Raw genomic sequence first — 56,837 nt, 5'->3', positions numbered from 1 at the left:
GGTGTCCGGTGTGCCCAATACCACCTCCACAGTAGTGCGTGAAGTCGCGCCGGGTATCTATCGTGCAAAGTTGAGCGGTATTCATGCCGGGAAAGGCGTGGTGCAGGTTATGCAGGGAAATGTCGTGGCGAAGACCTTGCGCCGTCCGGTTACCCTCATCTCCACCGGTAACCCTGTCGACCCGCAGCAATCTTCTTTAAATGCGACGCCGGGAAGAATATCCGCCAATGGTAACGCGGAATCGACTCTGGTTCTGCAGTTAACCGACAGCAGCGGGAACCCACTGAAAGAAAAAAACGTCCGATTTACCAGTAGCCTCGCCGGAACGACGATCGGCAACGTCACTAACCGGGAGGATGGTACGTATACCGCCACATTGACGGGTACCGCAACCGGAAACGCAAAAATAAGGACGCATGTTAACGGGTTTCTGACCACTATCGCGCCGACGGTGGTCAAGCTGGTACGTGATGATAATTCGGTCAGTCTTGAGGCTGTGGTGGTGCTTGACGATCATGCGCTGGCGGATGGTGTAGATGAGAATGTCATCAAAGTCACCACCTTTAACGCGGATGGGACGCCAGCTGCGGGTGAAACCGTACGACTGTACGCGAACAATCATGCGGATATTCCCCCAGCAGCCACCACCGATGCTAACGGTGAGGTCTCGGTGTCGTTGACCAGTCGGGTCGCGGGTGAGGTCACGGTGATTGTTGAACTTAACGGCAGCACAGAGGAAGTTGAAACGAGTTTTGCCGTTGATGATGACAGCCTGGATCCAGCGAAATCTCAACTGAATGTCGTCCCTGAACGTATTGAAGCGAATGGCAATGCTGAATCATTTATTCACTTTTTATTAAGGGATCAGCAGGGTAACCCGGTTACCGGGCAAAAAGTGACCTTCACCAGTCCTCTGGAGGGCACGACTATCAGTCAGGCTAAGGATAACCATAACGGCCTGTATAAAGCGTCGTTATCTGGCGTAACAGCGGGCGTGGCCGAGATTTCTGTCAACGTGAATGACCATCACTTTGCGGTTACTCCAGTGAGCGTTACGCTCACGCCAAAAGTGGGTGAGGCCGGGCAGGGCGTCACGCAGGTGGTGGCAGACAATGCGCCGGCCAATGGCAGATCGGCGAATCAGGTGAAGGTCACCATACACCATGCGGATGGGCGTCCGGCCAGCGCGCAGGCGGTGCGATTCGTGGCGACTAACGGGGCGGCAGTACCCACCTCGGTGATGACTAATAGCGAAGGCGAAGCATTTGCCATGGTGACCAACCGCATCGCCGGAAAATCCGTGGTGTCGGTGATGTTAAACGGACATGTCCAGCAGGTTGAACTCACCTTTCTGTCTGATGAAGGCAGCGCCACCATTTTCCCTGGCGACCTGCGCATCATAGCGGACAACGCATTAGCTAACGGCACTGCTGAAAATAAAGTCAGCGCGACCGTCAGGGATGCGTTTGGTAATCCTGTGGCGGGGCAGCAGGTGAAATTTAAGGCCAGCCACGGCGTACGTGCTTCTGCACAGGGTGTGACTGATGCGAACGGCGTGATAACAGCGACCCTGACGAGCACGGCTGCGGGACGCAGCGAGGTTGTGGCGCTAATTAATCGTCGCGGCGAGCACGTGTCGGTTAATTTTGCCCCCTTTGCATCATCGGTGAAAGTGCTACGCAATGGGCAAGCGCTGACCACCCATCCGCAGGTGGGCGACCGTTTATCCGCTGTCGTCATGTGCGGTGAAATTGTCTGCGAAGAGCAGCCAGAACATTTTCAGTGGCAGGGGGAAACCGCTGCAGGCAGTAACCAATTCACCGCGATTCCACAGGCGACGGGCCGTATCTATGTTGTGTCTGGCGAATGGCAAAAACGTGCTTTGCGCGTGGAAACACAAGAATCACCCTGAAACCCGTAATTTCCCGGCTGACGCCTTAATCCCTTTTTATTATTGAGTACGCAAATGAAACGCAAAAACTTTACCTTAACCGCCAGTAGCGCGATGTTAATCCTGTCATTTCCCGCCCTGGCCGTCTTGTCCGATCCAACCGATACCGTAAAAGGACGCGTGCCGGTTATCACCCAGAGCACGATTGTTTCTGCTGATACCAACAGCAACGGCGTCTTCGACATTGGCGATGTGATTTCCATCAGCCAGCAGGGCGCGTTCAGCGACCCGGACGGGGATGCAGAATCGCAAAGAACCTTTCAGTGGCAGGCGGATGGGGCAGATATTTCGGGCGCCACCAGTGATACCTACACCGTGACGGCGAGTGATTTAGGCAAAAAGATCACCGTGTTGGTTACGCCGCATACTGATCCAACGATAACCGATCCGGATACCGGTATCGCAGTTGCGTCAAATGAGCTGTCAGCGGCTTCTGCATCGACGCCGATCGCCGTACAGATTGATGGCGCAGTGAATGGCTTCCCGCAGGTTGATACTGAACTTAGCGCCGTCGTACAACTGGCTGACGGCAGCGCCGGTGATGCTGGCACCTATCAGTGGAAGATTGAGACCGCGATTGGTTCTGGCGTATACCAAAATATTCCAGGTGCGAACGGTAAGACTTACAAACCGGTAGCCGGGGATCAGAAACGTAAGATACAGATCGAGGTGAATTAATGTCACCCATTGTGCAGCAGCGAAGTGTTCAAGCGCTGCTGCGTATAATCGCCGTTCATTCGGATTGCCTGAGCTATGAAGCTGAATAGTGTCGCGCTCACTCTGCGCAGCGCCGCGGGTGTGCTGGTTGTTTTTGTCGCCACTGAAGCCCTGGCGGTGACAGCACAGACCGAGACGGTAAAAGGACGCCCGCCCGTGGCCGGTCAACTGCAGGTGATTAACACCTCTGCGCCGGGATTAAATCCGGCTCAGGGAGATACGCTGGAGATTGCGTATCAATTTCACGATCCTGATGGTTTGCAGGAAAGTCCATCAGAGACCCTGTTTCGCTGGTTGGCCGACGAGCAGGTAATCTCAGGGGCGAATGAGCGTCTTTACACGCCCGGCCCCGCGCAGAATAAACGCTACCTGACGGTTAAGGTGTTGCCGGTTGAGATTGAACCTTCCGATCCCGACCGACCGGATGCGCCTTTTGTCAGCCCAAACGCGAACGCGCCGGTGCTACCCGCGCGAGCAGACTTGTCGGCCGCGTTTCATTATGCTTCGCCAGCGCTGCGCTGGGGGGATGCGTATATGCACTGTGCGAACAACGGCATGCGTTTACCAGATGAGGGCGATCTGCAGGATATGTTTGTGACCTACACTCGGGCAAATCGTGTGGGGCAAGATTCTAAAGGCGATTTACGGCATACCTATGGCATTGCTGGACGTAACGCTATCTGGACGACACGCGCGCTCAATGATACGCACCATGCGGTGATTAATGCTTTTACCGATGGGCGTAGTAGCGCGGCGGCAAACGCCAGCAGACAGACAGTGGTGTGCGCGCAAACCGGTATACCTGACATGCTTCCGGCGATCGTCAATTTAGCGATACCGGCGCCCCGCGAAGGGGAAGATGTCACGCTTTCCTATCTTTATCAGGGGAATGAGACTATTCCCGACCGGTCGCGTTTTCAGTGGTTTCGTGCGGATAACGCCGCAGGAACGGCCAGAAAAACGGCAATTCCAGGCGCGGTTGAAAAAAGTTATACCCCCGTTGCAGAGGATGTAAATCGCTATCTGGTGGTGGAAGCCACGCCAGCAAGCTATGACACGGTAATGGGGACAATGGTCAGTACGGTCAGCGAGCAAGTGGCACCAGGCGGCAGCAACGTCCTCCCTGGGAACACGACTATTCACGTCAATGGCGCCACGTTTGATACCGACAGCGGTTTTCCTCGCAGCGGATTGGTTGGTGCCAGCTTCCAGTTGCGCATGAATGGCAATGCTGCCAGCAACCGGGAGTATTCCTGGCATGACGATCGTTCGTGGTTAAGCGTGGATGATAAGGGTGTGGTGACGTTTAACCGTCGGCCTGAAGGCGCAGAGAAAACTGCCACCATTACCATACGGTCGAAAAATGACGGTGGGTCTTATGCTTATACCTTCACGGTCACGAAGTGGTTAATCACTGACGGCAATCCAACAGGATTTAATAATGACTGGTGTGGTAAACAAGATGATGGCTATCATCGGCCGACTGCAGAGGAATCGACCCGCAACGGCGAGCGAGCGGCTTCAACCGGACGCTGGTGGAGCGAGTGGGGGCCGTTGTACAACTTTGGTGGCAACTGGGTCAACGCACCTTACTGGATAGATGAACTGGGCAGTAAAAATACGTTGAATATGAGTAATGGGATAGTGACGAATAGCAGGAAAAGCAGTCACGTGGTCTGTATAGCGGATGTGAATTAAAGCGTTTTTCTGAACGGATGGTTGCCTGTAAGACGGTGAGGAAAGCAGGCAGCCACAGCCAATTGTTGAAGGCCGAATAGCAATTACGTAAGAGTGTTTTTTTGAAAAAAAGAAAGTGTAGATAAGGACGAGAGAGTAAGCACCAAATCAACGGGAATTGATTTGGTGCGTCCGAGTGGACTCGAACCACCGACCCCCACCATGTCAAGGTGGTGCTCTAACCAACTGAGCTACGGACGCAAGATGGTGCGTTCAATTGGACTCGAACCAACGACCCCCACCATGTCAAGGTGGTGCTCTAACCAACTGAGCTATGAACGCAACGTTGTAGGTGACAACGGGGACGAATATTAGCGGCACAGACCGAATGAGGCAAGAGGGAAATGGTGTTTTTCTGCATGTTTTCACTCAATTGCAGAGTAATTAAGCAAGTTGATTATATTTTGTTGATTTTACGGCGTGTTTTTTATTCACCCGATCCTTTGGGTGCACAAGTCAGGCGTGCGGGGGAGAATCAGAACCACTCCTGTAAGTCCCGAATGTCGCGATCATCCGGGGCTTTTTGCTGTTATGGCGAGTCGTTACAGCCGGTATCTTTATGTCTGGCCCAGTCGACCATGCCCTGAAAGTCAACAATGACCACCGACTCATCCCCGACGACCCAGGCATCGTGCCCTGGAGGGATGCGTGACAGATCGCCGGGGCGGCAATCAAATTCACTGCCATCGTCCATTTTTACCCGCAGCACCCCGGCTACGTGGTATTGAAAATGCGGGGCTTCACAACTCTTTGTTCCCGCTATCGACTGGATCGATGTCGCCCATCGCCAGCCGGGCTCCAGCACCGCACGTCCGACGATGGCTCCGCCGATATTGAGAAGTTCCAGTCGTCCATTCGCAAACTCGCGAACCTCATCTGGTATATCGAATGATTTCACATCTGCTTTGTCCATTGCGCACCTCCTTAGCTTGATTACGCACATGGCCGCTCTTCAATTATATCAGCCTGGTTGTTTTTTGTTCGGTTTCGCCATGGGAAATTCTGCAACAGGACCTACCCGTAGACCGGGTTTAAGCCGTGCCCGGATTAGCGTAAAATGTCCGCTTTCTGCCGCAACGCTACTGGCTAACTCAACCAAGTGAATTTTTGATGAAAAATAATCCGACGCTCTCCCTGATGTGTTTTCAGATGCTGGAATCTGGCGCGAGTCGCCGTACGGTGAAAAGGGCTCTGACATCCCGCCGTGTCAAGGGACGTCAGGCTGTGGTGCTGCTCTGCAAGCAAGAGATGGCGCTGCTGAGAAGCGGGAAATTGCGCGTGTCAGAAAACGGGTAATCCCAGCCCACACTTCACTTCCCTTACTGTTTTCTGCGTGACGTCGTGCGCCCGCTCGCTCCCTTTTTGCAATAGCGCCATCAACATGCCCTTATCCTGTATGTAGGTCGCACGGCGTTCTCGCATGGGGGCAATGAGTTCTTGTAAACACACCTCCAGCTCATTTTTACAGGTTTTATCCCCCAGCCCGCCTTGTTGATAGTTCGCTTTCATCTCCGCAACTTTTGCTTTGTTCGGGTGAAATGCATCCAGATATGTGAACACTATATTGCCGTCTATCTGCCCCGGGTCGGTCACTTTTAAATGGTGAGGGTCGGTGTACATGGCGCTGACCGCGCGATGAATGGCCTCTTCGCTGGCAGAAAGGAGCAACGTATTGCCAAGTGATTTCGACATTTTGGCGTTGCCGTCGATACCCGGGAGGCGGCTGGTTTCGCTCAACATAGCCTTACAATGCTGTAAAACGGGAGTCGGTAACAGGCTATTCATCTTATGCACGATTTCGTTAGTCTGCTCGAGCATCGGTAATTGATCGTCGCCGACGGGAACAACGTTGGCTTTGAAGGCCGTAATATCTGCCGCCTGGCTGATCGGGTAAACCAGGAAACCAACCGGCAGAGAGCGGGTGAACCCTTTTTGCATAATTTCATTTTTTACCGTTGGGTTACGCTCTACGCGCGCCACGGTAACAATGTTCATATAAAGCGCAGTCAGTTCAGCAAGCGCCGGTAGAGCAGACTGCAAGCAAATTGTCGTGAGTGAAGGATCAATCCCCGCGGCAAGGTAATCGGCGAGCACTTCGGGGATGTTATTGCGGATCTTTTGCGGATTGCTGCCGTTATCGGTAAGCCCCTGAAGATCCGCGACCAGCACAAACTGTTGATAATCACGTTGCAGGGCAACACGCTGGCGTAGCGAGCCAACAAAGTGGCCGAGATGTAATGGGCCGGTTGGGCGATCGCCAGTAAGAATAATGGTTTTGTTGTTCATGTCAGACTCCTTAGCCGTAAAGCCGAAAGGGGTCTTTCAAATGCAAATAACCGCCTTTCGGCGGTTATTTAAAATGGGGAAAACACATTCTGGCCGCCTTTAAGAAGGCTGCCACCACAGGTCGTTATTAACGCTGTTTACATCGTGTTTTGTATTCATTTAATGAACATATCATGGTGTGATGAAGAGGTAAAGCCATGCACGCTGCGAGCTGATTGGCGTGACAACCGTTGTTATCGCGCGTTCTCACGCAACTGTACTTTACCTGTCAGATACGTTGTGGCTTGACCACCAATATGGACACGATCGCCCACTAACTTGCAGCGTAAATCCCCGCCGCGCTCGGACACCTGGCGTGCCAGCATCTGTGTTTTGTTCAGTTTCTCAGCCCAGTATGGAATGAGCATGCTATGTGCCGAACCTGTGACAGGGTCTTCCGCAACGGCCTCGCCTGGGCAGAAGAATCGACTGACAAAATCGTATTCCCCATCGCCTGGCGCCGTAATGCAGACCATTTTTCCCAGCGGAAGCATGGCGTGAATATCCGGGCGTACTGCTGCAATCTGCTGCTGATTCTCCATAACGACCATGTAATCACGTGCCACGCGGACTTCTTTGTATTCCGTGATACCCAGCGTATCCAATAGTAAAGGCGGCGGTATAACCGATTCGGTATTCCAGGCGGGGAAATCAAGCGTCAGCCATTCGCCACTGCGGGTCACGGTCAGCGGGCCAACAAATCGGGTTTCGAAGTGAATTGTGGTGTCCGGGTAGTCAAGATGTTCAAAGATGACGTGTGCAGCAGCCAGTGTGGCATGCCCGCATAAATTGATTTCACCCTGAGTGGTAAACCAACGTAGCTCAAAGCCGCTATCGGTGGTGACAAAGAAGGCGGTTTCTGACTGGTTATGTTGCTGAGACATTTTTAATAATATCTCATCGGGCAACCATTCTGTAAGAGGACACACTGCGGCGGCATTGCCACCAAAAGTGGTGTCGGTAAAGGCATCTATCATGTAAAAATCAATGTGCTTCATCGTATAGTCCTCTTGTTGTTCTCCGGTCATCTCACGCTCTACCATGCCATGACAACGTGCAATTTCGTATTGGTTTATGCTCTTGCAGGCAATAACATATCGCGATATGCCCGCGTTTAGCTCGCTTGCAGCATACCGAAGCTCACGATTCGCGATCGACCCAACTCTTTGGCGCGATACAGGGCCACGTCAGCGGCGCGCAGCAGGTTGTCGCTTTGGGCGTGCTGTGGGTAGCTGGCAACGCCAATAGACACGTCGATATGGCTGATGTCCGACGTCCCAAAGCGCAGCGTAAGCGCATGCACACCGTTGTAGATGTCCGTCGCCATGCGGTTAGCCTCTTCTTCACCCATGTTGCTGAGCAGGACCAAAAACTCTTCACCACCGTAGCGGAACGCCATCCCACTGTCGCGTATGGCGCGCTGAATAATCGCGGCAACGCCCTTGATAACGCCATCGCCCGCCTCGTGACCGAACCGATCGTTGACATCTTTGAAGTGATCAATATCAATCATCAGGCAACTGATGGGTGTCTGATTATGTATCGCCTGGCCCATCTGGGTGCGCAAAGTGTCTTCCAGATGATGGCGATTGCGCAAACCGGTCAGCGGGTCGTAGAGTGCTTTTTCCAGTAACGCATCGCGCAGACGCTGATTGGCTAATGCCAGACCGAGCGCTTCTGCCATCAGTTCCAGATACGCGCGGGAAGGCGCGGTATCATCGCTGAGATTCTGAAATGAGAGCAGGCCGATAGCCTCCCCCTGAGCAATCAACGGCACACACAGCGTGTGATCCTGACATGACTCTGGCAGATGGTAGCAGGCGATGTCCGGCTCGCCGTGGACCGGGGGATGACTCTGCCCGCGACGCACGGCCCAGCATTCGTCCGGGTGGAAGGCATCTGCTTTTCCCTGCGGAGAAAGCCACTCAGCGACGCAGCGCATCTGCCACGGTTCCCGGTCAAGAATGTAGAGACGTCCGGCGACGCCGGGAGCAATATTCGGCGCGAACAGTTGTGCAACATTGATAACGTCAGCGAAGTTCTCACAACCCTGTAAGCGCTGAGTCATCCGTGCCAGCAGTTCGCGTATCGCCCAGTCGGCGTCACGCTCTTTCTCCAGCCGCTGCCGTACCAGGCCGTTCTCGCGAAAAATGCGGATGGCCTGTGCCATATCGCCGATTTCATCAATCTGGTTAAAGTTAGGTGTTTCAACCGCGTAATCCTGCGAGGCCAGTCGATGAACGACGTCGCTCAGTCGCACGACGGGGCGTAGCACCCGACGTTTTAAAATAAAGCCGAGGACAAACAAAAACAGCAATGCCGTCAGTCCGACCATCACTTCAGACAGCGTGCGCAGTGTACGGGACGTCTGCGTGGCGTCCTCAATGGCGTTGCGGGCGCGGCTGTCGAGCATCTGGCGGAAATGGTCTATTTTATCCTGCGTCCGTTCGAGCTCCTGCTCATAGGATTTACCGAAGAGCAGGGCGATAGCCTGCGCCTGCTCTCCGCGCGCGACGCTTTCGATCGCCGTCTGTTGTTCGTTCTGTAGCGTATCAACAATTTGCAATCCCTCGTGCAGGAGCGCCAATTCTTCCCCTGATGCTCCGGTATCCTTCAGTTTCGTCAATCGGTGCTCAACGGCTTTTAGCGAGGTCTCTTTCTGTTGGTAGGCTTGCAACGCATCAGGATCTTTACTGACCACATACAGGCGCGCCAGATCGGACAGTGACCAGGCGTCAATTTCAACTTCTTCGGTCAGCTGATCGAATATATACCGCTGTTCTACCGCCTGCCGTTCGGTGTTATCGGCGTTTGACGCCATTAGCATGACCACGCCGGAGGCGAGGGTCAGGCATACCGTCGCACTGTAGGCCCAGTTGGTGATTGTGGCTATTCGCACCTGTTTATTCCTTTTGCGACGAGTAATGAATGTGCATGATTGAAATTATAGAAAACGTATGATTTTGCGTGACAATAAAAAGGCGACCCCGTGGTCGCCCTTTGTTATCGTCATACCGTTATAAATCTGGAGGATTTTTTCCTTCTTCCATAAAGTCTTTATCGATCTCCTCCACGTTGCCCTCGTGATCGCGCCCGGATAACAGATTCCAGCAGGCAAGGAACAGTGCCGCGATCAATGGGCCAATGACAAACCCGTTAATACCGTAAATCTCCATCCCGCCGAGGGTGGAAATCAAAATTAGATAATCGGGCATCTTGGTGTCTTTGCCCACCAGCAATGGGCGCAAAATATTGTCTACCAGCCCGACGATAATGACGAAGAATCCGACGATAAACAGTCCTTGCCACAACTGCTGTGTGGCAAAGAGGAAAATTGCCGCGGGTACCCAGACAATGGCTGAACCCACTGCAGGCACCAGTGAGAGAAACGCCATCAATGCGCCCCACAGAACGCTGCCGTCGATGTCCACAATGGCAAAAGCAATGCCACCGAGTGTGCCCTGAACCACCGCGACCACCGCTGTGCCTTTTACCGTGGCACGGGTGACACCGACAAATTTGGCAAACAGGTGCTGTTTAGCGAAATCGGTCAGCGGTAAAGAATCCAGAATCTGACGCACCAGGTACGGCCCGTCCTTGAGCAGGAAAAACAGCAGATACAGCATGATGCCAAAGCTGATGGCAAAGCCGAATGTCCCTTTGCCAATCAGGAATGCACTGCCGGCGAGGTACTGCCCGCCCTGTAATGCAACATCGGAGAGCTTTTGCTGAATTTGTGCCACGTTATCCAGATGGTGGTCCGCAAGGAATCCTCTGGCCCAGTCAGGGAGATACGACAGGATCGCGGTGACGACTTCCGGGAACTGCGTGTTGTTCTGTTGCAGCTTGCTGTACACCACGTTCAGTTCGATAGCCAGTGATGACAGGATCACCATCAGGGGAATAAAGACAATCAGGCAGATAATGCCAATGGTGATAAGCGACGCCAGCCCGTTGCGATCGCCCAGCGCGCTGCGCAGTTTGTTTTTCACCGGATTAAAAATAGTGGTTAATATCGCGGCCCACAGAATGGCGGAAAAGTAAGGGGACAGCACATCAAAGAACGCCCACGTCACCAGGGCGAGAATGAAAATGAAAAAACCTTTGGTCAGTCCGTTAAAACGCATTAGTGGATCCTGTAAATAAGAAGCAGTCCCGACTATAGAACTGTTCAGCGGATTTACCAACCTGCAACTGTCGGCGTGCCAGGGCACGCTGAGCGAAATGGACGTGAGTCTACCGGGGTTTATTCATGTCCGGTGTTTACTCGTTTACCAATATCTTTGAGCTGAGAATACTTTTCCAGCAACTGCGGAGCATCATCCAGGCTCATGGCAAACATCCACATATAGGTCATCACAGAGTAAATGTGACCCGCATCAGCCCCGCCGCCGAGCGTCATGATGAGGATCGTCATGCCAAATAACAGAGCGACCACAATACCAATGGACAAGTAACCCAGCGCTTCACGGTCGGATAAACAAATACGCAGCCTGGACAACAGGCGGTAATGTTTGCCGAGCGGGGAGGCGGCGGCACTATTGACCATGGCTATCTCTTTTTCGAGTCGATTATTTAATCGCAGGAAAAGCGCTTCGTTTTTGCGTGTATAGCTGCTCAGGAACAGTGAAAAAAAACCAAGAATGACAAGACAGGCCACACCCGTCCACAACTCTATAACCAGCAGCATGATGGCAGCCCCCAGAATAGAGGCGATCGAGGTGATAAGCGCAGGCAGATGCTTTTCAAAAAAATCGACGAACTCGCGGGAAAGCGCGACCCGTGCTGCAATGGTCGAGGTATTTTGATTGTCCCGACGTTGAGCGAGAATGACGGGAACAGCCAACTCAGCATAGATCCGGGTAAATGTACGGGTATCAACACTCCGACGAGCCGCCCCTATGGCCCACATAATAAAGACCACAACGGCATAAAAAACCGCGTGTAAGGCGTTACCCGCAATAATTGCATTGATGGCAAAGCCGGCCATTAGCGGATACAGCAGATACGTCAGGTTCTCGGCAACTACGAGAAGAAATGTGACCAGGAGTTTTTTACGGTGGCGGCGGGCCAGAGACTTAAGCGTGCCAACTGCACTGTATAAGGATGTGGATTTATCGTGACTCTTCAGGCTTATCATTATCTGTGATTCTGTTAAAATTAATAATTGAGCGGTTGCTCAATTATTGCAGGTCGAGTGTATTTGAGCGGTTGCTCAAAGTCAATGCGGGGTGAATTGATGAAAAAAAAGACAGAAGAGTTGAGAGTACGAATTCTGGATGGCGCGGTGGCGCTGTTTATCGAAAAAGGGATAGAGAAGGTGACAACCCGGGAGTTGACGGAACATCTCGGCCTTTCTCGCAGCCATATCTATCACTACTTTAAGGACTGGCAGTCACTGTGCCTTGCCGCGCTGGAAAGATTTATGCAACAAGAGCTGGACGATTTAGCCGAATCGTTAGCCGGGCGCGAACCTCACGAAAAGTTAAGTGTATTGATCAAATACTACCTTCCTGAAGGTCCGGATGCCGTCTGGCAGCTTTATGACTCTTTATGGCGTCTGGCGAGCCATGACGCCGCTTACGCAGAGCTTGCAGAGCGCAATATGAATTGCTGGATGGAAATGATCGCCGACATTATTCGTGAAGGTGTGGGGTTGAAAGCGTTCCGGGCGCTGGATGCCGAACGTGTTACACGCCAGTTCGTTGCCATGCTTAACGGGTACTCAGAGAACCTGATTATTCATCCTTCACCTGAAAAATGTCAGTTGGCCAGCGACGATCTCCACGACTTTATCAGGCAGATGTTGTAAAGCTGTATAGTTCGCGCGTAGCCAATGTTCAGAAAGGCGAAAAAGGATAGAGCTGATACACCGCTACCATCACGGAGATGCTCAATAATACGCTGATGATAAAGTAGGTTTTGAATGGCTGTTTTTGTGTTTTGTGGCGAAAGAGTTGCTGACCTGCTATCGCGCCGGGCCATCCGCCGACAACGCCAAACATCAGTAATGTGAACTCTGGCACTCTGCGCCAGGCTTTTCGCGCCGCCATTTTGTCCATGCCGTAAATCACCAGCGTCAGTACGTTGGCGAGCAGTAACCATATAATAAAGGGATGAGATGTAAACAGGCTGCCGATCGCGGCGAGGATCAGCAGCAAATAACAACCGCGATTGAGATTCATAGTATTCGCCACAGCCATTTCCAGAGAGTATCGACCCTGCATTGTACGCAATACCCACGGCGAGCAGAACCCCTGTCGGAAGCCGTGGTATAAGGATGCGCGACTCTCACAAAGGCGTTTGCTACAAAAAACGATTACGCATCTGTATGCTTGCGTAATTCATGAAAAAGTTTAGGCTGACGTCTTATATATGATTGCTTATCAAAGGTTAAAAAGTGAAAAAAACAACCCCAGAATATACGCCCGTTGACTTATCTCGTTGGGCAAGAAAGGAGCATTTTGAGGTATTTCAGACCTTTGCTCAAAGCACAATTAACCAAACAGTTCTCTTAGACATTACCGCGCTGTTAAAACATATAAAAGAGGTTGGCTGGAAATTTTATCCTACTATTATTTTCCTGCTTTCTAAAGTCGTAAACAGACATACAGAGTTTCGTATGGCGATAAAGGACAATGAGCTTGTCATATGGAATGAAGTTCATCCAAGTTATACGATTTTCCATAATGAAACGGAGACCTTTTCATCATTATGGAGTCACTACGATGGCAATATTCATCACTTTCAACATGTTTATGCAGAAGACATGGCACGTTATGGTAATAACCTTTCTTACTGGCCTAAGGGAGAGTCGCTGGAAAATATATTTTTCGTGTCGGCCATTCCTTGGGTAAGTTTTACCAGTTTCAATATCAACGTTGCCAACATGCAGAACTTTTTTTCCCCCATGTTCACTATTGGGAAATACTACAACCAGGATGGAAAAGTAATGTTACCCCTCGCCGTTCAGGTACATCATTCCGTGTGCGATGGTTTTCATGTGGCAAGATTGATCAATGAGTTACAAGAGATTAGCGATAACATATTGCACCATTCAGAAGAGCGCAATGCTTGATGTGCCAGACGATCTCTTATTACAAGCAAGGATAGCAGTCATGTCTGCTAAGAGTACATAACCTCCTGCTAAAGGGCTGCTTGAACGTAAAGCCGCCCTTTATTTTGCCTGTGATGAAGCAACAATGTTACTCAGCCATGCCGTGGTTAATGCGCGTTAACGGTTCATTGACATTAAAGATTTTGAATTGCACGTTTTGCACACCCAGCGGCTTCAGACGGGCTGTATGCTTTTTAACATATGCCAGCGCAGTTTCTTCGTCCTGGAACAGGTAGATGCCGCCGGCTTCCTGGGTTGCTTCGTTTTCTGTCCAGATTTTCCAGATAAAGCCAGGCTCCTGGTTAATGGATTCTGCCAGGTCGACAAGCTGGCGTGACATCTCTTCGCCAAACGGGCCCTGAAAATCAAAGTGCAACTGCAATAGTGTGTTTGACATAATTCCTCCATGGATAACGCTGATGCGGGTAAGTCAGTATCTTATTTTTAATTTATTGCACAATAAACGGCAAAAGATCGCTGATTCGCCAGTCGGTTGAAAATTCGTTATGATCCGCTCCCGTACTTTATCATGGCTGCCTGATGTCTACTCTCTTTGATACCTTTATTGCTCCGCCGTGCCATGACGAGATAGAGGTCCTCTATCAGGACGACCATCTGCTTCTTATCAATAAACCCACCGGTTTGCTAAGCCTGTCGGGAAAAAATCCGCAAAATATCGACTCGGTACATCACCGGCTGGTTCAGATTTATCCCGGCTGCACGCTGGTGCATCGACTTGATTTTGGCACTTCCGGGCTGATGGTGATTGCCCGCAATAAGGCTACCAATGCTGCGCTGTGCCAGCAATTCAGCCTGCGCGCTGTTACCAAGGTGTATAGCGCCTTGCTCTGTGGGCATTTGAGCGAGGATGAAGGGGTGATAGACGCTGCTATTGCCAAGGATCCGGCGCTGTTTCCGCTGATGTCGATATGCGCCATCAGCGGCAAACCCGCGCGCTCCCGCTATCGGGTTGTCGAGCGCTTTAATCATCCGCTGGAAGACGGGACTGTACTGCCGTTAACGCGGGTACAGCTTTTCCCCGAAACCGGTCGCACCCATCAGTTGCGTATTCACTGTCAACATCTGGGATACGCCATTTGGGGCTGCGATCTGTATGGGGGGCGTCTGTTGCCGGGTACAGAACGGACGCCACGACTGATGCTGCATGCCAGCGAACTGCATTTTAAGCATCCTGTCAGCGGAGAAGCGATCAACGCCCACAATGGCAGTCCGTTCTGAATAGGGTGGAGACAATAGCCGCCGGGGGGCGGCTATTGCGGGGTGTTATCGCGCCGCGCGTTGTAAAATAATGGCGGACGGCTGGCGTTGCAGATAACGCATGCGCAGCATCATCATTACTGCAGCAGAGGTCAGACCGATAATAAAGCCGATCCAGAAACCTGCTGGACCCATGCGTTCAACTACCAGGTCGGTCAGTGCGAGGATATATCCGCTCGGTAAACCCAACACCCAGTAAGCGATAAAGGTGATAAAGAAAATGGAGCGCGTATCTTTATAACCACGCAGGATCCCACTGCCAATGACCTGAATCGAGTCAGATATCTGATACACGGCGGCCAGCAACATGAGCTGTGCAGCCAGCGTCACCACTTCAGGATTATTGTTGTAGAGCAGGGCGATGTGCTCACGCAGGGTCACGGTGAACACTGCGGTTAACACCGCCATGCAAACACCGACGCCCAACCCGGTTCTGGCTGCAGTTTGGGCGTCAAGCGTTGACCCCTGGCCCAGACGATAACCCACGCGAATCGTTACGGCGGCTGCCAGCGACATCGGCAGAACGAACATGAGCGAGCTAAAGTTCAGCGCGATTTGGTGTCCGGCCACGTCCACAATCCCCAGCGGGGAAACCAGCAATGCCACTACGGCGAACAACGTTACTTCAAAGAATAACGCCAGCGCAATCGGTAAGCCCAACTGGATCAGGCGCTTCATCACCGCGGTATCGGGTTTCTGGAAACCGCGGACGTTGCGAATATCACGCATTGAGCGCGCACGTTTAACGTAGGACAACATGGCGAGAAACATCACCCAGTACACCGCCGCAGTGGCAACGCCGCAGCCTACGCCGCCGAGTTCTGGCATGCCAAAATGCCCATAGATGAAAATGTAGTTAACCGGGATGTTGACCAACAGGCCGAGAAACCCCATCACCATCGCCGGTTTGGTTTTGGCCAGACCTTCACACTGGTTACGAGCTACCTGGAAGAATAAATAGCCAGGCGCGCCCCACAACAGCGCGCGCAGGTAGCCGACGGCTTTATCGGCCAGCGCCGGGTCGATATTATCCATGGAGCGGATAATGTATCCCGCATTCCAGAGCACCACCATAATGAGCACAGATACGCTGCCCGCCAGCCAGAAACCCTGGCGTATTTGATGAGCAATGCGGTCGCGGCGACCCGATCCGTTAAGTTGCGCAATGACTGGCGTCAATGCCAGCAGGAGTCCGTGACCAAATAAGATGGCCGGGAGCCAAATGGAGGTCCCGATAGCGACGGCAGCCATGTCCGTCGCGCTGTATCCACCCGCCATGACGGTATCGACGAACCCCATTGCGGTTTGGGCGATTTGCGCAAGAATCACCGGAATTGCCAGAGCTAATAACTGACGCGCTTCGATTACATACTTTTGCACGTTTACACCATTATATTGTTGTTATTTGAGAGACTAAAAAAGCCGCCTGAGAGGGCAGCAAGAAGAAAATACAGGGGAAATTGCAGTCTATTGTAGCGAGGAATACGTAATTCTCCAGTGAAAAAACAGGTGGGGGCGGTGCATTGCTGGCAACCGCAATTTTCACCTGCTATTGTGCACAACAGATATGTCTTAATTACGTTCAGGAGTTAGAGGTATGTTTACGGGTATTGTGCAGGGCACCGCGAAACTGGTGTCTATTGATGAGAAACCAAATTTTCGTACGCATGTAGTTGAGTTACCTGAATACATGCTGGATGGCCTGGAGACGGGTGCATCAGTTGCACACAATGGTTGTTGTCTGACGGTGACCGACATTAACGGCAATCACATCAGCTTTGACCTGATGAAAGAAACGCTGCGTATTACCAATCTGGGCGAGCTTAAAGTGGGCGATCGGGTCAACGTAGAGCGCGCGGCAAAATTCAGCGATGAGATCGGCGGGCATTTAATGTCAGGCCATATTATGACTACCGCTGAGATATCAAAAATTCTGACCTCAGAAAATAATCGTCAGATCTGGTTTAAGGTGCAGGATGCGTCGTTGATGAAATATATCCTGTACAAAGGATTTATCGGCATTGATGGTATCAGCCTGACGGTTGGAGAAGTAACACCGACGCGTTTTTGCGTGCATTTGATCCCGGAAACGCTGGAGCGTACGACGCTTGGTAAGAAAAAACTGGGGGCTCGGGTCAACATCGAAATCGACCCACAAACGCAGGCGGTCGTGGATACCGTTGAGCGCGTGCTGGCGGCAAAAGAAAGTGCAGTAAATCACGTCACCGGCGAAGTCTAAGCCGGCGCGTTTCCAGGCCCCCGTTGAAGGCGGGGGCGAGAATGACTAGCGTGGAACGCGCAGACCGTGTTCTACGCCACGTGAGAACACCACCTGCCAGAGCTGAATATCACGGGCGCGAAATGCGCCGGCACAGGCGTTGAGGTAGTAACTGAACATACGTTTAAAGCGCTCGGTGTAGTGCTCGGTGATTTCAGGCCAGGTTGCCATAAAGCGCGTATGCCAGGCCATTAGCGTAGTATCGTAATCGGCGCCAAAGTTGTGCCAGTCTTCCATCACAAAATGCGGCTCGCTGGCTTTCGCAATCTGGCGCACGGACGGCAAGCAACCATTCGGGAAAATATACTTATTGATCCACGGATCGACGTTATTGTCGGTTTTTCTGGATCCAATGCTGTGGAGTAAAAACAGACCCTCTGGTTTTAAATTGCGATCGACAACATCAAAATAGGTGTTGTAGTTTTTTGGACCCACATGCTCAAACATGCCAACGGAGACAATGCGGTCGAAACGATCGTGCAGGTCGCGGTAATCCTCAAGCAAAATAGTGACATCCAGCCCTTCACACCGTGCTTGTGCCAGTTTCTGCTGTTCGGCAGAAATGGTCACCCCCACGACGCTGACGCCGTAATGGGCGGCCATAAACTGGGACAAGCCTCCCCAGCCGCAGCCAATGTCCAGCACGCGCATCCCCGGTTTGAGCTGTAATTTTTCGGCGATCATATTGAGCTTCTCCTGTTGGGCTGACTCCAGGGTCGTGGCGTCCTTCCAGTAGGCACAGGAATATTGCATGTAGGGATCAAGCATGCGGGTGAAGAGATCGTTGCCTAAATCGTAGTGTTCTTTTCCGACAACCCACGCGCGTTTTTTATTCTGTAAATTGAACAGGCGCGCGGCGGCGATTCGCAGCGTGTCTTTAAAGTGGCGGGGGAGTTGGCCTTCAAGGCCGGCACGTAAAACCTGAGTAAAAAACATGTCCAGCCGATCGCATTCCCACCAGCCATCCATATAACTTTCACCCAAACCCAGCGAACCATCCTGTAAAACGCGCTTGTAAAAATCGGGGTTGTTAACGCGAATATCTGCCGGTGCAGCGCCATTAATGGTAATGCCCGCACGGCTTAATAATTCACTGGTGATTCGATACCAGTCATCATCTGGTACGCTGACGTCTTCTATACACGATGAACTCATAGCTTCTCCATCACAGGTCGGTGATCAGAACCTTAAAACAGCGTAGACGCTTTTTTGGGCTTTGTGAGAAATCTCACGGAATGAATCCGCGAATCTGTTTTCCGACGTAGAACAGAGGAAGGGAGAACCCCTTACCGAAAAGGCCATCCGTGGTTAAGCGGGAACATGCGTGTTCCCGTTAACACATAAAAATTATCGTTTTTGTAACAACTGGAAATCAGTATAGGCCTGAATTTTTGTGGGTTCAATCAAAAAATATTAGCCCGCTAATTAATTATTAAAGCGCTATGAATGTGATTCGCCGGGCGCAGCAGTAGAAACCTCATCAGCGTGAGAGCGACATTCTTTCTGCGACTGCATTTTGTACCCCAGCGCGGCCAGCAACACCGTAGACAGCATGACGCCAGTAGTAGTGAATAGCGGCGTGCTGATCAACCACGACACAACCAGACTTGCCAGGAAGCATAAGCCCAGTTGAAGCGTATTCTGCAGCGCTGCGGCACGTCCTGTTGCCTGTGGGAAGGGACGCAAAGCCTGAGCAACGACAATCGGATAGATAGCACCGTTCGCTATTGCCATCACGCAGAATGGGATCAGGATTTCGGCCAGCGCAACGTGGTGAATAAAGCCGACCGCCCAGGTAGCGATAACGCTCACCGCATACAGAATGAGCAGCCACGGCAGTAATTGACGACCTTCCCATTTTTGCAGGGCGGCACGACAGCCGTATCCGCCGATCAAAAAGGCGATGGTTTGCGGCACATAGCTCAGGCCAATGACGGCCGGGCTATAGCCCATCTCGCTCAGGATAAACGGCGAGCCGGTCAGCCACGCGAAAAAGCTCGCGGAACAGGCCGCATAAATCAGCACGTTGCCGCGGTAGGTTCTGGAGCGCAGCAGGGTGGCAAAGGTGAGCTTATCCTGGCTATCGTCACGCGCTTTAGCCGTGGGCTTCAGGCGCAGGGCCGGCAGCATCAGGATCAGGGTGATGGCAAACAGGGTGGCAAAAATAGCCTGCCAGGAAAAATGCATCAGGATCCAACTGCCTAATAATGGCGCGAGCGCGGGAGATAACCCGACCAGCGGCATAATGGTGGCAAAGATACGGTTCACTTTTTGCGAGGGATAATAATCAGCAACCAACGCCTGCCAGATAACCGACGCCGCACAGACACCCACAGCCTGGATAAAGCGCAGCACCAGCAAGCCGGTGGCGTTTTCGACCCAAAGCATGCCAAGACTGCTCAGCGCGAAGATGGAGAGGCCCAGTAGCAAAATAGGCTTGCGGCCATAATGGTCGGAGAGTGGCCCCCACAGAAGTTGCGCGATGGCAAAACCCGCTAAGAACAGGCTAAGGCTGGCGCTGACGGCTGATGCTGGGGTTTGCAAATCGGACTGAATAGCCGCAAATGCTGGCAAATACATATCCGTTGCCAGAAAACCGAGCACGCTAAGACCTGCCAGCCAGACTAAAAACCCTTTTCCAGGTTGCATCATTATTTCTCTTTATAAGCAATAGAACAGTGCCGCTGAGTGTAGTGAGTGAAATTCTTGCTGTGAAACGCTAATATTTGCTTATTGATTTCAAATTTTTTGCAGGCAGAGTATGTGGTCAGAATATTCCCTTGAAGTAGTGGATGCAGTCGCACGCAACGGCAGCTTTAGTTCTGCCGCCCAGGAGTTGCACCGCGTGCCTTCGGCGGTGAGCTATACCGTGCGTCAACTGGAGGAGTGGCTGGCTGTGCCTCTTTTCGAACGTCGCCATCGGGATGTGGAATTAACCCCCGCCGGGGCGTGGTTTTTAAAAGAAGGGCGCTCTGTTATCAAAAAAATGCAGATCACTCGCCAACAATGTCAGCAAATTGCCAACGGCTGGCGTGGGCAACTGGCGATTGCCGTCGATAATATTGTCAGGCCGGAACGGACCCGACAGATGATTGTGGATTTCTACCGTCATTTTGATGATGTGGAGTTAATCGTTTTTCAGGAGGTATTTAACGGCGTCTGGGATGCGTTATCGGACGGGCGCGTGGAGCTGGCGATTGGCGCGACGCAGGCTATTCCGGTAGGGGGGCGCTATACGTTTCGCGATATGGGAATGTTGAGCTGGAACTGCGTGGTGGCAAGTCATCATCCGCTGGCGTCGATGCCGGGACCGCTCAGTGACGATACGTTGCGCAACTGGCCGTCGCTGGTACGAGAAGACACCTCCCGTACGTTGCCAAAACGTATTACCTGGCTACTGGATAACCAAAAAAGGGTGGTAGTGCCTGACTGGGAGTCATCTGCCACCTGTTTATCGGCTGGACTCTGTGTTGGGATGGTGCCAACGCATTTTTCCAAACCGTGGATCGACAGCGGAAAATGGGTTGCACTTCAGCTTGAAAATCCCTTTCCTGATGCCGCGTGTTGCCTGACCTGGCAGCAAAACGATACGTCGCCCGCACTGAGATGGCTGCTGGACTATTTAGGGGACAGTGAAACGTTGAATAAAGAGTGGCTGCGGGAGCCAGAGTAAGGCTCCCGCACAACAGATTATCGACGATAATCGCGGAACGGACCATCGGCCACGGAGCGACGTTCTACCAGGCGCGGGTGCACCTCAATAGACTGTGACTCTTCGCGTTTATTCACGATACGGTCTAACAGCATGTTAAAGGCCGTTTCACCGAGCGAATCTTTTGGCTGATGAATGGTGGTTAATGCCGGGGTGAAGAAGCGGGCGTTACGCACGTTGTCGTAACCAATCAGCGACACATCTTGCGGGACGCGCAGGCCCATCTCGTCAGCGGCGCAAAGCGCGCCCATCGCCATGATATCACCACCACAGAAGACGGCGGTCGGGCGGTGCGACTGGGAGAGGATCTGCTGCATGGCGCGATACCCGGATTCAGGCTCAAAATCGCCCTGGACAATCCAGTTGTCAGGCACTTTAATCAGCGCTTCTTCCATCGCCTTCATAAAGCCCGCCAGGCGTCCGGCGCCGGTGTTACGCTCCATAGGCCCTGGGATCACACCAATCTCGCGATGACCGCGTTCAACCAGATAACGGCCTGCCATATAACCGCCTTCAAAGGCGTTATCGATGACCGTATCGGTAAAATCGGCTTTGGCTTCGCCCCAATCCATCACCACCATCGGAATATGGCGATATTCTTCGAGCATGGAAAGCAGCGGTTCCGGGTATTCAGAACACATCACCAGCAGACCATCTACGCGCTTCTGCGCCATCATGGAGAGGTAGGCCTGCTGCTTCTCGAGGCTGTTCCACGCGTTGCCCAGAATCAGCGTATAGCCTTTCTGGAAGCAGTTCTTCTCAACGGCTTCGATGATTTCCGCAAAGTAGGCGGCTTCGCTGCTGGTCGCCAACAAGCCAATCGATTTAGTGTGATTCACCTTCAGACTGCGTGCCACCGCGCTTGGGGAATAATGTAGTTCTTTAATTGCTGCCCAGACGGCATTGCGCGTTTCTTCCGCGACAAAGCGTGTTTTGTTAATTACGTGTGATACGGTTGTAGTGGAAACGTTTGCTCGCTTCGCTACATCTTTAATTGTTGCCATTACATCTCACTCCAGACCATATCCTAAGTTCCTGAGAATACTCCAGGTAAACGTTTGCCTTCACACACCCTTCGCGCAACATCAGGGTTGCGGTACGCCAGGAAAACGACACGGAACGTCAGGAAGGGGTCAATGGCCGGTACGCTAATCAAGTAAGCGTGGAATTTTGTCTGATCTTTACGAAAAGGGGAAGAGTTAAAAGCATTTATCAATATAAATCGTGAGAGATTTTTACCTTCAAGTGTGCAAAAATGCGCAATATCACTTTTTGTGTGGGAATAAAAAGGAGAAAACTTGATGAGCACCGATCTGAAATTTTCGTTAGTCACCACCATTATTGTTCTGGGTTTGATTGTTGCCAGTGGTTTAACCGCCGCGCTGCATTGATGTATCGCCGAGGGAGAGCTATCTCCCTCATCCCGCCAACCTGTCCTCCCACTGCTATTGTTTGCAAATAAGCAAAAGTCTTTTGCATTTTTGTTAACTTTATTATTTTTGCGATCAATGTCATGCTTTTGACTCTTATTCTGTGTCGTGCCACGGCTCGACGTTACGGAGTCGCTGTATGAAAATAAATTATCCACTACTGGCGCTGGCGATAGGGGCGTTTGGTATCGGCACGACGGAGTTTTCTCCGATGGGGTTATTACCCGTCATCGCTAAAGGCGTCGATGTCTCGATTCCGGCGGCAGGGATGCTAATTAGCGCCTATGCGGTAGGGGTGATGGTCGGTGCACCGTTAATGACCTTATTGCTTTCTCATCGCGGGCGTCGCAATGCGCTGATTTTTCTGATGGCGATTTTTACGCTCGGCAACGTGCTGTCGGCGTTATCTCCCGATTACACTACTCTGATGCTGTCGCGTATTCTGACCAGTCTTAACCATGGGGCCTTTTTTGGTCTCGGCTCGGTTGTAGCGGCAAGCGTGGTGCCAAAGCACAAACAGGCCAGCGCTGTCGCCACCATGTTTATGGGACTCACCATCGCCAATATTGGCGGCGTTCCTGCAGCGACCTGGCTGGGTGAAACCATCGGCTGGCGCATGTCCTTTATGGCAACGGCGGGTCTTGGGGTTATCTCGATGGTCAGCCTGTTCTTCTCGTTGCCGAAAGGCGGAGCAGGGGAGCGCCCGAACGTGCGCAAAGAGCTGGCGGTGCTCATGCGCCCGCAGGTGGTGTCAGCGTTGCTGACTACTGTGCTGGGCGCCGGTGCGATGTTCACGCTCTATACCTATATTTCACCGGTGCTGCATAGCATCACCCATGCCACGCCTGCCTTTGTAACCGGAATGCTGGTGCTGATTGGCGTTGGGTTCTCAATCGGTAACTATCTGGGCGGCAAGCTGGCGGACCGCTCAGTCAACGGCACGCTGAAAGGCTTCTTACTGCTATTGATGGTGATTATGCTGGCAATCCCGTTACTGGCGCGTAGTGAATTGGGTGCAGCCATCAGCATGGTAGTCTGGGGTGCGGCAACCTTTGCGGTAGTTCCGCCGTTACAGATGCGGGTGATGCGCGTTGCCAGCGACGCGCCGGGCTTATCATCCTCGGTCAACATTGGTGCGTTTAATCTGGGGAATGCGCTAGGTGCGGCGGCGGGTGGCACAGTGATATCGGGTGGTTTAGGTTACAGTTTTGTCCCGGTGATGGGGGCAATTGTGGCTGGGCTGGCGTTGCTACTGGTCTTTGTCTCCGCGAGAAAACAGCCTGACGAGGCCTGCAGAGTCACGAACTAACGCTAAAACGCAGAAGGGAGTCCCTTCTGCGTTATCATTTTTATGCTGCGAAGTTTTTCGCAACAAACTCCCAGTTCACCAGCGCCCAGAAATGTTCCAGGTAGCCAGGACGCGCGTTGCGATAGTCAATGTAGTAGGCGTGTTCCCACACATCAACGGTCATCAGCGGCGTTGCATCGGTAGTCAGCGGTGTTCCGGCATTTGACGTGGAAACGATAGCCAGTTTGCCATCAGTACCTTTTACCAGCCAGGTCCAGCCAGCGCCGAAGTTTTTGATCGCCGCATCGGTGAATTGCGCTTTGAAGTCAGCGAAGCTACCAAAAGATGCAACAATGGCTTCAGCCAGTTCACCGGTCGGTTCGCCGCCCGCGTTGGGTGCCAGGCAGTTCCAGTAGAAGGTGTGGTTCCAGACCTGAGCCGCGTTGTTAAACACACCACCTTCAGAGCTACGTACGATCTCTTCTAGTGATTTGCCTTCAAACGCCGTGCCTTTGATCAGGTTATTCAGGTTAGTAACGTAAGTCTGGTGGTGTTTGCCATAGTGGTATTCCAGCGTTTCAGCAGAAATGTGCGGCGCCAGAGCATCTTTGGCATACGGTAATGCAGGTAATTCGAACGACATTGCTTCTCTCCTTATTATTTATATTGAGTACACACAATAGCCTCATTGTGAGTAAGGATAGGGTAGCAAATTGAAAGGTTATGCAAAAGAAGAACTTACCCTACAGCACATACTGTAGGGTAAGATTTTAGCGAATTGTTTTTGGCGTCATGACACGACGAGCACCCACATAGTGGCGCTGCCAGTAATCTTCACTCAGGGAGGTGATTTGGATCTCCTGACCGCTACGTGGTGACTGAATAAACTTACCGTTGCCAACGTAGACACCAACGTGATCGGCGGTGCCGCGGCCCTGGGTACGGAAGAAGACCAAATCGCCGTTTTTCAGTTCATCGCGGTCGATCGGTGCTGCGTCGCGCAGGTGGTACATTTCATTGGCAGTACGCGGAATGCGGAACTTCACCAGGTCCTTATACGCGTAATAAACCAGACCACTGCAATCAAAACCGGTTCTCGGCGAAGAGCCACCCCAGCGGTAGGGTTTACCGATCTGGTTCATCAGAGTAGACATCGCGGTTTTGGTCGCTTTTTGCACTTTCACTTTATGGGCATCAGCGAGGGCTACCGGGGCTGTTGATTTTACTTTTACACAGCGCGGCTTGTGACCTTTGCGCGGGGTGCATTTTTCAGTCCAGGTGACCGCAGCGGTTTGTGTTGTTGCGACTTTACTGCGACGGTTGACCGTTTTGGTTGTTTTTGCAGGTGTCGCGGTGCGTTTTTTGGAAGAGGAAGCGGTTTTGGTGCTGGATTTACTGGTGGTTTTTTTTGCCGTTTTCTTGCTGGTTTGTGTGACTTTTTTACTGGCTGTCGCGCTTTTCTTTTTATCTACCGTTTTGAGCGTGTGGGAAACGGCAGGTGTCGTCCTGGCCTGCTTGGAAGCATGGGCCACTGACGTAAAAGGGAGTGTGGTAAAAAGCAAAGCACAGAGCGTGATCGAGATCCGGTTTATCCGCGCCACTGAGCAGTCCTCTATTAGGGCAGGTCTATCATGCCTGCGTGTGATTTTCAAAACTTGATGATTCTAATCTATAGAAACGGGGAAAGTTAATAGCTTTTTTTGTTTAAAATAGTGTTTCGTTACCGACCGCAAAAAAAAACAGCAATCAACGCCAATACTGGCGAAGGGATAATCAATTCCTTGTGCATAAAAGGGATAAGTAATATTCTGAATGCAACTTATGGCGACTGGCGATAAAATAATAACCGTAAGAAAAATGTTATTTTCCGTTGTCAGTCAGACCCGTTACAATGTCAGACTACTGCCGTAAAAGAAGTTAAGGAAGCAAGATAATGAGCACCACTATCGAAAAAATCCAGCGCCAGATCGCTGAAAACCCGATTCTCCTGTACATGAAAGGTTCTCCAAAACTGCCAAGCTGCGGTTTTTCCGCTCAGGCTGTGCAGGCGCTGTCTGCCTGTGGTGAACGCTTTGCTTATGTTGATATTCTGCAAAACCCGGATATTCGCGCCGAGTTGCCGAAATACGCAAACTGGCCAACCTTCCCGCAGCTGTGGGTTGATGGTGAGCTGGTTGGCGGCTGCGACATTTTAATCGAAATGTACCAGCGCGGTGAATTGCAGCAGCTTATCAAAGAGACTGCGGCGAAGTACAAAACCGAAGAGCCGGACGCTGAGTAATCAGCAGAAACGAAAAAGCGACCAGTCTGGTCGCTTTTTTTATGGTCCGCTTATGCCTCTTCAGGCATTGGCAGGGGCCACCCACCAAGGCGTTTCCAGCGGTTAACGATTTCGCAAAACAGCACTGCCGTCCGTTCGGTGTCATACAGCGCAGAGTGCGCCTGGTTGCCATCAAACTCCATTCCTGCAGCCAGACACGCTTTAGACAGTACGGTTTGCCCGAGCGAAAGACCGCTTAAGGCCGCAGTGTCAAAGGTCACAAATGGGTGAAATGGGTTGCGCTTCAGCGAGGCGCGTTCGGCGGCTGCCATCATGAAGCTGTGATCGAAGGTGGCATTGTGCGCAACCATAATCGCCCGATTGCAGCCGCTGTCTTTGATGCCTTTACGCACCATTTTGAAGATGGCGTGCAGGGCGTCGTATTCGCTGACCGCGCCGCGCAGCGGGTTGCTCGGATCAATACCGTTAAACGCAAGTGCTTCTGGTTGCAGATTTGCCCCTTCAAACGGTTCGACGTGGAAATGCAACGTCATGTCCGGCATCAGCCAGCCTTGTTCATCCATTTTCAGCGTGATGGCTGCAATCTCGAGCAGCGCATCGGTTTTGGCGTTAAATCCTGCTGTTTCTACATCAATGACGACAGGATAAAAACCACGAAAACGGTCACACAGACCGGAAAGTTGAGCGTTATCGGACATCTGGGTCTCTTAATACGGGAAAATTGCAGCGCGTATTATGACAAAATGATGAGTATAAAACTACGGGCACAGACGATCTGCGCCCGAGGGGAGGTTAGTCACCCAGGCCGCGGCCTGCGTCTTTCTCTTCGATAAGTTCGATTTTGTAACCGTCCGGATCTTCTACAAATGCGATAACCGTCGTCCCGCCTTTGACCGGACCCGCTTCGCGCGTCACGTTGCCGCCGTTCTGACGAATGCGCTCGCAGGCTTCTGCGGCGTTGTCTACGCTCAGAGCAATGTGGCCGTAGGCAGTGCCCAGGTCATATTTGTCGACGCCCCAGTTGTAGGTCAGCTCAATGACGGCTTCATCGGTCTCAGGACCGTAACCGACAAAGGCCAGAGAATACTTGTATTCAGGGTTTTCACTGGTACGCAGCAGCTTCATGCCCAGCACGTTGGTGTAAAATTCGATGGAACGCTGCAGGTCACCTACGCGCAGCATGGTATGAAGTAAACGCATCTTTTTCCCCTTCAAAAATGGCTAGTACATTCAATATGTTGTTTTAGTATAGCGGCGTTGTTGCGCCGCTATCAATGCCAGAACGGAGATTGCGCAATTACAGGGTCGGATAATCCGTGTAACCCTCTGCACCGCCGCCGTAGAAACTCTCTGCGCGCTGTGGGTTCAGTTCTGCTTTGTGCTGCAAACGTGCGACCAAATCCGGGTTGGCAATATAGGCGCGGCCAAAGGCGACGGCGTCGATCAACCCTTTCTCAATCAGCGCTTCTGCTTTTTCCGGGGTGTAGGCACCAGCACCAATAATCGGACCGTGGAAACGCGCGCGAACTTTCTCGCGGAACGCATCGCTATACGGCTCTCCGCCGGCCCAGTCTGGTTCGGACATGTGCAGATAAGCGATACCACGTTTACCCAGCTGTTCAATCAGGTACAACGCATCGGCTTCTTCATTCGGGCCGTTATCAACGTTCTGGAAAGAGCCGATAGGGGATACGCGGATGCCAATCCGGTCTGCGCCCCATTCTTTGATACCGGCATCAACGACTTCCAGCACCAGACGTGCACGATTTTCGACGCTGCCGCCGTACTGATCGGTACGCTGGTTAGAGGTGGGTGACAGGAACTGGTGTAGCAAATAGCCATGGGCAGAGTGCAGCTCAACCATGTCAAAGCCAGCCTCGCGTGCGTTGGCGATGGCCTGACGGAAATCATTGACGATGCCCGGGATTTCGTCGGTTTCCAGGGCGCGCGGCATTGAGGTGTCGGCACGCGTTGCCAGACCGTTTTCATCGCGCAGCGAGGTACGGGTACCGGCGCTGATGGCGGAAGGGGCAACTGGCGGTTGTCCGTTCGGCTGCAGGCTGACGTGAGAGATACGACCGGTGTGCCACAACTGTACGGCAATATGACCTTGTTCAGCGTGGACGGCGGCGGTGATTTTTTTCCAGGCTTCAATTTGTGCTGCGCTGTGTAATCCCGGCGCACCGGCGTAGCCTTTTGCCTGAGCAGATATCTGAGTAGCCTCGCTGATGATAAGACCAGCGCTGGCGCGTTGGCGATAATACTCGGCCATCAGCGGAGTTGGGATGTCGCCAGGTTCGATGCTACGCAGGCGCGTCAGTGGGGCCATAAATACGCGGTTGGCCGCCGTGATGGCTCCTACTTTCAGCGGGGAAAACAATTTTTCAGATGACATATTAACTCCAGGTATGAATAGACCGGTCGTCTAGCGATTGGGTAAATAAAAACGCCTGTTAAACGGCAGGCGTTGCAATAATGTTTTTAACGTGTGCCAGCGCATTTTCCAGTGGGGTGGCACTGCGAGACATCTTGGCCTGCAGGTTGGCCCCGAGCCACAGCGCATACAGCACCTGCGCTTGCTGCAGCGGTTCGCCGCTAAACGACAGGCAGTGTGTGTCGCGACCTTTTTCCAGCGCTTGCGCCAGCAGGGTAATAATGTGCCGAGCGCCTTTATCCATCGCCGTACGCATATCTTCAGAGAGATCGCATACTTCAGCCGACAGTTTGACCGTTAAGCAACCGCTAATAATGCCGTGTTGACTAAACTGATTCAGGGTTTCCTGATAGTAGGCGAGGATTCTGTCGCGGTAGTTACCGGCACCCGACGCTAAATGTGTGGCCAGCCGAAGGTGGTAGGCCGCGTAATGGCGTTCAAGCATGGAAACACCGAACGCTTCTTTAGAGCGAAAATAGTGGTAAAACGACCCTTTGGGCACCTCGGCGGTTTTCAGCAGTTCGCTTAAACCCATACCGGTGAAACCGCGCTGCATGCAAAGCTGCTCGCCGGTTGCCAGAAGATGTTCGCGTGTGTCGTGTTCAGTTGCTTTGTTCATGGAATGGAGTGTAATAGACCAGTCGGTCTAATGCAATAGCGCTTGCCAGAAATTCAGTTAGCGTCTTCAATAGGTATAACTATCTTACGTAAGGAGGGGATGTGGCCGAACAGCTGGAGTTTTTCCCCGTCCAGAGCCCGTGCCGCGGGATCTGCCAGTCCGACGAACGCGGCTTTTGCCGTGGATGTTTTCGTAGCCGGGATGAGCGCTTTAACTGGCAGAAAATGAGCGATGCCGAAAAGCAGGATGTGCTGCGTCTTTGTCGTCAGCGTCTGATGCGTAAATTACGTGCAAACAAACCCAGCCCGTCAGAAGAACCGCAACAACCTTCACTCTTTTAAAAGCGTAATTGCGTATACTCGATGCACACTCATTGTTAAGGAAGCTGCTATGGTTCAGCGTATTACTATTGCGCCGCAAGGCCCGGAATTTTCTCGCTTTGTCATGGGGTACTGGCGGCTGATGGACTGGAATATGTCCGCTCGCCAGCTCGTCAGCTTTATTGAAGAACATCTTGACCTGGGCGTAACCACCGTCGATCACGCTGATATTTATGGTGGATACCAGTGCGAAGCGGCGTTTGGCGAGGCGATGAAGCTGGCTCCGCATCTGCGTGAAAAAATGCAGATCGTGACCAAATGCGGTATTGCCACCACTGCACGGGCGGAAAATACCCTCGGTCACTACATCACCGACAGCGACCATATTATTGCCAGCGCGGAGCAGTCGCTGAAACTGCTGGCGACCGACCATATTGATCTGCTCTTGATCCATCGTCCCGATCCGCTGATGGATGCCGACGAAGTGGCTGAAGCGTTTAAGAAACTGCATCATAGCGGCAAAGTGCGTCACTTTGGCGTGTCTAACTTTACGCCTGCGCAGTTTTCCCTGTTGCAATCACGTCTGCCGTTTACGCTGGCAACCAATCAGGTTGAGATTTCCCCGGTGCATCAGCCACTGCTGCTGGATGGCACCTTAGATCAGCTGCAACAACTGCGCATCCGGCCAATGGCCTGGTCCTGTCTGGGTGGTGGACGACTGTTCAATGATGATGCTTTCCAACCGCTGCGCAATGAACTCGCCGCCATTGCGCAAGAATTGAATGCGCAGTCCATTGAGCAGGTGGTCTATGCGTGGATCCTCCGTCTACCGTCACAGCCGCTGCCGATTATTGGCTCAGGGAAAATTGAGCGCGTTCGCGCTGCTATTGAGGCCGAATCGTTAACCATGTCCCGCCAGCAATGGTTCCGTATCCGTAAAGCCGCGCTGGGTTACGACGTACCGTAATCGCGTTTTCGGCGTTCCGTCGCTCAAAATTGCGTCACTGGTTTACACTTATCAGTCAGACACATAGTGACGGAGGTCGTATGAAGCGTTTGAGTATCGCCATAATCACCTTACTGGCCTGTGCGGGCGCACAGGCTGCCAGTGAGCAAGTTGAGATGAACCTGGTGACTTCGCAAGGGGTAGGTCAGTCGATTGGTTCAGTAACTATTTCTGAAACTGCGCAAGGGCTGGCGTTTACGCCTGACCTGAAAGCACTGCCGCCAGGAGAACATGGTTTCCATGTCCATGCCAACGGCAGCTGTCAGCCTGCGATTAAAGAAGGCAAAGCTTCTGCCGCTGAATCGGCAGGGGGACATCTTGACCCGCATAAAACCGGAAAACATGAAGGTCCGGAGGGGGCTGGGCACATGGGCGACCTGCCGTTGCTGGTGGTCAATGCCGAAGGTTACGCCACAACGACTGTTACCGCCCCACGCCTGAAATCACTGGATGAGGTCAAAGGTAAGGCGCTGATGGTCCATGTGGGTGGCGATAACATGTCCGATCAGCCAAAACCTCTAGGCGGTGGCGGGGCGCGTTACGCCTGCGGGGTTATCAAATAATCAACGGCTCAGCGTGCCTGGCGGCGGAGCCTGTTCAAGCTGAGACAACGAACAGTGTAAACGCCAGATAAGCGCCGCCAGCTCTTGTGCGGCAGGCTGATGATGATGGGCAAGCGTATCGCAGATGCGCTGTAACTCGTTAAGCGTGGCATTCAGTGGACGCTGCTGGACGCCACGCTCGTTCATCACATCGCGCAGCAGTGAAATACACACATCCCTGACGCGGGCCAACGGATCGGAGCGCGCTTCCCAGGCGCGCAGCTGCCACACCACATGCGAGCAGTTCAGCAACACGACGCCCCAGCGTAATAACCACCGCCGCGCCAGCGCATCCTGGCTGTTACTGAGCTGGCTGACATGATGATAGGTTAACGACTCAAATTCATGTTCGCTGTGTGCCGGATGCCGACTGAGCTGATCGACAAAATCCCGGCGCAGGGCGCGAATATGACGACGACTCTTTCTCGCGTCTGAGCCTGGCCGCAGGATAGCAAAGGCCAACCAGGATAGCGCTACGCCGGTTATTTTTGCCAGATTATCATTCAGGAAATCGGCGAAGTCATACACCGGCGGATTGGTCACGGCGATAAACGATCCCATAAAGACGATCAACTGCCCCCAAAGCCCCGCCAGAGCAGGCATTTGCAGCTTTAGCAGTTGCATGGTGGCCAGCAGTGGGAAGAGAAACAGAATGAATTGCCACAGGTCGGTAATTTGTACCATCAGACCGAACTTCACCACAAAGCTGAACAATGACAGCAGCACCAACGTGCGCATCAGCAGTGAGAGTGATTTGAACGGGGTGGCAACGGCGGAATACAGTACGCAGCTAATCGCCGCCAGCGTCAGCGCACCCGCGCCGGATTCCCATTGTGCGCCGATGCTCCACGCGCCAATCACCATCAACGTGATGAAGGTACGTAACCCGCTCCAGATGGCTTCCGCGTTGTCGGTATGGCGGGCCAGGCCCGGCGTGCGGTTCACGCTGATGCGCTCGGCGGTCACGCCTTTTTCCAGCAAATGCAGATAATGGCTGCTTTGCAGGTAAATTCGGCAGAAATAACGTAGCCGTTGCCAGAAGGCGACATGCCGGTAGTCGTGGGAGTCCTGCGGACGCAGGGGGGCAATAATGCGGGCTACCGTGTAGCTATCGGTATCGGATTTCACCAGTGCACTGAGTAGCTGTTCGATGACTTCCCGGGTGTGAGCAGGAGGATTTGGCCAGTTAAGCAGCATTCTGCGCAGGCTGGAGATCACGCTGGTCAGACGCAGTTGCTGATGCAGCAGTGAATTGAGCAGGGCATTCTGCCGTCGAAAGCGATAGTGGCTCCAGAATGCCTGAATACGCAGCAGATTCATGGTCAGAATCTGGCCGATTACCCCTTCGTGGGCTGAGCGGATCGCATCGGTGGTTTCGGGTTGCCAGAGTAAGCTGGCATGTTCCAGCAAACGCGCGTGCATGTTTTTCAGCGCCGTCAGCAACGCTGTACCATCAGACGTGCTGGGCAGGATCATCATCATCATGCCCCCGCAGAGTATCCCGACCATCACTTCGCACACGCGCGCCTGGGCAATATCCCACAGTTGCGTAACCTCAATGGTGTTGACCATCGGAAACGCAATAATAGCCGCGGTGTAGCCTGCCAGTTGAAACGCGTAGGCCACGTTGTTGGTAAAGTGCGCGCAGGCCCAGGTGCATAAACCAATCCAGGCCGACATGCTGAGTAAAAATAACCACGGTTCATTGAGGGTGTGGCCAGCAATAATCAATGCCGCCGTGGCACCAAGCAAACTGCCTGCCACGCGGCCCAGACTTTTGCTGATGACACCGCCCACGGTGGGAAAGCTAACCACCGCAGCGGAGGTCATCGCCCAGTAGGGTTCATCCAGATTCAGGTAATAGGCGAATGTTAACGCCAGGCACATCGCGATGGTGTTTCGCAGCGCGTAACGCCACTGTGCCGCGGTGGCTTTCAACCACGGTAAATTGCCCGGCGTCAGGTGAAGCCGTTTCATTTTTTCTGACCAATCGACACGCTGCAGGTGGTACCTGAAACCAGTGTGACATCGTGCGGTAGTGCGTCAAATTCGATACGCACGGGCACCCGTTGCGCCAGACGCACCCACGGTACGTTGGGTTTGATGTCAGGAATCAGACCGGAATCACTCTCTACGCTTTGATCGTAAATCGCACGACCAATACTGGAAACGTGACCCTGTAACTTTATATTGCCGCTGTACAATGTAATCAGCGCCGGTGCGCCCTCGCGAATATGGCGTAGCTTGGTTTCTTCAAAATAGCCCATCACATAAAATGAACGACTGTCGACCAGCGCAAACAGGGGTTTACCGGTACTGGCATAATCGCCACTGCGTGTAGAAAGATTCGTCACCCAACCAGCGACTGGAGCTTTAACTTCCGTTTGGGTCAATTGCCACTGCGCTTGCCGTAATTGGGCCTGGGCTGCCTCCACGCTTGCCTGCATCGCTTTCACGTTGAGGTTGGCCGTGTCCAGATCCTCGGCAGAGATATAATTTTGCGACAGATGACGGCGGCGATTGGCCTCGTTATTAGCCTTTGCCAGATCGGACTGTGCTTTCGCCAGCTGCGCCTGTGCATTCAGTTCAGCAATATGAAACGGCGTCTTATCGATAACAAACAGCACGTCGCCTGCATTAACAAACTGATTATCTTTAATATTGAGTTGGGTAATGCTGCCGGAAACCTGTGGGGTGATACTGACCTGCTCCGCACGAACTTTGCCATCGCGCGTCCAGGGGGACTGCATATAATAATTCCACATCCACCAACCCGCGAGAACGGCAACAACTGCGACTATAATAGTGGAGAAGTATTTAACGGTTTTGAGCGACATAATCACCACACAATCAGCATAACAAAGCCCAGACACACGCAAAGCGCAAAGAGCGACAGATCCATTAACAAGGGATGCCAGATTTCGCCGGAGTACATCCAGTCGCGCAGTACGCGATGAACAACCAACCAGAAGATAAATCCGCAGATAAACGCTTTGAAAAGTGGAGGGAAGTAGACAGATGCACCGATCATTAAATCTTGTAGGGGCAATCCTGTTGCATTAAACATAAACTTCACGGGCAAAATCCTTGACGGAAGAGAGCATTGCTATAGGTTTAGCAAAAAAAGGGACAATCAGTCTCTTTAACGCATAATGTCTGAAAAAATGTCATCCGGTAAGCAAATTTGGCAATACATTTGTTTTGGGAATACAAATGCTGCACACTATTCTAAAATCAGCATAACAACTTAGCAAGCTAATTATAAGGAGATGAAATTGGAATCGCCACTAGGTTCTGATCTGGCACGGTTGGTGCGCATTTGGCGTGCTCTGATTGACCATCGCCTGAAGCCTTTGGAGTTGACGCAGACGCATTGGGTGACGCTGCACAACATTCATCAGCTGCCACCGGATCAATCGCAGATCCAGCTGGCTAAAGCGATAGGGATTGAGCAGCCTTCTCTGGTGCGTACGCTCGACCAACTGGAAGAAAAGGGACTCATTTCACGACAGACTTGCGCCAGCGATCGTCGAGCAAAGAGAATTAAACTGACGGAGAAAGCCGAGCCGCTGATCGCTGATATGGAAGCGGTTATCAACAAAACGCGCGGAGAGATTCTGGAAGGGATTTCAACCGAGGAAATTAATCTGCTGATTAAACTGGTTGCCCGACTGGAACACAATATTATTGAGCTACAGTCTCAGGGCTGATGCAAAAATCTACGTGTGGCCAGTATCTGACTGACCACACGTAAATTCGATTAGCGCGGAGAAACGGTAACTTCTTTGCCGTTGCTGGCCATCACAACACGCTGACCTGAAGCGAATTTGGTCGCGCCTTGTTTCTGCACCACCATAATGGTGTTCCCGTCATCCTTACGGATTTCCAGTTCCACACCCTGTGTTTTATTGATCGCACCCTGGACGCTTTGACCTGCGACGCCGCCTGCAACCGCACCTGCCGCCGTAGCTAATGAACGACCAGAACCGCCGCCGACGGTGTTACCAAGGAATCCACCGAGTACAGCGCCGCCGATCGCGCCGATGACGTTGGCATCATCGCCACCCTGAATTTGCACCGGACGGACATGAACGATCGTACCGTAGGTTACGTTCTGTACCTGTTTCGCTTCGGATGCGGTATACACGTCACCTGAAAGACTATCACTGTTAACACAACCCGCTAAAGATAATCCCATTAATGAAACAATCAGTGCACGTTTAATCATTTATAACTCTCCTTTACACCACGAAACGCTAATAAAGCACCCTTCATGGTTAAATTATATGGCATTTGTGAGCCTAAGGTCACATGTTCTACTGGAACAATATGAAAATCTTAACCGAAATCAGGTTAACTGAGTATAAACGAATCATTCATCAAATTGATTGAATAGATGGCGGCTTGTCATGATTAGCCATCAAAAATCATCAACGAAGCATGGAATTAATCAGCACTTTATGGTTGAGTGTCAAGGCTAACGTGTTTAAAAGGATGACGTATGAAATCGGGCCGTTTTATCGGTGTTATGTCTGGAACCAGCCTTGATGGTGTTGATGTTGTGCTGGCAGCAATAGATGAAACGATGGTCGCGCAGCAGGCGAGTCTGACCTGGCCCATCCCTCTCCATTTGAAACAGGCCATTCTCGATATCTGCCAGGGGCAGCAACTCACCCTCTCGCAGTATGGGCAACTGGATACGCAATTGGGGCGTTTATTCGCTGAGGCGGTAAATGCGCTGCTGGCGCAGCAAAAATTAAAGCCGCAGGATATTGTCGCAATTGGCTGCCACGGACAAACCGTCTGGCATGAGCCGACAGGCAGTGCGCCGCATACCCTGCAAATTGGCGACAACAACCAGATTGTGGCGCATACCGGCATCACCGTAGTCGGCGATTTTCGCCGGCGTGATATCGCGCTAGGCGGGCAGGGTGCACCGCTGGTTCCCGCTTTTCATCAGGCGCTGTTGGCGCACCCAACTGAGCGTCGGATGGTGTTGAATATCGGCGGTATAGCTAATTTGTCACTGCTTATTCCTCAGCGCCCTGTACGAGGTTATGACACCGGGCCAGGTAATATGCTGATGGATGCCTGGATCTGGCGGCAATGTGGAAAACCTTACGATAAAGACGCGCAATGGGCCTGCGAAGGTACGGTTATTCTTCCGTTGTTGCAAAGCATGCTGAGCGATCCCTATTTTGCCGCGCCGGCACCTAAAAGCACCGGCCGCGAGTACTTTAATTATGGTTGGATCGAACGTCATCTGGCGCAGTTCCCGGGACTGGCCGCGCGTGATGTGCAGACGACGCTTGCTGAACTGACGGCGGTGACGATATCCGAGCAGGTCCTGTTGAGCGGTGGCTGCGAGCGCTTGATGGTCTGCGGCGGTGGAAGCCGTAATCCGCTGCTGATGATGCGCCTGGCGGCACTGTTGCCCGGCACGGAAGTGACCTCGACCGATGAAGCCGGTATTAGCGGGGATGATATGGAAGCGTTAGCTTTTGCCTGGCTGGCATGGCGCACACTGGCGGGATTACCGGGTAATTTACCCTCAGTTACCGGTGCGACGGAATCCAGCGTTTTAGGCGCTATTTTTCCCGCAAACCCACGAACTCAGAGTTAACTGAAATTATCCTGGCGACGATGCCGGTAAACTAGGGATGTTAGGGAGGGGGTTATTCCCCTCCGGGACCAGGAATGTCTTCAGGATAGGGCTATGAAAAAACTGTTATTGGTATGTTTGCCGGTACTGCTTACCGGCTGTAGTGTCTACAACCAATTTGTCGAGCGTATGCAAACGGATACCCTCGAATATCGCTGTGATGAAAAACCGCTGACCGTGAAATTGAACAATACCCAACAAACGGCAAGCTTTGTTTACGATAATCAGTTAGTGAATCTTAAACAGGGTGTATCAGCATCGGGCGCGCGTTACACCGATGGCATCTATGTCTTCTGGTCTAAAGGCGACAGCGCGACGGTCTATAAACGTGACAAAGTTGTGTTAAATAACTGTCAGTTACAGAACCCGAAGCGTTGAGATTTTCACCTGGGCGGCGCACAATAGCGTCACCCACTGACAATCCGTAGCCCAAACATCATGTCTGATAACGACGAATTGCAGCAAATCGCGCATCTGCGCCGTGAATACACGAAAGGCGGTCTTCGCCGCCGCGATCTTCCCGCCGAGCCGCTTGCGCTTTTTGAGCGCTGGCTCGGACAAGCCTGTGACGCCAAACTCGCCGATCCGACTGCCATGGTAGTGGCCACCGTTGATGAAAACGGCCAGCCGTACCAGCGCATCGTGTTGCTCAAACATTATGATGACAAAGGTTTGGTATTTTATACCAACATGGGCAGCCGTAAGGCGCACCAGATAGAGCATAACCCCCGCATTAGCCTGCTGTTTCCGTGGCATACGCTGGAACGGCAGGTGATGGTGATTGGTAAGGCCGAACGTCTTTCTACGCTTGAGGTAGTGAAGTACTTCCACAGTCGCCCACGCGACAGCCAAATTGGCGCCTGGGTATCAAAACAGTCCAGTCGTATCTCCGCACGCGGTATTCTCGAAAGCAAATTTCTTGAACTGAAGCAGAAGTTTCAGCAGGGGGAAGTCCCGCTGCCAAGTTTCTGGGGCGGTTTTCGCGTGAGTATTGAGCAAATGGAGTTCTGGCAGGGCGGCGAAAACCGCTTACACGATCGTTTTTTATACCAGCGTGAAGACAACGCGTGGAAAATCGATCGCCTGGCCCCCTAAAGATGCAAAATTCTTGTTTTAAGCGCTGGCACTGATGAATCCGGCGCTTTATTCTATGTCTCTTTCGCATCAGGCGAAAAGTCGTGTACCGGCAAAGGTGCAGTCGTTTTATACATGGAGATTTTGATGGCAAGCAGTAACTTGATTAAACAATTGCAAGAGCGGGGGCTGGTGGCCCAGGTGACGGACGAAGAAGCGTTAGCAGAGCGACTGGCGCAAGGCCCGATCGCGCTCTATTGCGGCTTCGACCCTACCGCTGACAGCTTGCATTTGGGGCATCTGGTTCCATTGTTATGCCTGAAACGCTTCCAGCAGGCAGGCCATAAGCCTGTCGCACTGGTAGGTGGTGCAACCGGTCTGATTGGTGACCCGAGCTTTAAAGCCGCCGAGCGTAAACTGAATACCGAAGACACCGTGCAAGAGTGGGTGGATAAAATCCGCAAACAGGTTGCACCGTTCCTCGATTTCGACTGTGGCGACAACTCCGCGATTGCTGCGAACAACTACGACTGGTTTGGCGGTATGAATGTACTGACTTTCCTGCGTGATATCGGCAAGCATTTCTCTGTGAACCAGATGATCAACAAAGAAGCGGTGAAGCAGCGTCTGAACCGTGACGATCAGGGCATCTCCTTTACCGAGTTTTCTTACAACCTGCTGCAAGGGTATGACTTCGCCTGCCTGAACAAACTGCACGGTGTGGCGCTGCAAATCGGGGGTTCTGACCAGTGGGGTAACATTACCTCCGGTATCGATCTGACCCGCCGTTTACACCAGAATCAGGTGTTCGGCCTGACGGTTCCGCTGATCACCAAAGCAGACGGGACCAAGTTCGGTAAAACGGAAGGTGGCGCAGTCTGGCTGGATCCGAAGAAAACCAGTCCGTACAAGTTCTACCAGTTCTGGATTAACACCGCCGATGCCGATGTCTATCGCTTCCTTAAATTCTTCACCTTTATGGACATTGAAGAGATCAATGCCCTGGAAGAAGAAGATAAGAACAGCGGTAAAGCGCCGCGTGCCCAGTATGTTCTGGCGGAGCAGGTTACGCGTCTGGTTCACGGTGAAGAAGGTCTGGTGGCGGCAAAACGCATCACCGAATGCCTGTTCAACGGGAACTTAAGCGATCTCAGCGAAGCTGACTTCGAGCAGTTGGCGCAGGATGGCGTGCCGATGATCGAAATGGAAAAAGGTGCCGATCTGATGCAGGCGCTGGTGGACTCAGAACTGCAGCCGTCTCGCGGCCAGGCGCGTAAGACCATTGCGTCGAATGCGGTAACCATCAACGGTGAAAAACAGTCAGATCCGGAATACTTCTTCCAGGACAGTGACATTTTGTTTGGGCGCTACACGTTACTGCGCCGCGGCAAAAAGAACTATTGTCTGATTTGCTGGAAATAATGCGTTAAGGAATGGGAGTGAGAAATCACTCCCTTATTTTTGTTCAGGTAAAAAAATGAAGAATATCCTCGCCATCCAGTCCCACGTTGTTTTTGGTCATGCGGGCAACAGTGCAGCAGAATTTCCGATGCGCCGTCTTGGCGCCAACGTCTGGCCTCTTAATACCGTTCAGTTCTCTAACCATACCCAATACGGCAAATGGACCGGCTGCGTGATGCCGCCCAGCCACCTGACCGAAATTGTCCAGGGTATTGCCGATATCGATAAACTTAAAACTTGTGATGCTGTGCTGAGCGGCTACCTCGGTTCAGCAGAGCAGGGCGAACATATTCTGGGAATTGTCCGTCAGGTAAAGTCGGCTAATCCACAGGCGAAGTATTTCTGCGACCCCGTGATGGGACATCCGGAAAAAGGCTGTATTGTCGCACCGGGCGTCGCCGAGTTTCACGTGCGCCACGCGTTACCGGCCAGCGATATTATCGCGCCTAATTTGGTAGAGCTTGAGATCCTTTGCGAGCACGCGGTGACCAACGTTGATGAAGCGGTATTAGCGGCGCGTGAGCTGATTGCTCAAGGGCCTGAGGTGGTGCTGGTGAAACATCTTGCTCGCGCAGGGATGAGTCCCGACCGTTTCGAGATGCTGCTGGTCACCGCTGACCAGGCATGGCATATCAGTCGTCCGCTGGTGGATTTTGGTGCGCGTCAACCTGTGGGTGTGGGTGATGTGACCAGCGGTTTGCTACTGGTGAAACTGTTACAGGGCGCGACGGTGCAGCAGGCGCTTGAGCATGTAACGGCGGCGGTGTATGAGATTATGATTGCGACCAAAGAGATGCATGAGTATGAACTGCAGGTCGTTGCTGCTCAGGATCGCATTGCAAAACCAGAACACTATTTTAGCGCTACGCAGCTGTAATCAATGCCCGATGGCGCTCACGCTTATCGGGCTTACGTTTGTTTGGCTGTAGGCCGGGTGAGCAAGCGCCACCCGGCAACAACTATTAATTTAACCCTTCTGCCTTAAGCGCCGCTGCCACTGCCGGGCGCTCAGCCATCCGCGCCATATAGGCTTCGATATGGCTTAATCCTGCCATATTCAATTTCACGGCATACGCCCAACGCAGTACGGTGAACAGATAAGCATCTGCAATGGAAAAACGCTGGCCGCAGATCCACGGGTTGTCCTGCAGTGAATCGTTCACATACTGCATTTTTTTCTCCAGCAGTGCGCGTACGGTCGGCTTGTACTCTTCCGGCGTATCGGGACGGAACAATGGCGTAAAGCCTTTATGCAGTTCTGTCGCAATATAGTTAAGCCACTCCAGCGTTTTGTAACGCGAGAGGCTGCTGGTTGGGGCAAGAAGCTGGCGATCGGGTACCGAATCGGCCAGGTACTGCATGATGGCCACACCTTCGGTTAGTAGCGTACCATCGTCCAGCAGCAGAGCAGGAACTTGTCCCTTTGGGTTTACCGCGAAAAAATCATCGCCGTTTTCCAGGCGTTTCTTCATCAGATCAACACCATCAAGGGTGAAATCTTTACCGCTTTCGCGAAGCGTGATGTGCGAAGCGAGAGAACACGCGCCCGGTTTGTAGAACAGTTTCATCGGTAACTCCTTTTGGCTGAGGTATATCGTATGGTAGTGCGACCTCAGCCAAAAAAAAAGCCGCTAACATCAGTTAGCGGCCTGAAAAGAAGTTTCCCTGAGAATTACGCTGTTGCGGTCTTAGAGGCTTTCTCGCTGACATCATCGTCCTGAGTCATACGGTTCAGCTTCGGTGCTGTCAGCAGCATCAGAACAGCGATAACTGCCGTTGCAATACCGATTTGCAGGAACACACGACCATAGACTTCCAGAGACATCAGTGGGTCGGTCACATTCTCCGGTACAGCCATCATGTTAGCAACATAGCCACCGATGATGTTTGCACCGGCAGTGGTCAGGAACCAGCTACCCATGATGAAGCCCATCAGACGCTGTGGTACCAACTGCGCAACCATTGCCAGACCCAGACCAGAGATCATCAGTTCACCGATACTCTGCAGACCGTAGCAAATGATCAGCCAGTTAACGGAAACGATACCCGCATCGGTGGCAAATTTCGCACCCAGCGGCAGGATCAGGAACGCACCGGAACACAGCACCATACCGATAGCAAACTTGGTCGGCATTGGCAGTGTGTCACCCATCTTGTTATAGATAGCGGCAAGGATTGGGCTACCAATGATGATCCAGAACGGGTTCAGTGCCTGATACTGCTCAGGTTCGAACGCGATGCCCAGAATAGAGTGCTCAACGTTACGAATTGCAAAGAAGTTCAGTGATGTCGGCATCTGGCTGTACAGCACGAAGAAGATAATCGCTTCCAGCATCAGAATGAAGGCGACGATCATTTTACGACGCGCGGCACCTTTCATGGCGAAGGCTTCTTTACCGAAGATAAACACGATACCCATAGCCACGACGCCCAGAACCATACGTGCAATGCCCTGGTTGTGCAGTAACCATGTTGCGATAACAATCAACACCACCACGCCAACAATGGTCAGCAGCAGGTTGCGGAAGTTGATCGGCTCAAAGTCTGGTTTAGACCCGTATTGTTTAACCCAACGCTGGCAGAATGCGAAGTTTACGACGGTAATCAGCATCCCGACGACGCTCAGTGCGAACGCGGTGCTCCAGCCGTATCGTGCCGCCAGCCATGGAGTAGCAAGCATTGAGAAGAATGAACCGATGTTGACGGACATGTAGTACATAGTAAATGCACCATCAAGACGCGGGTCATCTTTGGCATAGCAGGTAGAAAGCAGGGAGGATGGGTTCGCTTTAAACAGGCCATTACCGACCGCGATGGCCGCCATACCCATATAAACGATACCAGCATCATGACCGGACCATGCGACCAGCGCATAACCGATAGCCAGTACAATGGCACCCAGCATAATGACACGCTTAGTACCCAGAACTTTATCACCTAACCAGCCGCCAATAGCCACCAGGCCGTAAACCAGGGCACTAAAGGAGGAGAAAAGGGTGATGGAATCCGCTTCTGACATACCCAGTTGTTTCACCAGGTAGACGGCCATAATCCCTTGCAGGCCGTAGTAGCCAAAACGTTCCCACAGCTCAATTGAGAAAATGAGATAGAACGCTTTTGGTTGTTTGAAGGCGTTTAAGCTCACGCTTTCAGTTGGTTTATTGTTTGCAGTAGACACTTTTACCTCTTTTTTTACATCCCATATCTACGGGGGTGTTCAGGTACGTGATGAGTCAAGTTCATCCGTCCGATTGTTATAGTGGGAGGGGAAACGGCAAGTAATGTTCACTATCTTGCCCCTTCAGACAAGAGGTTTGTAATACTCTGTTACATATATCCAGGATGGTGAAATCATCGGGGCAGGTAAATGTTATCTAGCGTTAAATTTCTTCAATTGAAAAATGGCAGTTTTTTTCACTGTTCAATGGGGGCGAAAATGGCAAAGCGGCGATATGTTCTGCTATTCAGTGTTGAATCCAGTGATATAGGCCATTATCTGAAAAATACCCAGTGTAATGTTTTGTATCGAATCGACGAGAATAGGTCATCTGATTGTCATTTTAACTATAAAAATAAGAAAAATTAACATCACATTATCAATGTGATGTTGATCACGTATGAATAGAAATTTCTACTACTAAAAAAACGATTAACCTGCTCAGGTGTTAAAGCACAAGAATATTGCATTAGATATACGCAATAGCATGGCATCATTGTCGGGGATTAAGCGATTGGAGAGTGCATAACTAATCGTTATGGTAATAAGGGGCAACGAACGTTACCCCTATTGCATTAGATGTCGACTTTTTCTTTGAATTCACAGAGATCCTCAATGATACAGGAGCCGCAGCGCGGCTTCCTGGCAATGCAGGTGTAGCGACCATGAAGAATTAACCAGTGATGGCAGTCGACTTTAAATTCACTGGGAACGACTTTCAGCAGCTTTTCTTCGACCTGCTCGACGTTTTTCCCTGGGGCGAATTGTGTTCGGTTACACACCCGAAATATATGAGTATCGACAGCGATAGTGGGCCAGCCAAAGGCGGTATTGAGCACCACGTTGGCGGTTTTACGCCCGACGCCAGGCAACGCTTCCAGTGCTGCTCTGTCCTCCGGAACCTCGCCATTGTGCTGTTCGAGCAAGATACGGCAGGTTTTAATCACGTTCTCCGCTTTGCTGTTGAACAATCCGATGGTCTTAATATAAGACTTTACGCCGTCGACCCCAAGTTCCAGCATCGCGGCTGGGGTGTTAGCGACAGGGTACAGTTTTGCGGTGGCTTTATTGACGCTGACATCGGTCGCCTGCGCCGAAAGCAGCACCGAAATCAGTAGCTCAAACGGCGACGTAAAATTGAGTTCGGTGGTGGGGTGCGGATTGTTATCGCGCAGGCGCGTCAGTATTTCCAGCCGTTTTGCTTTGTTCATGACACATTCCCTGTTTCACCCGCCGGAACGTCTGTTAACGCAGCCTGCGCGCGACGTTTCTTCATCTTCTCGTCAATAAGATACTTGATGGCCAGCATCAGCCCCAGCCCGATGAACGCGCCTGGCGGCAGCATGGCTAACAGGAACGGTGTGTCTGTATGGAAAATCTCAATGCGCAGCACTTTTGCCCAGCTACCCAGCAGACCATCAGCGCCATCAAACAACGTGCCGTTGCCGATAATCTCGCGCAGTGAGCCCAGCACAAACATCGCACCGGTTGCCCCCATTCCGATGGAAAACCCATCCAGCGCGGAGAGTGCGGGGCCTTTTTTTGCCGCAAAGGCCTCGGCACGACCAACCACAATACAGTTGGTCACAATCAACGGGATGAAGATCCCCAACGACTGATACAACCCGAAGGCGTAGGCGTTAATAAGCATCTGTACGGCACTGACTACCGACGCGATGATCATGACATAAATAGGAATACGAATCTCAGACGGCGTCCAGCGGCGCAGGGCAGAGATGGTCAGGTTGGTTAGCGTTAAAACCAGTGTGGTAGCAAGTCCCAGCCCAAGGGCATTGGTCGCGGTAGAGGTGACTGCCAGCAGCGGGCACATGCCAAGTAACTGTACCAGTGCGGAGTTGTTTTTCCACAATCCCTGAACAATAACGTCTTTAATTTCGCTCATGGTTTATTCTCCACAGGCGGGAAGTTGAGGAAGTTGTGCAGGCAACGTCTGTGCATACAGGCCCGCGCGTTTCACCGCATTGACGACTGCGCGGGGGGTGATGGTGGCACCGGTGAACTGGTCGAAGTCACCGCCATCTTTTTTCACCGCCCAATGAGGATCGTTTTCAGCAGAGATCGTTTTGCCGCTAAAGTGCGTTATCCAGTCGGACAGTCGAAGCTCGATTTTATCGCCCAGACCCGGCGTTTCATGATGCTCCGTGACCCGCGTACCCAGCACGGTACCGTTAAAATCGACACCAACCAGCAGTTGTATCGCGCCGGAGTAGCCGTCTGGCGCGGTGGCTTCGAGGATGGCAGCGACCGGTCGCTCGTCCTGGCGGGCGATATAAACACGGTGTATCCCTTTACCCAACGCCGGAGCCGTGACCAGATAACAGCTGTCGCGCAGATTATTATTGTAGCGGTCAGTTGGCAGAACCTGATCAAACAGCGCTTTTTGCTGCAGCGTTGCCTGCTCGTCAATCGTAGACTTAGTCAGCTGATTGATTGCCGCTGTTAAGCCCGTAGAACCAGCGGCAAAGAGTGCCAGAGTGATACCGTGTTTACGAATCGTTTTCAACATAGGGTGTCCTTAGCGATGTCCGTACACGCGAGGGCGGGTGTAATAATCAATCAACGGGACCGTGATATTTGCCAACAATACCGCAAAGGCCACGCCATCCGGATACCCACCAAAACTGCGAATCAGCCATACCAACAGACCGGCAAGTGCACCAAAAATCAGCCGACCGCGATTGGTTGTCGATGCCGTAACGGGATCGGTAAGAATAAAGAACGCACCGAGCATGGTTGCGCCAGAGAGCAGGTGCAGCTGTGGTGACGCCAGCGACTCGGGAGAGAAAAGCCAGCCTAACGTCGCACAGACAGCGAGCGACAGCAGGAAACTGACCGGAATATGCCAGCGAATAGCATTTTTCCACAATAGCATGACGCCACCCGCCAGCCAGGCCAGGTTTACCCACTGCCAGCCTGCTCCTGCAAGCATCCCGCTGTAAATGGGGTACTGCATAACCTGTTCTACCGTGCGTCCGGCGTGCAACGATGTCTTGAACGTATCAAGCGGCGTCGCCTGGCTAATGCCATCGATACCCATGCGTAAGGTGTTCATATCGCCACCGCTTGAGGTATGTCCGGTAAAAATGACGTTAATGGCGTCAACAAACCCCGGTACCGTGGCCGCAATTTCATGCGGGGGAAGCCAGCTTGTCATCTGCACCGGGAAGGAGATAAGCAGAACCACATAGCCGATCATCGCCGGGTTAAACGGGTTTTGCCCGAGGCCGCCATACAGTTGCTTGGCAATGATCACGGCAAATACGGTACCCAGGACCACCATCCACCAGGGGGCCAGCGGCGGAGGGCTGACGGCAAGCAGTAGCCCGGTGAGCAAGGCAGAGTTGTCTTTTAAAATAGCGACAACCGGCTGTTTACGCAGTTTCAATACGCCTGCTTCAGCGGCAATGGCGCTGATGGCGGCGAGAAAAATCTGTACCAACGTGCCCCAACCAAAAAACCAAAGCTGAGCGGCAATCCCCGGTAACGCGGCAATTAACACCAGCAGCATAATACGCGATGTCTGGCGCTGGTTATGGGTATATGGAGAGCTTGCGATTCTGAATACCATTTATTCCTCGTTAACAACCTGCTGCTGGGCGGCCTTTTTAGCCTGAGCGCGTGCAATAGCGGCCGCAACGGCGGCTTTGCGTGGATCAACTGGTTCGGTGGTCTCGGCGACAACCTGCTGCTCAAGTTTGCGTGCTTTAGCACGGGCAATGGCGGCTTCTACCGCGGCTTTACGCGGGTCAACCGGCTCGGCAGTCTCGGCGATGGCCTGTTGCTGCTCAAGCTTGCGTGCTTTGTCTACCGCGGCTTTACGCGGGTCAACCGGTTCGTCTGTCTCGGCGACGGCCTGCTGCTGCTCAAGTTTGCGTGCTTTAGCGCGGGCAATGGCGGCTTCTACCGCGGCTTTGCGCGGATCGGTATCGGTGGTGCTGTCGGTAGCAGGCACATTTTCCGCCTGTTTGGCCCGGGCCTGTGCTTTCCGTGCTTCTCTGGCGGCAATGGCGGCACTATTATCCGGTTTCTCTCCGGCCTGAATAACAATCGGTTGTAAAGCCTGTGCTTGTTTCTCTTTCACCCGTGCAAGTGCGGCAGCAATGGCATCGTTGTCCTTCGCGGCAGGCTGAACGGCGGCGCTTTTATGACGTTCAAGACGCGCGGCTTTTTCACGCTCCAGGCGTGCCTGTCTGGCTTCGAATCGTGCTTTTGCCTCTGCGGCGCGTTTTTCTTCCTGGCTTATGGCGTAAATCTCAGCTTTTTCCTGACGGAAATACTGCACCAGCGGAATATTGCTGGGACATACCCACGCACAGGCACCGCATTCAATGCAGTCAGCGATATTGTGACCGATTGCTTTGTCGTGCTGCTGTCCTTTACTGAACCAGTAAAGCTGCTGAGGCAAGAGATCGGCCGGGCAGGCGTCGGCGCAGGCGCTACAGCGAATGCAGCCTTTTTCTTCCTGCTGTTCACCTATTTCACTGGCAGATGGCGCCAGCAGGCAGTTGGTGATCTTCACTACGGGGACATCAAGCCAGGGGAGAGTGAAGCCCATTAGCGGGCCGCCCATGATGACCATTTGCTCTGCGGAAGGGCAAAAACCTGCGTCATCAAGCAGGTGGCGAACAGGCGTGCCTAAACGTGCCCAGACGTTGCCCGGACGGCTAACGGCTTCGCCGGTCAGCGTTACGACGCGTTCGGTGATCGGTTCTCCGTCGATCACGGCGCGTTTGATAGCATAGGCCGTACCGACGTTTTGCATCAGGACGCCGATATCCGAGGAGCGTCCACCGTGTGGGACCTGTTTTCCGGTCAGAATTTGGGTCAACTGCTTCGCGCCGCCGGAAGGATATTTGGTTGGGATAACGCGCAGGCTGATATCATGTGAGTCCGCCAGCACCGCGCGCAGCATTGATATCGCTTGCGGTTTGTTATCTTCAATCCCCAACAGGATCTCGCGCGGTTGAAGAATGTGGGCCAGAATGCGGATGCCTTCCACCACCTGAGCTGCACAATCCTGCATCAGGCGATCGTCAGCGGTAATGTAGGGCTCACATTCCGCAGCGTTGATGATCAATGTTTCAATTTTATCGCCGCCGCCCTGCAGTTTTACGCCAGTAGGGAAACCAGCACCGCCCAGTCCGGCAACGCCGAACTGATGAATACGGGCAATAAGCTCTTCTCGGCTGCGGGAACGATAGTCAGCCCAACCTTCACGCTCAATCCAGCGATCTTCGCCATCAGCATCGATTATGACGCTGAGCTCGGCCAATGCTGAAGGGTGCGCAGTGGAGTGCGGAGCAATGGCCACAACGGTGCCGGAGGTTGGCGCGTGCACTGGCAGCATTTTGCCTCGTCCACGCGTCAGCGCCTGGCCGCGCAGGACGTGGTCACCGACGTTTACGCACAGCTCACCCTCAGCACCAATATGCTGTTTGAGCGGAATCACCAGACGCGGCGGCAGTGGTACTTGTCGCAGCGGCGTGCCGTTTGACTGGGCTTTCATTTCGGGCGGATGAATGCCGCCTTCGAAGTCCCAAATTTTGTTTTTTCTGAATGCAGAGAATAGCTTAAACATGTTGTTCCACGGGAATGATGCGCACGGGGATAGTGTTCAAATCCCACTTCCAGCTATCAGGCGTTTCGGCAACCGGACGTAATTCAATACACTGAGTCGGGCAGGGATCAACGCACAGGTTGCATCCGGTACAGAGATCGCTCATGACTGTGTGCATCGCACGCGTCGCGCCGACGATGGCATCAACCGGGCAGGCCTGAATGCACTTTGTACAGCCAATACAGTTATTTTCATCAATGACCGCCAGCATTCTCACCGGCGTAACGTCCTGTTCATCGCCATCAATAGGCTGCGGATCGACGTTCAGCAGCGTCGCAATTTTTAGCATCACCGCTTCACCACCGGGGGCGCAGCGATTGATTTTTTCGCCCTGACAGCCAATCGCTTCCGCATACGGGCGACAGCCAGGGTAACCGCACTGGCCACATTGACTTTGCGGAAGGATCTCATCGATTTTTTCAACGACCGGGTCATCCTCAACGGCAAAACGTCGGGAGGCATAGCCTAAAACAGCGCCGAATGCCAGACCCAGTAGACTCACTGCGGCAACGGCAATCCAGATAGCATTCATTACAGCTTCACCAAACCACTAAAGCCCATAAAGGCCAATGACATTAAACCGGCGGTAATCAGCGCAATCGCATTACCGCGAAAAGGTGCCGGAACATCAGCCACGGCGAGGCGCTCGCGAATGGCGGCGAACAGTACCATCACCAGCGAGAAGCCGACGGCAGCGGAAAAACCGTACAGCGCCGACTGTAAAAAGTTATGACCGAGGTTGATATTCAACAACGCGACGCCCAGTACCGCACAGTTAGTGGTGATCAACGGTAAGAAGATCCCCAGCAGGCGATACAGCGCAGGACTCGTTTTGCGCACCACCATTTCGGTAAATTGCACGACCACGGCGATGACTAAGATAAACGCCAGCGTACGCAGGTAGATGAGATCGAGCGGGATGAGGATCCAGGTGTCAATCAGCCATGCGCAAATCGATGCCAGCGTCATTACAAAGGTCGTGGCGAGGCCCATGCCCATCGCCGTTTCCAGTTTTTTGGAAACGCCCATAAACGGGCAGAGACCCAGAAACTTGACCAGTACAAAGTTATTGACCAGTACAGTTCCGACAAACAGCAGCAGGTAATCAGTCATTTTTCGGCCTGAAATAAAAAAGCCGCCTATTATCTGACAATCTACAACAGGCGACAACAGGTTAACTGTAGGGTTATTACGGGTTCACAAACGTCGATTTCACGCGCTGCGAACGCTTGAAATAGGGCACCAGCAATGCAGCAGCCAACAACGGGAACAGTAGCTGGCGGACGGCAAAGGCATCCGGAACAGGTGAAAACGCAAAGGCTTTAATAGCCAGTAACACGGAGATCAGTAACCATAAAATATAGTGCTTAGGTACACAGCGTCGGCGTTTGAAAAACGCGATAGTCAGCCACAGCGTGTAGTACCACATGGCGATAGCGGTAATAAAGGAAACGCCCCATAACAGTAAATTAGTGGCGCTTTGTTCGCCGAGCGTCTGAAACGTCTGCGGAGTTGCCAGCGCAGTTACATACAACAGGATCGCCAGCGAAGCGCTCAACAACGCCACTAACAGCCAGGCCAGTGGACCAAGTAGCCAGCCTCCGATACGTTGTGCCGGTGTCGTCGTCATCTCTTCTCCAGATTTACGCGTGCAAACAAACATGCCATTCATTTTGGGGCGATTATTATAAAGCTTTTAACGATGAGCGCTACTTTCTTATTTATTGCACATAATGCCAGACGGATTTTGGCACCTGGCCGATATCAAACAGGCGTCCCCCAGAGATAAGCTCCGCCCGGCGGTGATCCGCCGCGCGATACATATTGATAATGTCGCGATCGTCGGTGAGCGTGTAGTTAAGATGATCGAACAGTTTTTCCAGGCTTTCGAGGGAATTGATTTTGCGGAATTTTAATAAGTAATCCTGAACAGTCATATGTGGAGATCCATATTAAGAAAATAACACCAACGGAGTAGTTAATATTAAAAAATAAACAAGGTTGCACAGATAAAAACGCAGGGTGTGCAAAGATACAAATAAGAGTGTTCGTACTGATAGATACGCAGGCACGCTGAGCACCCGGTCAAAGGGTAACGCGCTTCGCTATCGCAGGCAATAAGTGCCAAGGTGGGGGACTGCACAATTCGCTATTTTTGATAGAAATGACGCTGTTACAACCTAACCCAGCATGACTGCTGGGTTAAAAAAGGAGGCCGTGGGTTATTTTTTCTGCACCGCATGCACCGAAGCCGTTGGTTCTGGTGGCTGGTAGTTGTCGATATGCGTGGCAATACCTAAAAGGATGACGGAAACCGCGAGAACAATCCAACCTGTTAACTCAATAAGACGATTCATTACTGACGACATTTGCTTTGATTTATCCTTAAACACAGGAGGCAAATGTTACTTATCAATAAGTAAGACGGCAAGAGCATTGGGAACGATTTCGACGACTTTTTCGCAGCAAGTTATCGCTAAGTGGCATATGTTTGACTTAAGTTAAGAAACAACCTTTTCCCTTCAACGGTTATTAAACTGTTGTGACGTTGCGATGTATGGTGTGAAATAGGTCGGTCCTGAATTGAGAGGCAATAACATGAGTGACAACATCCGCGTTGGGCTGATTGGCTATGGCTATGCCAGCAAAACTTTCCATGCCCCTCTGATTGTGGGCACCCCGGGGCTGGAGCTGGCCGCGGTATCCAGTAGTGACGAAGCAAAAGTGAAGGCGGACTGGCCTTCTGTTACGGTGGTGAGTGAGCCTAAGCATCTGTTTAACGATCCCAGCATCGACCTGATTGTGATCCCCACGCCGAATGACACGCATTTCCCGCTCGCTAAAGCAGCGCTGGAAGCGGGTAAACACGTGGTTGTTGATAAGCCATTTACCGTGACACTGTCACAAGCTCGCGAGCTGGATGCGTTGGCGCGTAGCCTGGGTCGTGTGCTGTCTGTTTTCCATAACCGCCGCTGGGACAGTGATTTCTTGACGCTGAAAGCCCTGCTGGCAGACGGAGTGTTGGGTGAAGTCGCTTACTTTGAATCCCACTTCGATCGTTTCCGTCCGCAGGTCCGCGACCGCTGGCGTGAACAGGGCGGTCCAGGAAGCGGTATCTGGTACGATTTAGCGCCGCATCTGTTGGATCAGGCCATTAACCTGTTTGGTTTGCCCGTCAGCCTGACGGTGGATCTTGCGCAGTTGCGTCCTGGCGCACAATCGACAGATTATTTCCACGCTATTTTGACTTACCCTCAGCGTCGGGTGGTTCTGCACGGCACCATGCTGGCTGCCGCCGAGTCGGCACGCTACATCGTGCACGGTTCGCGTGGGAGCTATGTGAAATACGGTCTTGATCCGCAGGAAGAACGTTTAAAAAATGGTGAACGTTTGCCGCAGGAAGACTGGGGTTACGACATGCGCGATGGCGTGCTGACGCGGGTCGAAGGCGAAGAACGTGTGGAAGAGACCTGGTTAACCGTGCCGGGTAACTATCCGGCTTATTATGCGGGTATCCGTGATGCACTGAACGGCAATGGTGAAAACCCGGTTCCAGCACGACAGGCCATTCAAATTATGGAACTGATTGAGCTGGGTATTGAATCGGCAAAACATCGTTCTACGTTGTGTCTTGCCTGATTACGGAAATGCCGGATAAGCGTTAGCGCTATCCGGCACTATCATCGTTATACCGCTGCCACTTTCTCACGCAACGCACGTTTCTCTTCAGTACTCAAAAACGCCATTTCCAGACCATTAATTTGCGCCTGACGGATCTGCTCGCGGCTCAACCCTGCAGCTGGAGCAGCAACGGTATATTCGTGAATAATATCCACGCCCTGAACCGCGGGATCGTCGGTGTTTAGACTGGCCAACACACCCTGTTCTAGGAACGTCTTCAGCGGATGTGCAGCCAGTGAAGCAACGGTGCTGGTCTGGATGTTGGAGGTCAGGCAGGATTCGATGCCAATGCGCTGCTCGGCAAGAAAATCCATCAATGCACGATCTTCCACAGCTTTAACGCCATGACCAATACGTTCAGCGCCCAGTTCTCTGATCGCCTGCCAGATGCTTTCAGGGCCTGCTGCTTCACCAGCGTGCACGGTAATGTGCCAGCCTGCATCGCGCGCCCGATTAAAATGAGACAGGAACAGACTGCCCGGGAAACCCAGTTCATCGCCCGCCAGGTCCAGTGCGGTAATGTGGTCACGGTGTGCTAACAGCGCATCCAGTTCCTGCAGGCAAGCGGCTTCGCCAAAAGTACGGCTCATAATGCCAATTAAGCGCGCTTCCACGCCAAAAGTCTTGCAGCCTTCACGTACGCCCGCAATCACTGCTTCAACCACGCCCGCGACGGGGAGTTGATGCGCCATCGCCATATAGCCGGGCGAAAAGCGCAGTTCCACATAGTGCAGCCCGTTACGGGCGGCATCTTCAATATTTTCAAATGCCACGCGGCGGCAGGCATCCAGTGAGGCCAGTACCTTCACGCCCCAGTCGAGCTTCGACAAAAAACTGACTAAATCCGGTTCTGTCGAGGTGACCTGCACGTGCGGGATCAGCGTTTCCAGCGTTTGAGCGGGAAGCGTTAAATTGAACTGACGGCCAAGATCGAGAATAGTTTGCACACGAATGTTGCCATCAAGGTGGCGATGGATGTCGGTTAAGGGGAGGGATTTATCAATCATGGTCGCACTCTTTGTTTTTAGTAAAAGTGCGCACCATTATACAACAGAAACATCATCCGCTAAAACCATCCAGAAAGTAGGTATTCGCTTTGTAATAGCCTAATTTAGGCGTGATATTTGCTGAAATTATAGATGACAGATGTCGTGAGATTCGGAGTGATGATTTATGCTGTGATAACCGCAATTCATGATAATTGTTTTGAGCAGCGGTTATCTGAATAGCAGTTTACGCGACGAGTTTGGTATCGGCCTGGAATAGTTTATTGCACTGCGGGCAAATCAACATGGCACCTTTTTGTACGCGAGAAAAACTGTGTTCAGAATGCGCGGTGCAGTTAGGGCAAGGACATTTGATAAGAAAATTACGGCGGGATTTCACATTTTTACGTTCAGACATAGGCTCTTCCTGATTTGAGTGGAAGCCCACTATACACGGTTAGCTGAAAAATACTGTTTTTTCTCACATTGCCCTATTGTGCAATGGTGAGAGAATAACAAAGAAGGCGGATTCCCCAGCAGGTAAAATTGCGCAATACAGGACGTATTGCGCAAGTAAAGTCAGCGTAGCGAACGAATAGCGTTTATTAACCCATTCACACCTTTTTCCAGTTTTGCACGCGGACACCCGGCATTCAGACGGACAAAGCCGCGGCCTTCTTCACCATAGGTATATCCCGGCATGATCGCGACTTTTTGCTGATGGATGAGTACATCCTGCAACGCATGATCATCAATATTGAGCGGACGCAGGTCAATCCATGCCAGATAGGTAGAGTGTGGGATCTGCCAGTTTAACTCAGGAAACGCGGCATTAAGCTCACGTGCGACATAGTGCAGGTTAGCAGCCAGATAATCGCGTAACGCATCTAACCACGGCGCGCCATGCTGATATGCAGCAATATGCGCGGTAAGCGCCAGTACGGCAGGTGAGGAAAGGCCATCTCGGCCTTTTAGCGCCGCAAGGTAGTGGTTACGGCTATCGGCGTCTTCAACGATCCCGTAAGCCCCGGTTAGCGCCGGAATATTAAAACTCTTGGAACCGGACGTGAGCAGCGCCCAGTCGCCTCGGGCAACCTGACTCCATGGGATATGAGGGTGTTGGCCCCATACCATATCCATATGAATCTCGTCGGAAATGACCTTCACGCCGTGACGTTGACACAGGTTGGCCATGGTTTCCAGTTCATCGTGGGTCCAGACCTTACCGGTCGGATTCTGCGGACTGCAGAGCAGAAGAATTTTGCTCTCAGGTCGTGAAAGCATCTCTTCCAGCTTAGCCATATCGCAATGCCAGCCGTGTGCATGTTTCTCCAGGGCAACAGGGAGTACCGCGCGTTGGTTGCCCTCAATAGCTTTGTAAAACGCATCGTAAGCCGGAGTATGGATAACTACCGCGTCACCTGTTGACGACCACTGGCGGATCAGTTCCGACACCATATAAATAACGGAGGGGCCATAAACTACCGATTGCGGGTCAATTTGGGTGTTATGCCGGGTCAGGAACCAGTGACTAATTGCCGTCAAAAACTCTTCATTTTTCCAGCGACTGTAGCCCAGAACACCGTGTGACAGGCGCTGCGTCAGCGCCTGCAGAATACAAGGTGCGGTGGCAAAATCCATATCGGAAATAGTGAACGGCAACAGGTCGGCCGAACCAAACCGGTCGGCGACGTAGTCCCACTGCGTACACCATGTACCGTGCCTGTCCACTTCAGTTGAGAAATCAAACATATTGTTGCCCTTATGCCTGTACGGTATTCATCAGAACCGTCATTTCGTCCTTCACCGACTGGACCTGTGGACCGATGACGACCTGCAAGTTATGCTGATTGAGTTGAACGACGCCAATCGCGCGATTGTCCTTCAGTGCCTGCACGTTCACAAGCGACATATCTTTCACGGAAAGACGCAAGCGGGTAATGCAATTATCCAGGCTGACGATATTTTCTGCACCACCCAGCGCCGCCAGAATAGCCGGGACGTTATAGCCTGATTTGCCCGGCGTTCCTGCCATGACTTTCTCAATATTGCTGGCAATTTCGACATCACGACCCGGTGTTTTAAGATTAAAGCGGGTGATGGCGAAGCGGAAGATGACGTAGTACACCGCGAACCAGATAGCAGCGACAACCGGTACCAGATACCACTTGGTGGACAACCCGTGCAGGATGCCAAACACCACGAAGTCAATCAGGTTGCCATCGGTATTCACTGAAGTGCGATAGGTATGATCAATGTTTTCTGATCTACCTTGTGAACAATCAGACTATTGCAATGTTGAAAACTACAGATACACCCTCAACTGTGTATGCCGGAAGGAAGCCAAATACAAGATTGCAAATCCTTTTGAATTCTCCTGTTATTACCAACAAGCCACACAATCATTATTCCTCTTTCATTGATGAACGATAATTGTTGCCATCCAGTATGATTTTTGAGATGATAGGGGATTATATAAATATATTCGTAAGCTTTGTTCCGTAGTATTTTCCCCCTCGAAAACATCCCCAACGTCAGATACAAGGCGGCTTTGCGCTATCGCAAATGCCCTCGTTTTACCGTGGTTTTAGGTAGTAACTATAGCTATGTGGGAGGTGTGGTCTCTTTCCGAGTACAAAAAGGTTAATTTAACAATGATGCAACAATCACAAACCCTGTTCGAATCGTCGATTTTATCGACAACAAATTTTCGTACCGTCTACCATGAACACGGACGTTACAAAACCATTAATGGCAACTCCTTTGTTCATGATGGTCATGAATACCGGATTAACACAAGAATCGGCTCTGGTGTTCGTCATGACATACTTATGTCAACAATCAACGAACTGAACGCAATCCTGAAGCTCTACAGTCGAGTGTTCCTGACCCGTTTTGATCTCCACCTCCCTGAGTTCACTTCTGTTGAAGCAGGTAACAAATACATACGCAACCTGTTCAAACGATTACGTGACCGCCTGGAGTCTGGAAACAACGGGTTATCAGAACCTATCATTGATTTTGCTTACGGTTGGGTTTGCGAACAGGAAAAGGCTTCACAACCCCATTACCATTGCTGGATTGCACTTCCACATCGTTCGGTAAGATGGTTTGGAACGCCAGAAAGAGGGATCGCTGGTATTATTACGGAAATCTGGATGAAACTGACAGGTGGTAAAGCAACGCTGGTAAACTTGTCTAAAGCCACTAAAGACTATCCCGATCACTACGTCATTCATCGTGAAAATCCTTCAACACTCGAAGATCCGATATTCTGGCTTTCTTACCTGGCAAAAGAACGCGGTAAAGCGCAAACAGGGAAGGGAACACGCATGTACTCAACATCGAAATTGAGTCGTAAAGCACTGGATTCGTAAATATCGCACAGGAAGCCCGTAGTGCGTTTTTCTTTGTAAGTTATGCGATTGCATTACCCATGTCATGAAAAGCGCTTAGGATCGCACTCAGGACGTTTGAGAGCATGACCAATACATGATTAACTTGATGCTTCGGTCATGTGTTTGATGACTTAACGATAATTGCTTTGCTTATAGCTGTATACATTACTTCAAAATTCCGAGCGAAGCGAGGGACACGAACGAAGTGAGTGTTAACAGATAAACTATAGAACTACATAATTATATTATTATATTATTATATTTTATATATAGAGAAAAATGTAGTTTTTGGACTGGTTTTTAACCAGTTGTAAACCATCCGTCTTCGCTTCGCTTGACGGAACTCACTTCGCTCGTAATTCAGGATATCTCTTCAACATTTGAAGCGAAGGACACGAACGTAGTGAGTGTGTTATGAATTCACAACCCGCAGAATGTTTTGTTCAATGATCACTGTACGGTCAGAACCGAATAATAAAATGTATTAGCTCAGATTTGCACCGTTGGTAACATTTGTCACAAAGCCAGACCCAATTTGACATTCCGCTCCGAGTCAACAGCGGACATTACTGACATCAAATTTTGTTAAGCTACAGTGGTAATCCCCCCATTTTTAACGGAGGCA

At 51.9% G+C, this 56,837-nt stretch carries 59 protein-coding genes, 2 tRNA genes and 2 pseudogenes (1 of these 63 running past the window's edge); 23 read left to right on the top strand and 40 right to left on the bottom strand.

The genetic code is table 11. The annotated features are described in order from the left end of the window. The 3 genes from FDW88_RS11655 to FDW88_RS11645 form a co-directional block, all read left to right on the top strand. Positions 1-1,912 carry the 3' end of an inverse autotransporter beta domain-containing protein gene (locus FDW88_RS11655; protein ID WP_137362589.1) on the top strand. It extends 1,973 nt beyond the left edge of the window, so the window shows 1,912 of its 3,885 coding nt (coding positions 1,974-3,885); its start codon lies beyond the left edge, outside the window; its stop codon occupies positions 1,910-1,912. Positions 1,913-1,966: 54 nt separating this feature from the next. Then, positions 1,967-2,629, top strand: a complete 663-nt coding sequence (locus FDW88_RS11650; RefSeq protein ID WP_223240221.1) for a ZirU family protein — start codon at positions 1,967-1,969, stop codon at positions 2,627-2,629. 75 nt (positions 2,630-2,704) lie between these two features. Then, positions 2,705-4,366, top strand: a complete 1,662-nt coding sequence (locus FDW88_RS11645; protein ID WP_137362588.1) for a hypothetical protein — start codon at positions 2,705-2,707, stop codon at positions 4,364-4,366. 163 nt (positions 4,367-4,529) lie between these two features. On the opposite strand, the gene FDW88_RS11640 is transcribed toward FDW88_RS11645, so the two are convergent. The 3 genes from FDW88_RS11640 to FDW88_RS11625 form a co-directional block, all read right to left on the bottom strand. Continuing rightward, a tRNA-Val gene (locus FDW88_RS11640) sits at positions 4,530-4,606 on the bottom strand. A 4-nt stretch (positions 4,607-4,610) separates the two neighbouring features. Continuing rightward, a tRNA-Val gene (locus FDW88_RS11635) sits at positions 4,611-4,687 on the bottom strand. A gap of 247 nt (positions 4,688-4,934) precedes the next feature. Beyond that, the gene (locus tag FDW88_RS11625; protein WP_096757175.1) at positions 4,935-5,318 is read right to left on the bottom strand and encodes a cupin domain-containing protein; all 384 of its coding nucleotides are present in this window, start codon (positions 5,316-5,318) and stop codon (positions 4,935-4,937) included. A 197-nt stretch (positions 5,319-5,515) separates the two neighbouring features. Here FDW88_RS11625 and FDW88_RS11620 point away from each other — a divergent pair, with 197 nt between their 5' ends. Continuing rightward, a complete protein-coding gene (locus FDW88_RS11620; RefSeq protein ID WP_115258589.1) occupies positions 5,516-5,701 on the top strand; it encodes a hypothetical protein in 186 nt (61 codons plus the stop codon). On the opposite strand, the gene trpS is transcribed toward FDW88_RS11620, so the two are convergent. The 5 genes from trpS to FDW88_RS11595 form a co-directional block, all read right to left on the bottom strand. Next, on the bottom strand, positions 5,687-6,691 hold the full coding sequence (gene trpS, locus FDW88_RS11615) for a tryptophan--tRNA ligase (RefSeq protein ID WP_117343048.1): 1,005 nt from the start codon (positions 6,689-6,691) through the stop codon (positions 5,687-5,689). The two genes, FDW88_RS11620 and trpS, sit on opposite strands and share 15 nt — an antisense overlap. 233 nt (positions 6,692-6,924) lie before the next feature. Further along, positions 6,925-7,728: a PhzF family phenazine biosynthesis protein gene (locus tag FDW88_RS11610; RefSeq protein ID WP_137362586.1), complete on the bottom strand. Its 804-nt coding sequence runs from the start codon at positions 7,726-7,728 to the stop codon at positions 6,925-6,927. Positions 7,729-7,844: 116 nt separating this feature from the next. Then, on the bottom strand, positions 7,845-9,629 hold the full coding sequence (locus FDW88_RS11605; RefSeq protein WP_137362585.1) for a diguanylate cyclase: 1,785 nt from the start codon (positions 9,627-9,629) through the stop codon (positions 7,845-7,847). A gap of 118 nt (positions 9,630-9,747) precedes the next feature. After that, positions 9,748-10,857: an AI-2E family transporter gene (locus tag FDW88_RS11600; protein WP_096757171.1), complete on the bottom strand. Its 1,110-nt coding sequence runs from the start codon at positions 10,855-10,857 to the stop codon at positions 9,748-9,750. 119 nt (positions 10,858-10,976) lie between these two features. Continuing rightward, positions 10,977-11,870, bottom strand: a complete 894-nt coding sequence (locus FDW88_RS11595) for an ABC transporter six-transmembrane domain-containing protein (protein WP_170972986.1) — start codon at positions 11,868-11,870, stop codon at positions 10,977-10,979. Positions 11,871-11,969: 99 nt separating this feature from the next. Here FDW88_RS11595 and FDW88_RS11590 point away from each other — a divergent pair, with 99 nt between their 5' ends. Beyond that, complete coding sequence (locus tag FDW88_RS11590; RefSeq protein ID WP_115258586.1) at positions 11,970-12,542, top strand: TetR/AcrR family transcriptional regulator; 573 nt, start codon at positions 11,970-11,972, stop codon at positions 12,540-12,542. 28 nt (positions 12,543-12,570) lie between these two features. On the opposite strand, the gene FDW88_RS11585 is transcribed toward FDW88_RS11590, so the two are convergent. Beyond that, on the bottom strand, positions 12,571-12,915 hold the full coding sequence (locus FDW88_RS11585) for a DUF1294 domain-containing protein (RefSeq protein WP_117343122.1): 345 nt from the start codon (positions 12,913-12,915) through the stop codon (positions 12,571-12,573). A 215-nt stretch (positions 12,916-13,130) separates the two neighbouring features. On the opposite strand from FDW88_RS11585, the gene catA reads away from it, so the two are divergent. Continuing rightward, positions 13,131-13,808 (top strand): type A chloramphenicol O-acetyltransferase, encoded by a 678-nt coding sequence (gene catA, locus FDW88_RS11580; protein WP_137362584.1) that lies wholly within the window; start codon positions 13,131-13,133, stop codon positions 13,806-13,808. A gap of 127 nt (positions 13,809-13,935) precedes the next feature. Here the strand turns inward: catA and FDW88_RS11575 are convergent, their stop codons facing one another. Next, positions 13,936-14,244 carry a monooxygenase gene (locus tag FDW88_RS11575; RefSeq protein WP_096757168.1) on the bottom strand — a complete coding sequence of 103 codons (309 nt, stop codon included), beginning with the start codon at positions 14,242-14,244 and terminating at the stop codon, positions 13,936-13,938. A gap of 143 nt (positions 14,245-14,387) precedes the next feature. On the opposite strand from FDW88_RS11575, the gene FDW88_RS11570 reads away from it, so the two are divergent. Further along, positions 14,388-15,086: an RluA family pseudouridine synthase gene (locus FDW88_RS11570; RefSeq protein WP_117343054.1), complete on the top strand. Its 699-nt coding sequence runs from the start codon at positions 14,388-14,390 to the stop codon at positions 15,084-15,086. A gap of 45 nt (positions 15,087-15,131) precedes the next feature. On the opposite strand, the gene mdtK is transcribed toward FDW88_RS11570, so the two are convergent. Beyond that, positions 15,132-16,505, bottom strand: coding sequence for an MdtK family multidrug efflux MATE transporter (mdtK, locus tag FDW88_RS11565; RefSeq protein ID WP_096757166.1), 1,374 nt, complete (start codon positions 16,503-16,505; stop codon positions 15,132-15,134). 217 nt (positions 16,506-16,722) lie between these two features. Here mdtK and FDW88_RS11560 point away from each other — a divergent pair, with 217 nt between their 5' ends. After that, positions 16,723-17,364 carry a riboflavin synthase subunit alpha gene (locus FDW88_RS11560; RefSeq protein WP_096757165.1) on the top strand — a complete coding sequence of 214 codons (642 nt, stop codon included), beginning with the start codon at positions 16,723-16,725 and terminating at the stop codon, positions 17,362-17,364. Positions 17,365-17,409: 45 nt separating this feature from the next. Here the strand turns inward: FDW88_RS11560 and cfa are convergent, their stop codons facing one another. After that, entirely contained in the window at positions 17,410-18,558 is a 1,149-nt protein-coding gene (gene cfa, locus FDW88_RS11555) for a cyclopropane fatty acyl phospholipid synthase (protein ID WP_137362583.1), read from the bottom strand. A 285-nt stretch (positions 18,559-18,843) separates the two neighbouring features. After that, positions 18,844-20,052 (bottom strand): purine nucleoside transporter PunC, encoded by a 1,209-nt coding sequence (punC, locus tag FDW88_RS11550; protein WP_096757163.1) that lies wholly within the window; start codon positions 20,050-20,052, stop codon positions 18,844-18,846. Between the two features lie 112 nt (positions 20,053-20,164). Here punC and punR point away from each other — a divergent pair, with 112 nt between their 5' ends. Then, positions 20,165-21,076, top strand: coding sequence for a DNA-binding transcriptional activator PunR (gene punR, locus FDW88_RS11545; RefSeq protein WP_096757162.1), 912 nt, complete (start codon positions 20,165-20,167; stop codon positions 21,074-21,076). A 17-nt stretch (positions 21,077-21,093) separates the two neighbouring features. Here punR and purR read toward each other — a convergent pair whose 3' ends face one another. Next, positions 21,094-22,119, bottom strand: a complete 1,026-nt coding sequence (gene purR, locus FDW88_RS11540; protein WP_096757161.1) for an HTH-type transcriptional repressor PurR — start codon at positions 22,117-22,119, stop codon at positions 21,094-21,096. A gap of 297 nt (positions 22,120-22,416) precedes the next feature. On the opposite strand from purR, the gene cydH reads away from it, so the two are divergent. Together cydH and FDW88_RS11530 are read left to right on the top strand one after the other, a co-directional pair. Then, positions 22,417-22,506 carry a cytochrome bd-I accessory subunit CydH gene (gene cydH / locus FDW88_RS11535; protein WP_072036634.1) on the top strand — a complete coding sequence of 30 codons (90 nt, stop codon included), beginning with the start codon at positions 22,417-22,419 and terminating at the stop codon, positions 22,504-22,506. Positions 22,507-22,684: 178 nt separating this feature from the next. Continuing rightward, entirely contained in the window at positions 22,685-23,854 is a 1,170-nt protein-coding gene (locus FDW88_RS11530) for an MFS transporter (RefSeq protein ID WP_137362582.1), read from the top strand. A gap of 40 nt (positions 23,855-23,894) precedes the next feature. Here the strand turns inward: FDW88_RS11530 and sodB are convergent, their stop codons facing one another. Together sodB and FDW88_RS11520 are read right to left on the bottom strand one after the other, a co-directional pair. Beyond that, positions 23,895-24,476, bottom strand: a complete 582-nt coding sequence (sodB, locus tag FDW88_RS11525; RefSeq protein WP_096757159.1) for a superoxide dismutase [Fe] — start codon at positions 24,474-24,476, stop codon at positions 23,895-23,897. A gap of 127 nt (positions 24,477-24,603) precedes the next feature. Then, positions 24,604-25,434, bottom strand: coding sequence for a C40 family peptidase (locus FDW88_RS11520; protein ID WP_117343058.1), 831 nt, complete (start codon positions 25,432-25,434; stop codon positions 24,604-24,606). Between the two features lie 332 nt (positions 25,435-25,766). Between FDW88_RS11520 and grxD the strand changes: the two genes are divergently transcribed. Further along, positions 25,767-26,114: a monothiol glutaredoxin 4 gene (grxD, locus tag FDW88_RS11515; protein WP_003832760.1), complete on the top strand. Its 348-nt coding sequence runs from the start codon at positions 25,767-25,769 to the stop codon at positions 26,112-26,114. A 50-nt stretch (positions 26,115-26,164) separates the two neighbouring features. Here the strand turns inward: grxD and rnt are convergent, their stop codons facing one another. The 4 genes from rnt to FDW88_RS11495 form a co-directional block, all read right to left on the bottom strand. After that, complete coding sequence (gene rnt, locus FDW88_RS11510; protein ID WP_096757157.1) at positions 26,165-26,812, bottom strand: ribonuclease T; 648 nt, start codon at positions 26,810-26,812, stop codon at positions 26,165-26,167. A gap of 94 nt (positions 26,813-26,906) precedes the next feature. Continuing rightward, positions 26,907-27,314: a lactoylglutathione lyase gene (gloA, locus tag FDW88_RS11505; RefSeq protein ID WP_115258575.1), complete on the bottom strand. Its 408-nt coding sequence runs from the start codon at positions 27,312-27,314 to the stop codon at positions 26,907-26,909. A 97-nt stretch (positions 27,315-27,411) separates the two neighbouring features. Further along, the gene (locus FDW88_RS11500) at positions 27,412-28,509 is read right to left on the bottom strand and encodes an alkene reductase (RefSeq protein ID WP_096757155.1); all 1,098 of its coding nucleotides are present in this window, start codon (positions 28,507-28,509) and stop codon (positions 27,412-27,414) included. Positions 28,510-28,567: 58 nt separating this feature from the next. Then, entirely contained in the window at positions 28,568-29,167 is a 600-nt protein-coding gene (locus tag FDW88_RS11495; protein ID WP_117343060.1) for a TetR/AcrR family transcriptional regulator, read from the bottom strand. Between the two features lie 101 nt (positions 29,168-29,268). On the opposite strand from FDW88_RS11495, the gene FDW88_RS11490 reads away from it, so the two are divergent. From FDW88_RS11490 to sodC, 3 genes are all read left to right on the top strand, one after another. After that, on the top strand, positions 29,269-29,508 hold the full coding sequence (locus FDW88_RS11490) for a DUF1289 domain-containing protein (RefSeq protein WP_137362581.1): 240 nt from the start codon (positions 29,269-29,271) through the stop codon (positions 29,506-29,508). A gap of 49 nt (positions 29,509-29,557) precedes the next feature. After that, positions 29,558-30,454, top strand: a complete 897-nt coding sequence (locus tag FDW88_RS11485) for an aldo/keto reductase family oxidoreductase (RefSeq protein WP_137362580.1) — start codon at positions 29,558-29,560, stop codon at positions 30,452-30,454. A gap of 80 nt (positions 30,455-30,534) precedes the next feature. Continuing rightward, positions 30,535-31,056, top strand: coding sequence for a superoxide dismutase [Cu-Zn] SodC (gene sodC / locus FDW88_RS11480; protein ID WP_096757151.1), 522 nt, complete (start codon positions 30,535-30,537; stop codon positions 31,054-31,056). Here the strand turns inward: sodC and FDW88_RS11475 are convergent. From FDW88_RS11475 to FDW88_RS11465, 3 genes and pseudogenes are all read right to left on the bottom strand, one after another. Beyond that, positions 31,032-33,072, bottom strand: a pseudogene (locus tag FDW88_RS11475) (FUSC family protein). The gene sodC and the pseudogene FDW88_RS11475 sit on opposite strands and share 25 nt — an antisense overlap. Beyond that, entirely contained in the window at positions 33,069-33,932 is an 864-nt protein-coding gene (locus FDW88_RS11470; RefSeq protein WP_115258568.1) for an HlyD family secretion protein, read from the bottom strand. Before FDW88_RS11470 ends, FDW88_RS11475 begins: the two are co-directional and overlap by 4 nt. Before the next feature lie 2 nt (positions 33,933-33,934). Beyond that, on the bottom strand, positions 33,935-34,171 hold the full coding sequence (locus FDW88_RS11465; protein WP_096757148.1) for a DUF1656 domain-containing protein: 237 nt from the start codon (positions 34,169-34,171) through the stop codon (positions 33,935-33,937). A 193-nt stretch (positions 34,172-34,364) separates the two neighbouring features. Between FDW88_RS11465 and slyA the strand changes: the two genes are divergently transcribed. After that, positions 34,365-34,805: a transcriptional regulator SlyA gene (gene slyA, locus FDW88_RS11460; RefSeq protein WP_269473706.1), complete on the top strand. Its 441-nt coding sequence runs from the start codon at positions 34,365-34,367 to the stop codon at positions 34,803-34,805. Between the two features lie 50 nt (positions 34,806-34,855). Here the strand turns inward: slyA and slyB are convergent, their stop codons facing one another. After that, positions 34,856-35,323, bottom strand: coding sequence for an outer membrane lipoprotein SlyB (slyB, locus tag FDW88_RS11455; protein ID WP_096757147.1), 468 nt, complete (start codon positions 35,321-35,323; stop codon positions 34,856-34,858). 273 nt (positions 35,324-35,596) lie between these two features. Here slyB and anmK point away from each other — a divergent pair, with 273 nt between their 5' ends. The 5 genes from anmK (at position 35,597) to pdxY (ending at position 40,169) form a co-directional block, all read left to right on the top strand. Then, on the top strand, positions 35,597-36,718 hold the full coding sequence (anmK, locus tag FDW88_RS11450; protein WP_115258567.1) for an anhydro-N-acetylmuramic acid kinase: 1,122 nt from the start codon (positions 35,597-35,599) through the stop codon (positions 36,716-36,718). 93 nt (positions 36,719-36,811) lie between these two features. Further along, entirely contained in the window at positions 36,812-37,135 is a 324-nt protein-coding gene (gene mliC / locus FDW88_RS11445; protein WP_137362579.1) for a C-type lysozyme inhibitor, read from the top strand. 60 nt (positions 37,136-37,195) lie between these two features. After that, a complete protein-coding gene (pdxH, locus tag FDW88_RS11440; protein ID WP_096757144.1) occupies positions 37,196-37,852 on the top strand; it encodes a pyridoxamine 5'-phosphate oxidase in 657 nt (218 codons plus the stop codon). A gap of 126 nt (positions 37,853-37,978) precedes the next feature. Continuing rightward, positions 37,979-39,253 (top strand): tyrosine--tRNA ligase, encoded by a 1,275-nt coding sequence (gene tyrS / locus FDW88_RS11435; RefSeq protein ID WP_096757143.1) that lies wholly within the window; start codon positions 37,979-37,981, stop codon positions 39,251-39,253. Positions 39,254-39,308: 55 nt separating this feature from the next. Beyond that, positions 39,309-40,169 carry a pyridoxal kinase PdxY gene (pdxY, locus tag FDW88_RS11430; RefSeq protein ID WP_137362578.1) on the top strand — a complete coding sequence of 287 codons (861 nt, stop codon included), beginning with the start codon at positions 39,309-39,311 and terminating at the stop codon, positions 40,167-40,169. 85 nt (positions 40,170-40,254) lie between these two features. On the opposite strand, the gene gstA is transcribed toward pdxY, so the two are convergent. The 12 genes from gstA to blr all read right to left on the bottom strand — a co-directional run bounded on the left by gstA (position 40,255) and on the right by blr (position 50,504). Next, complete coding sequence (gstA, locus tag FDW88_RS11425; RefSeq protein WP_096757141.1) at positions 40,255-40,860, bottom strand: glutathione transferase GstA; 606 nt, start codon at positions 40,858-40,860, stop codon at positions 40,255-40,257. Positions 40,861-40,964: 104 nt separating this feature from the next. Continuing rightward, positions 40,965-42,470 carry a dipeptide/tripeptide permease DtpA gene (gene dtpA, locus FDW88_RS11420; RefSeq protein ID WP_115258565.1) on the bottom strand — a complete coding sequence of 502 codons (1,506 nt, stop codon included), beginning with the start codon at positions 42,468-42,470 and terminating at the stop codon, positions 40,965-40,967. Positions 42,471-43,084: 614 nt separating this feature from the next. Next, on the bottom strand, positions 43,085-43,720 hold the full coding sequence (nth, locus tag FDW88_RS11415) for an endonuclease III (RefSeq protein WP_096757138.1): 636 nt from the start codon (positions 43,718-43,720) through the stop codon (positions 43,085-43,087). Further along, positions 43,717-44,412, bottom strand: coding sequence for an electron transport complex subunit E (locus FDW88_RS11410; RefSeq protein ID WP_115258563.1), 696 nt, complete (start codon positions 44,410-44,412; stop codon positions 43,717-43,719). The genes nth and FDW88_RS11410 overlap by 4 nt, the downstream gene beginning before the upstream one ends. 3 nt (positions 44,413-44,415) lie before the next feature. Continuing rightward, positions 44,416-45,036, bottom strand: coding sequence for an electron transport complex subunit RsxG (rsxG, locus tag FDW88_RS11405; RefSeq protein ID WP_115258562.1), 621 nt, complete (start codon positions 45,034-45,036; stop codon positions 44,416-44,418). A gap of 9 nt (positions 45,037-45,045) precedes the next feature. Next, positions 45,046-46,098, bottom strand: a complete 1,053-nt coding sequence (rsxD, locus tag FDW88_RS11400) for an electron transport complex subunit RsxD (protein WP_137362577.1) — start codon at positions 46,096-46,098, stop codon at positions 45,046-45,048. Further along, a complete protein-coding gene (gene rsxC / locus FDW88_RS11395; RefSeq protein ID WP_137362576.1) occupies positions 46,099-48,108 on the bottom strand; it encodes an electron transport complex subunit RsxC in 2,010 nt (669 codons plus the stop codon). Then, entirely contained in the window at positions 48,101-48,679 is a 579-nt protein-coding gene (gene rsxB, locus FDW88_RS11390; protein ID WP_096757133.1) for an electron transport complex subunit RsxB, read from the bottom strand. Before rsxB ends, rsxC begins: the two co-directional genes overlap by 8 nt. Beyond that, positions 48,679-49,260, bottom strand: coding sequence for an electron transport complex subunit RsxA (gene rsxA / locus FDW88_RS11385; protein WP_005121199.1), 582 nt, complete (start codon positions 49,258-49,260; stop codon positions 48,679-48,681). The genes rsxB and rsxA overlap by 1 nt, the downstream gene beginning before the upstream one ends. A 76-nt stretch (positions 49,261-49,336) precedes the next feature. Then, positions 49,337-49,777 (bottom strand): DUF2569 domain-containing protein, encoded by a 441-nt coding sequence (locus FDW88_RS11380; RefSeq protein ID WP_115258559.1) that lies wholly within the window; start codon positions 49,775-49,777, stop codon positions 49,337-49,339. A 91-nt stretch (positions 49,778-49,868) separates the two neighbouring features. Further along, positions 49,869-50,084: a transcription modulator YdgT gene (ydgT, locus tag FDW88_RS11375; RefSeq protein WP_096757131.1), complete on the bottom strand. Its 216-nt coding sequence runs from the start codon at positions 50,082-50,084 to the stop codon at positions 49,869-49,871. 285 nt (positions 50,085-50,369) lie between these two features. After that, entirely contained in the window at positions 50,370-50,504 is a 135-nt protein-coding gene (blr, locus tag FDW88_RS11370; protein WP_096757130.1) for a division septum protein Blr, read from the bottom strand. A gap of 241 nt (positions 50,505-50,745) precedes the next feature. Here blr and FDW88_RS11365 point away from each other — a divergent pair, with 241 nt between their 5' ends. Beyond that, positions 50,746-51,786 (top strand): oxidoreductase, encoded by a 1,041-nt coding sequence (locus tag FDW88_RS11365; protein ID WP_096757129.1) that lies wholly within the window; start codon positions 50,746-50,748, stop codon positions 51,784-51,786. Positions 51,787-51,833: 47 nt separating this feature from the next. Here the strand turns inward: FDW88_RS11365 and add are convergent, their stop codons facing one another. From add to FDW88_RS11350, 4 genes and pseudogenes are all read right to left on the bottom strand, one after another. After that, a complete protein-coding gene (gene add / locus FDW88_RS11360) occupies positions 51,834-52,835 on the bottom strand; it encodes an adenosine deaminase (RefSeq protein WP_137362575.1) in 1,002 nt (333 codons plus the stop codon). A 226-nt stretch (positions 52,836-53,061) separates the two neighbouring features. Next, positions 53,062-53,232 (bottom strand): YnfU family zinc-binding protein, encoded by a 171-nt coding sequence (locus FDW88_RS22560; protein ID WP_164496619.1) that lies wholly within the window; start codon positions 53,230-53,232, stop codon positions 53,062-53,064. Between the two features lie 161 nt (positions 53,233-53,393). Then, positions 53,394-54,566 (bottom strand): MalY/PatB family protein, encoded by a 1,173-nt coding sequence (locus FDW88_RS11355; RefSeq protein ID WP_137362574.1) that lies wholly within the window; start codon positions 54,564-54,566, stop codon positions 53,394-53,396. Positions 54,567-54,576: 10 nt separating this feature from the next. Continuing rightward, positions 54,577-55,044 (bottom strand): annotated as a pseudogene (locus tag FDW88_RS11350) (glucose PTS transporter subunit EIIB); the annotation flags it as partial. 424 nt (positions 55,045-55,468) lie between these two features. Here FDW88_RS11350 and FDW88_RS11345 point away from each other — a divergent pair. Next, the gene (locus FDW88_RS11345) at positions 55,469-56,191 is read left to right on the top strand and encodes an inovirus-type Gp2 protein (RefSeq protein WP_137362572.1); all 723 of its coding nucleotides are present in this window, start codon (positions 55,469-55,471) and stop codon (positions 56,189-56,191) included. Positions 56,192-56,837 lie beyond the last annotated feature (646 nt).

This window comes from Citrobacter sp. wls829, from assembly GCF_005280825.1.
In the GTDB taxonomy this organism is placed as follows: domain Bacteria; phylum Pseudomonadota; class Gammaproteobacteria; order Enterobacterales; family Enterobacteriaceae; genus Citrobacter; species Citrobacter gillenii.
The sequence above is the reverse complement of the archived record's forward strand: the minus strand, read 5'-3'. Positions and strand labels throughout refer to the sequence as shown.

Coding starts and splice junctions, on each gene's coding strand:
- FDW88_RS11650 (WP_223240221.1), top strand. CDS start 1,967: ATGAAACGCAAAAACTTTACCTTAACCGCCAGTAGCGCGATGTTAATC.
- FDW88_RS11645 (WP_137362588.1), top strand. CDS start 2,705: ATGAAGCTGAATAGTGTCGCGCTCACTCTGCGCAGCGCCGCGGGTGTG.
- FDW88_RS11625 (WP_096757175.1), bottom strand. CDS start 5,318: ATGGACAAAGCAGATGTGAAATCATTCGATATACCAGATGAGGTTCGC.
- FDW88_RS11620 (WP_115258589.1), top strand. CDS start 5,516: ATGAAAAATAATCCGACGCTCTCCCTGATGTGTTTTCAGATGCTGGAA.
- trpS (WP_117343048.1), bottom strand. CDS start 6,691: ATGAACAACAAAACCATTATTCTTACTGGCGATCGCCCAACCGGCCCA.
- FDW88_RS11610 (WP_137362586.1), bottom strand. CDS start 7,728: ATGAAGCACATTGATTTTTACATGATAGATGCCTTTACCGACACCACT.
- FDW88_RS11600 (WP_096757171.1), bottom strand. CDS start 10,857: ATGCGTTTTAACGGACTGACCAAAGGTTTTTTCATTTTCATTCTCGCC.
- FDW88_RS11595 (WP_170972986.1), bottom strand. CDS start 11,870: ATGATAAGCCTGAAGAGTCACGATAAATCCACATCCTTATACAGTGCA.
- FDW88_RS11590 (WP_115258586.1), top strand. CDS start 11,970: ATGAAAAAAAAGACAGAAGAGTTGAGAGTACGAATTCTGGATGGCGCG.
- FDW88_RS11585 (WP_117343122.1), bottom strand. CDS start 12,915: ATGAATCTCAATCGCGGTTGTTATTTGCTGCTGATCCTCGCCGCGATC.
- FDW88_RS11575 (WP_096757168.1), bottom strand. CDS start 14,244: ATGTCAAACACACTATTGCAGTTGCACTTTGATTTTCAGGGCCCGTTT.
- FDW88_RS11570 (WP_117343054.1), top strand. CDS start 14,388: ATGTCTACTCTCTTTGATACCTTTATTGCTCCGCCGTGCCATGACGAG.
- FDW88_RS11560 (WP_096757165.1), top strand. CDS start 16,723: ATGTTTACGGGTATTGTGCAGGGCACCGCGAAACTGGTGTCTATTGAT.
- cfa (WP_137362583.1), bottom strand. CDS start 18,558: ATGAGTTCATCGTGTATAGAAGACGTCAGCGTACCAGATGATGACTGG.
- punC (WP_096757163.1), bottom strand. CDS start 20,052: ATGCAACCTGGAAAAGGGTTTTTAGTCTGGCTGGCAGGTCTTAGCGTG.
- punR (WP_096757162.1), top strand. CDS start 20,165: ATGTGGTCAGAATATTCCCTTGAAGTAGTGGATGCAGTCGCACGCAAC.
- purR (WP_096757161.1), bottom strand. CDS start 22,119: ATGGCAACAATTAAAGATGTAGCGAAGCGAGCAAACGTTTCCACTACA.
- cydH (WP_072036634.1), top strand. CDS start 22,417: ATGAGCACCGATCTGAAATTTTCGTTAGTCACCACCATTATTGTTCTG.
- FDW88_RS11530 (WP_137362582.1), top strand. CDS start 22,685: ATGAAAATAAATTATCCACTACTGGCGCTGGCGATAGGGGCGTTTGGT.
- sodB (WP_096757159.1), bottom strand. CDS start 24,476: ATGTCGTTCGAATTACCTGCATTACCGTATGCCAAAGATGCTCTGGCG.
- grxD (WP_003832760.1), top strand. CDS start 25,767: ATGAGCACCACTATCGAAAAAATCCAGCGCCAGATCGCTGAAAACCCG.
- rnt (WP_096757157.1), bottom strand. CDS start 26,812: ATGTCCGATAACGCTCAACTTTCCGGTCTGTGTGACCGTTTTCGTGGT.
- gloA (WP_115258575.1), bottom strand. CDS start 27,314: ATGCGTTTACTTCATACCATGCTGCGCGTAGGTGACCTGCAGCGTTCC.
- FDW88_RS11500 (WP_096757155.1), bottom strand. CDS start 28,509: ATGTCATCTGAAAAATTGTTTTCCCCGCTGAAAGTAGGAGCCATCACG.
- FDW88_RS11495 (WP_117343060.1), bottom strand. CDS start 29,167: ATGAACAAAGCAACTGAACACGACACACGCGAACATCTTCTGGCAACC.
- FDW88_RS11485 (WP_137362580.1), top strand. CDS start 29,558: ATGGTTCAGCGTATTACTATTGCGCCGCAAGGCCCGGAATTTTCTCGC.
- sodC (WP_096757151.1), top strand. CDS start 30,535: ATGAAGCGTTTGAGTATCGCCATAATCACCTTACTGGCCTGTGCGGGC.
- FDW88_RS11470 (WP_115258568.1), bottom strand. CDS start 33,932: ATGTCGCTCAAAACCGTTAAATACTTCTCCACTATTATAGTCGCAGTT.
- slyA (WP_269473706.1), top strand. CDS start 34,365: ATGAAATTGGAATCGCCACTAGGTTCTGATCTGGCACGGTTGGTGCGC.
- slyB (WP_096757147.1), bottom strand. CDS start 35,323: ATGATTAAACGTGCACTGATTGTTTCATTAATGGGATTATCTTTAGCG.
- anmK (WP_115258567.1), top strand. CDS start 35,597: ATGAAATCGGGCCGTTTTATCGGTGTTATGTCTGGAACCAGCCTTGAT.
- mliC (WP_137362579.1), top strand. CDS start 36,812: ATGAAAAAACTGTTATTGGTATGTTTGCCGGTACTGCTTACCGGCTGT.
- pdxH (WP_096757144.1), top strand. CDS start 37,196: ATGTCTGATAACGACGAATTGCAGCAAATCGCGCATCTGCGCCGTGAA.
- tyrS (WP_096757143.1), top strand. CDS start 37,979: ATGGCAAGCAGTAACTTGATTAAACAATTGCAAGAGCGGGGGCTGGTG.
- pdxY (WP_137362578.1), top strand. CDS start 39,309: ATGAAGAATATCCTCGCCATCCAGTCCCACGTTGTTTTTGGTCATGCG.
- gstA (WP_096757141.1), bottom strand. CDS start 40,860: ATGAAACTGTTCTACAAACCGGGCGCGTGTTCTCTCGCTTCGCACATC.
- nth (WP_096757138.1), bottom strand. CDS start 43,720: ATGAACAAAGCAAAACGGCTGGAAATACTGACGCGCCTGCGCGATAAC.
- FDW88_RS11410 (WP_115258563.1), bottom strand. CDS start 44,412: ATGAGCGAAATTAAAGACGTTATTGTTCAGGGATTGTGGAAAAACAAC.
- rsxG (WP_115258562.1), bottom strand. CDS start 45,036: ATGTTGAAAACGATTCGTAAACACGGTATCACTCTGGCACTCTTTGCC.
- rsxD (WP_137362577.1), bottom strand. CDS start 46,098: ATGGTATTCAGAATCGCAAGCTCTCCATATACCCATAACCAGCGCCAG.
- rsxC (WP_137362576.1), bottom strand. CDS start 48,108: ATGTTTAAGCTATTCTCTGCATTCAGAAAAAACAAAATTTGGGACTTC.
- rsxB (WP_096757133.1), bottom strand. CDS start 48,679: ATGAATGCTATCTGGATTGCCGTTGCCGCAGTGAGTCTACTGGGTCTG.
- rsxA (WP_005121199.1), bottom strand. CDS start 49,260: ATGACTGATTACCTGCTGCTGTTTGTCGGAACTGTACTGGTCAATAAC.
- FDW88_RS11380 (WP_115258559.1), bottom strand. CDS start 49,777: ATGACGACGACACCGGCACAACGTATCGGAGGCTGGCTACTTGGTCCA.
- ydgT (WP_096757131.1), bottom strand. CDS start 50,084: ATGACTGTTCAGGATTACTTATTAAAATTCCGCAAAATCAATTCCCTC.
- blr (WP_096757130.1), bottom strand. CDS start 50,504: ATGAATCGTCTTATTGAGTTAACAGGTTGGATTGTTCTCGCGGTTTCC.
- FDW88_RS11365 (WP_096757129.1), top strand. CDS start 50,746: ATGAGTGACAACATCCGCGTTGGGCTGATTGGCTATGGCTATGCCAGC.
- add (WP_137362575.1), bottom strand. CDS start 52,835: ATGATTGATAAATCCCTCCCCTTAACCGACATCCATCGCCACCTTGAT.
- FDW88_RS22560 (WP_164496619.1), bottom strand. CDS start 53,232: ATGTCTGAACGTAAAAATGTGAAATCCCGCCGTAATTTTCTTATCAAA.
- FDW88_RS11355 (WP_137362574.1), bottom strand. CDS start 54,566: ATGTTTGATTTCTCAACTGAAGTGGACAGGCACGGTACATGGTGTACG.
- FDW88_RS11345 (WP_137362572.1), top strand. CDS start 55,469: ATGATGCAACAATCACAAACCCTGTTCGAATCGTCGATTTTATCGACA.